We start from the raw sequence: 41,419 nt of genomic DNA on the forward strand, positions 1-41,419 counted from the left end.
CGCCCGCACGCCCCGCACACCCTCACGCCTGCACGCCCGCACGCCCGCACGCCCCGCACACCCTCACGCCTGCACGCCCGCACGCCCGCACGCCCGCACGCCCCGCACACCCTCACGCCTGCACGCCCGCACGCCCGCACGCCCCGCACACCCTCACGCCTGCACGCCTGCACGCCCGCACGCCCCGCACACCCTCACGCCTGCACGCCCGCACGCCCGCACGCCTGCACGCCCGCACGCCCCGCACACCCTCACGCCCCGCACACCTCCACACCCTCACGCCCTCACGCCCGCACGCCCGCACGCCCTCGCGCCCTCACACCCGCACGCCCTCACCCGAGCCGAATCACCGGCCGCATGTCGTGGGGCTGTTCGCGGTCCGAGCCGCACAGTTCCTCGTTCAGTTCCGTCACCAGGCGGGACAGGTCGGTGGGGCGGTCGGGGCCCCACCAGTCGCCGAGGAGCTCGGCCAGCGACTCCTCGCGGGCCCGGGAGAGGCGTCCGGCGACCTCGTGGCCCCGGGGGGTCAGCAGGAGGTCCAGGCCCTCACGCCGGGCGAGGCGGCGCTCCTCGATCTGGCGGGCGGCCTCCAGGACCGCGGGCAGCGGGACGTTGGTGCGCTCGGCGAGCATGCCGGGCTCGACACTGCCGTACCGCTTGATCCGCAGCAGCATCCAACTGGCGGCCGGGAGGAGGTCGTAGCCGGCCCGGGCGGTGATCCTCCGGTAGATCTCGCGGCGGCCCTCCCGGGTGCCGAGGACGGACAGCGCCCGGCACACCTCGTCGTACGACGACCGCTCGACGGGGTTGCTGGCGAGGGTCTCGGTGGCGTCCGGTGCGGTGACCGAGCCGCGCAGCCGGTCCTCCCGCAGGAACCAGGCGAGGACGAAGCCGAGGAAGGCGACGGGGGCGGCGTACAGGAAGACGTCCGTGATGGAGGACGCGTACGCGTCGAGGACCGGCGGGCGCAGGGCGGGCGGCAGGCCGCCGATGAGGCGCGGGTCGGCCTCCAGCGCGCCGGCCGAGACGCCGGGCGGCGGGTCGACGCCCCGGAAGGCGTCCGCGAGCTTGTCGCCGAGGCGGCCCGCGAAGACCGTGCCGAAGATCGCGACGCCGAAGGACGCGCCGATGGAGCGGAAGAAGGTCGCGCCGGAGGTGGCGACGCCCAGGTCCTCGTAGGACACCGCGTTCTGCACGATGAGGACCAGCACCTGCATCACCAGACCGAGGCCCGCGCCGAAGACGAGGAAGTACGCGCTCATCTCCGAGGTGGGGCTGTCCGCGTCGAGTTGGTGGAGGAGGAGCAGGCCGAGGGCCGTCACGGCGGTACCCAGGACCGGGAAGACCTTCCAGCGGCCGGTGCGGCTGACGATCTGCCCGGACACCGTCGACGACAGCAGCAGACCGGCCACCATGGGCAGCATGTGCACGCCGGACATGGTCGGCGAGACGCCGTGCACGACCTGGAGGAAGGTGGGCAGGTAGGTCATCGCGCCGAACATCGCGAAGCCGACGATGAAGCTGATGACCGCGGAGAGGGTGAAGGTCCGGACGCTGAACAGCTTCAGGGGCAGGACGGGTTCGGCCGCCTTCCGCTCCACGGCCACGAACGCGACGGCGAGCACGACGCCCAGCACGGCGAGGCCGACGGTCTGCGGCGATCCCCAGCCCCAGGTGGTGCCGCCGAGGGACGCCACGAGGACCAGGCAGGTGGCGACGGCGGCGATGAGGAACGTGCCGAGGTAGTCGATGACGTGCTTCGTCGCCCTGCGCGGGATGTGCAGGACGGCCGCGACGACGGCGAGCGCGACGACCCCGACGGGGAGGTTGACGTAGAAGACCCAGCGCCAGCTCAGATGCTGGGTGAACAGGCCGCCGAGGAGCGGGCCGAGGACGCTGGTGGCGCCGAATACGGCGCCGAACAGCCCCTGGTACCGGCCGCGTTCACGCGGCGGCACGAGGTCGCCGACGATCGCCATCGACAGCACCATCAACCCGCCGCCGCCCAGGCCCTGTACCGCCCGGAAGGCGATGAGCTGCGGCATGTCCTGCGCCGTTCCGCACAGCGCCGAACCCAGCAGGAAGATCACGATCGCGGTCTGGAACAGCCTCTTGCGCCCGTACTGGTCGCCCAGTTTCCCCCACAGCGGGGTCGCCGCCGTCGACGCCAGCAGGTACGCCGTGACCACCCAGGACAGGTGCTCCATGCCGCCGAGTTCGCTGACGATCGTGGGCAGCGCGGTGGACACGATCGTCTGGTCCAGGGCGGCCAGCAGCATGCCGAGCAGCAGCGCGCCGATGGAGACGAGGACGTTGCCGGAAACATGCTCCTCTCGCGGATCCCGTGGATCCCCGGTCCTGGCGTGCGCGTCCAAGGCCATGGATGCCTCCCGAGGCTCACGTGACACCTTCCATCGTGATCGGTGTGTCCCGTTATGGCCTCCCGAGTCCTTTCGGAACCGCCGGTTCCGGGGGTCGCGGGCGAGAACTTGTGTGGAGGATCTGCATAATCTCTGAAGTTCGCATGGGGAGGGAACGAACAGGTGGACGAACCGATGGGGCGGCGCGAGCGACCGCGGCCCGGCCAGCACGGGCTTCCGTGCCCGGAGTGCGGAACGCTCCGCGCGGCGGACAACACGCCCTCGTGCGGCTGCGCCCTGCGGGCGTCCGAGGCCCTGCGCGACACCCGCGAGGCGGAGGCGGCCGCGGCGGAGGACTTCGATCCGCTGCGCATACGGCCGTACGTCGAACTCGCGGAGAGCACGGAGGGTGCGGCCGGCCCAGAGGGCGCAGGCGGCACTGGCGGCGCAGGCAGCACTGGCAGCGCAGGCAGCACTGGCAGCGCAGGCAGCACTGAGGGCGCAGGCAGCACTGGGGGCCCGACGGCGGGCACCGGAAGCGTGACGGCGGGTGCCGGAAGCCTGACGGCGGGTGCCGGAAGCACGGCGAACGCGGCGACCGCGTCCGCGTGGGGCGGCGCGGACGCGGGGAGCGGGCCGGGCGGACGGAACGGGCAGGGCGGGGGCGGCGCGGACAGCGCGGGGACCGGCCGGGCTCCCGGGGCCGGCCAGGGCGCGGCGGAGGCGTCCACGCCGGCCGACGTGACCATGCCCCTGCCGCGGATCCCGGACGGGACCGTGCCGCAAGCGCGGGTGTCCGACGGGACCACGCCCGTGCCGCCGGTCTCCGACGCGACCAGGGTTCTCCCCTCCGTCGCCGACGCGACCGCGCCCCTGCCGTCGGCGTCCGACGCGACCAGGGCTCTCCCCTCGATCGCCGACCCGACCAGGGCTCTCCCTTCGGTCACCGACGCGACCGCGGCCCCGCCCACGACCTCCGACGCGACCGTGCCCGGGCCGTCCGCCTCCGAGGCGACGATGACCCTGCGGGCGGTGGACCCGGCCGGCCGCCGTGAGCCGTCGGCCGCGGCACTGCCCACGCCCCTCGCCCCGGCGGCCTCGGAGCCGAGCGCCACCGACCTGAGTCTGTTCGAGGCGGTGGACGCCGACGGGAACACCGCGTACGTCCCCGTCGACGACGAGCGGCCGCACGGGCGACGCCGGCGGACGCTGCTGGTCGCCTGTGCCGGTGCGGCCGTGGCCGTCGTGGCGGCGGCCGGGTTCGCGAGCGGGCTGTTCTCCTACGAGACGCCGAGCCGCGACGGCTCCGCCGCCGACGACGTACGGGCGGCCGTACCGGACACCTCGCGGAGCACGGCGGCCGCGTCGGCGCCGGCGAGCCGCTCCGCGTCCCCCTCGGCGTCCAGCGCCTCCCCGTCCCCGTCCGAGAGCGAGAGCTCCTCGCCGTCGCCGTCGGCCTCGAGCGCCTCGCCGTCCGCGTCCGAGACGGCCGAGCCGAGCCCGAGTACGCCGACCGCGGAGGCCACGGGCTCCCTGACCCCGGAGAGCGGCGCCGACGAGGGAGACGAGGCCGACAGCAGCCCCGCGGCCACCGTGCTGCAGCGCGGGGACCGGGGGCCCGAGGTCACCGAGCTCCAGCTGCGGCTGAGGCAGCTGTACCTCTACAACGACGACGTGAACGGCGTCTTCACCGGCAGGGTCGAGGAGGCGCTGCGGAACTTCCAGTGGGCGCGGGGGATCCAGGGGGAGGAACTGGGCGTGTACGGGGCGGCCACGCGGGCGAAGCTGGAGGCGGAGACCAAGGAGCCGTGAGGCCGGCCGCCGGGCCGGGTCTCAGCGCCGGACCCCGGTGACGGCCTCAGCCCCGGACCCCGGTGACGTGGATCCGGACACCCTCCGCGGCGACCTCGACCCGCACCCGGGTCAGGTCCCGCACCACCACGTCAGGCCGGTGCGCCACCGCCCGCGGCCCGACGCCGACGACCCGCATCCCGGCCGCCCGCCCGGCGGCGATCCCCGCCCCGGAGTCCTCGAACACCACGCACTCCGCCGGGTCGACGCCCAGCTCCGCCGCGCCCTTGAGGAAGCCCTCCGGGTGCGGCTTGCTGGCGCCCACCGACTCCGCGGTGATCAGGACCTCGGGCAGGGGGAGCCCCGCGGCGGCCATCCGGGCCGTGGACAGTGCGACGTCCGCCGAGGTCACCAGCGCGTGCGGAACGTCCCGCAGCGAGGCGAGGAACCCGGGCGCCCCGGGGACCGGTACCACGCCCTCCAGGTCGGCGGTCTCCTCCGCCAGCATCCGCGCGTTGTCCGCGAGGTTCCGCTCCATGGGCCGGCCGGGCAGCAGTACGGCCATCGACGCGTACCCCTGGCGGCCGTGCACGACCTTCATCACCTCGTCGCCGTCCAGACCGTGCCGTTCGGCCCAGCGCCGCCAGACGCGCTCGACGACGGCGTCCGAGTTCACGAGGGTGCCGTCCATGTCGAGGAGGAGGGCACGGGCGGTCAGGACGGTGGCGGACGCGGCGGCCGGCATCGGCGACTCCAGGCAGGGACGGGGGACGCTCAGGCCGGTCCCCCGGGGGAACAAGGCGGCCCCGCCCGCCGGTCAGGGAAAACGGGCGGGAGCCACTTTGTTTCCCTACGGTACAAAACAATACGGGCCTGACGCCACTCCCCCCGGGAAGCGTTCACTTTCCGTTCGCTCCCCCGCCCGCCGGCACACCGGCCGCCACGCCGTACGGGAGCCGGCCCGTGCCGTACGCGACAGGCACCACCCGACCCGCCCCAGCACCGTCACACGGCCCCGGGCGCCCGGGGCCGTGTACCCGGGGCCGGGCGCCCGGAACCCCCGGCCTCACCCCGCGACCGCCTCCCACAGGCTCCACACGCCGAGGCCCAGCATCAGCACGGCCGCGATCTGGGTGATCAGCTTCAGCGGCACCCGCTTCATCAGGGCCTTGCCGCCGACGATGCCGAGGCCGGCCACCGCCCACAGCGCCAGGACCGCACCGAGGCCGACGGAGAGCGGGTCGTCGTAGCGGGCGGCGAGGTTCGCCGTCATGATCTGGGTGAGGTCGCCGAACTCGGCGACCAGGATGAGCATGAAGCCCGCCCCGGAGACCTTCCAGAAGGACTGGTTCTCCGGCTTGCGGATCTCCTCCTCGCCCTCGTCCTTCTTCATCAGCAGCACCGCGGCGCCGCCCAGGAAGAGCACACCGGTCAGCGCGTGCACGATCTGCTGCGGGAGCAGGGTGAGCACGCTGCCGGCGGCCACGGCGAGGACGACGTGCAGCGTGAAGGCGGCGGCGACGCCGGCGAATACGTAGGAGGCGCGGTAGCGGGTGCCGAGGACGAGGCCGGCGAGGGCGGTCTTGTCCGGCAGTTCGGCGAGGAAGACGACGCCGAAGACGAGCGCCGTCACGGTCAGGCTGATCAAGGGTCCTCAATCGGTCGGGGCCGCCCCACCGAGAGTGCTGCTTCCTTCGCTCGAAGACGCCTCGGCACGGCAGCACACACGGCACCTGTGCCGTGGGACACAGGTGTGCACTGCTTGCCGAAGGTCTCGCTGGCCGGCCCGCTCACGGGTCTGCCTCCGGGCGCCGGCTCGGCTGTCCCGAGGGACGAGCTGAGCAGTGTGTCGACGGTCCGGCGAAGAGCTACTCCCCTTCTGCGCCGCCCATACTACGTGACTTTCAGGCCGGCCCGGCGGGCGTGAAAGTCATGTCACACACCTTGTCTTGTCATGTACGCGTCACTAGCTTCTTACCGCGCGCACATCCCCCCGCAACGCGGCGCCACGAGCATTCACTCGCTCGCACCCCAACGCCCCACACCCCCAAGGGAGTTCGCATGTCACGCATGTCGAAGGTCTACGCGCGTCGACGGGCCAGCATACTCGCGTCGCTCACCGGCCTCATAGCCTCCGTCGCGCTGTTCAACTCCCCCACCGCCTCCGCGGCCCTGCCGACCCCGGTCAGCGCCGCCACCGCCCGCACCTACCTCGCCTCGCTCACCGTGGCCACCGAGGACCGCACCGGCTACGACCGCGACCTCTTCCCGCACTGGATCACGCAGTCCGGCACCTGCAACACGCGCGAGGTCGTCCTGAAGCGGGACGGCACGAGCGTCGTCCAGGACTCCGCCTGTGCCGCCACCAGCGGCAGCTGGTACTCCCCCTACGACGGCGCCACCTGGACCGCCGCCTCCGACCTGGACATCGACCACCTCGTGCCGCTCGCCGAGGCCTGGGACTCCGGCGCCGACTCCTGGACCACCGCCCAGCGCCAGGCGTTCGCCAACGACCTGACCCGCCCGCAGCTCATCGCCGTCACCGACAACGTCAACCAGGCCAAGAGCGACCAGGACCCCGCCACCTGGATGCCGTCCGTCACGTCCTACCGCTGCACCTACGTCCGCGCCTGGGTCCAGGTGAAGTACTACTACGGCCTCTCGGTCGACTCGGCCGAGAAGAGCGCGCTGACGAGCTACCTCTCCGCCTGCTGATCCCGGCGGCCCCACCCGATTCCCGGCACCGGGCCGACCCGCCCGGTCCCCGCGCGACGCGGCCCGCGGGTCGCCGGCGGCCGACCGCGCGGTTCCCCGCGCCCCCTTCGGGGACGTGCACCGCACGCACCTCAGGGGCGCGGGGAACCGCGCGACAAGCCACGCACCGCCCGCACCCGGCGACGCACCGCACCGCACCCCTACGGAGTCCTTCCGGCGCCGTCCGGCCGGAATTCGGCGTCGGAACCTCGCCCGCGGCCGCCGTCGTTCCGTACCGTACGGAGCGACGGAGGAGGCGATCACGTGGCCGGACTACGGCTGGGACCCCTATTGAGGTACACCGACGGCTCGTCCGCGACCATCTGGGTCGAGGCGAGCCGTCCGTGCGTCGCCGAGGTGCGGTGCGCGGACGGCGCCGGCGGCACGGCCGGCACCTTCCAGGTGGCGGGGCACCACTACGCCCTGGTCCCGGTGACCGGGCTGACCCCGGGCACCGCGACCGCGTACGAGGTGCTCCTGGACGGCACCCCCGTGTGGCCGCCGCCCGACGCGCGCCAGCCGCCGTCCGTCATCCGCACCCCGGCCGGCGACGACGGGCTGCGCGTCGCCTTCGGCTCCTGCCGGTGGGCGGCGCCCCCGGCCGACGAGAAGGACCCCGTGGGCCCCGACGCCCTGGACAGTCTGGCCGCGCGCATCGCGGCCGACCCGGAGGGCGAGCGGCCCGACGTCCTGCTGCTGCTCGGTGACCAGGTGTACGCCGACGAGACCTCCGACGCGACCCAGCGGCGCCTGGCGACCCGCCGCGACGTGGCCGAGCCGCCGGGCGCCGAGGTCGCGGACTACGAGGAGTACACCTGGCTCTACTACGAGTCCTGGCTCGACCCCAACGTCCGCTGGCTGCTGTCCACCGTCCCCAGCTGCATGATCTTCGACGACCACGACGTCATCGACGACTGGAACACCTCCGCCGCCTGGCTCGCCGACATGCGGGCCACCCCCTGGTGGCGCGAGCGGATCCTGAGCGGCCTGATGTCGTACTGGGTCCACCAGCACATCGGCAACCTCTCCCCGGCCGAACTCGCCGCCGACCCGCTCTACACGACCGTACGGGACGCCCCCGACGGCACCGACGCCCTGCGCGACTTCGCCCACCGGGCGGACGACGACCCCGCCTCCGTGCGCTGGAGCTACCGGCGCGACTTCGGGCGCGTCCGGCTGCTGATGGTGGACAGCAGGGCGGCGCGCGTGCTGGAGGAGGGCGGGCGGGCGATGCTCGACCCGGGCGAGGCCACGTGGGTGCGCGAACAGGCCCTGGACGAGCCCGGCTCCTACGACCACCTCCTCGTCGGCTCCTCCCTCCCCTGGCTGCTGCCGCACCTGGTGCACGACGCCGAGGCGTGGAACGCGGCCCTGTGCCGGGGGGAGCGGGGCCCGCGGTGGGCGCGGTTCTCGGAGAAGGTGCGGCGGGCGGCCGACCTGGAGCACTGGGCCGCGTTCCCCACCTCCTTCACCGCGCTCGCCGAGCTGCTCGCCGCGGTCGGTTCGGGACCGCAGGCGCCGGCGAGCGTGCTCGTCCTGTCCGGGGACGTGCACCACGCGTACGTGGCCGAGCCGCGGTGGCGGGCGGCCGCGCCGGACGCGCGGGTGCTCCAGCTCACCTGCTCGCCCGTCCACAACTCCATCCCCCTGTCGATCCGGCTCGGTTTCCGCATCGGCTGGAGCGCCCCGGCCCGCGCCCTCGGACGCCGGCTCGCACGGCACGGGCGCTGCCCCCGGCCGGTCGTGGACTGGCGCAAGACCGGCGGGCCCTGGTTCGGCAACCAGCTCATGACCCTGACGCTGAACGGGCGTTCGGCCCGGCTGCGGCTGGAGCACGCGCGGGAGAAGGGCGGGCTGACAACCGTGGAGGAGTCCGACTTGACCTCCTGAGCGGGACAACCGGGGCCAGTGGGACGCGCGTTGGCTTCCGTGGCACCCGAGGGCATGATGAGGCGGACCGTCCGCTTCCCTGGGGCCCACCGGACCCCGCGGAGGCGTGCGACGGCTCGCTCCATTGCGCCCCACACGCCCGGGAGTCACCCCTTTGTCCTCAGTGAACGCGGTACCGGCGTCGCCCCTCGACACCCCGCGACCGGCGTCGGTCGCCGTGGCCCTGGTAGGTGCCGGGCCGCGCGGCACGAGTGTGCTGGAACGCCTCTGCGCCTCCGCCCCGGAACTGCTCCCGCCCGGGGTGCGGCTGACCGTCCACGTCGTCGACCCGGCCCCGCCCGGACCGGGCCGGGTGTGGCGTACGGCGCAGTCGCGGGAGCTGCTGATGAACACCGTGGCCTCCCAGGTGACGCTGTTCACCGACGACAGCGTGGACTGCGCGGGCCCCGTCCGGCCCGGCCCCAGCCTGCACGAGTGGGCGGCCGGCACCCTGGGCCCGGACGACTACCCGACCCGCGCCGACTACGGCCGCTACCTGGAGTGGGTGTTCGCGCGGACCGTCCGCCAGGCCCCGCCCGAGGTGCGGGTGGAGACGTACGCGGCCCGCGCGGTCCGGCTGGACGACGCCGCGGACGGCCGTCAGGCGCTCACCCTGGACGACGGCCGGATCGTGGGCGGGCTGGCCGCCGTGGTCCTCGCGCAGGGCCACCTTCCGGTCGTCGCCGACGCGGCCCAGCGGCGTCACGCCGCCCACGCCGACCGCCACGGCCTGCGCCACGTCCCGCCGGCCAACCCGGCCGACGTCGACCTCTCCGCCCTCGGCCCCGGCGAACCGGTGCTGCTGCGCGGACTGGGCCTGAACTTCTTCGACCACACGGCCCTGCTCACGACCGGGCGCGGCGGCCGCTTCGTCACCGCCGGCCGGGGGCTGCGCTACCTGCCCTCCGGCCGCGAGCCGCGCCTGTACGCCGGCTCCCGGCGGGGCGTGCCGTACCAGGCGCGCGGCGACAACGCCAAGGGCCCCTACGGCCGCCACGTCCCGCTCGTCCTCACCCCGGAGGTGGTCTCGGGCTTCCGCAAACGGGCGGACTCCGGTGACGCGCCCGACTTCCTGGCGGAGATATGGCCGCTGGTGGCGAAGGAGGTGGAGACGGTCTACTACTCGGCCCTCCTCGGGGACCCGGGCTTCACCGACCGCTTCTTGGCCGTCCCGCACGGCGACCGGCGGGAGGCCGCCGTCCTCGACGCGTTCGGCGTGGCGCGGGCCGACCGCTGGAGCTGGGAGCGGATCTCGCGGCCGTACGCGGGGCAGGAGTTCACGGACCCGGGGCGGTGGCGGGAGTGGCTGCTGGCGTATCTGCGGCGGGACGCGGAGGAGGCGGCGCGGGGCAATGTGCGCGGGCCGCTGAAGGCGGCCCTGGACGTGCTGCGCGACCTGCGCAACGAACTGCGGCTGGTCGTCGACCACGGAGGGCTCCCCGGCGCCTCCCGCCGGGACCATCTCGACCGCTGGTACACGCCGCTCAACGCCTTCCTCTCCATCGGCCCGCCCCGCCGCCGCATCGAGGAGCTGGCCGCGCTGGTGGAGGCCGGGGTGGTGGAGGTGCTGGGCCCCCGGCTGGAGGTGCGCGAGGAGGACGGGGCCTGGCGGGCGCACTCGCCGGACGTGCCGGGCTCGGCCGTCCGGGTGACCGCCCTCGTCGAGGCCCGGCTTCCGGAACCGGATCTGCGGCGCACCGCCGACGGCCTCCTGGCCCGGCTGCTGCGGACCGGCCGGTGCCGCCCGCACACGGTCGACGGATACGTCACCGGAGGGCTGGACGTGACACCGCGGCCGTACCACCTGATCGACCGTCACGGCACACCCCATGCGCGGCGGTTCGCGTTCGGCGTGCCCACGGAAGGGGTGCACTGGGTGACCGCGGCGGGCGCCCGCCCGGGTGTGGACTCGGTCACGCTGTCGGACGCGGACGCGGTGGCGAGAGCGGTCCTGCGCGCGGCGGGGGCGGAGGCGGAACCGGCGGGGGCGGGAACCGATCCGGTGGGGGCGGCAACCGACCCGGCGGGGGCGAGAACCGACCCGGTGGAGGCGAGAACCGACCCGGTCGAGGCGAGAACCTACCCGGTCGAGGCGAGAACCTACCCGGTCGAGGCGAGAACCTACCCGGTGGAGGCGGGAACCGATCCGGTGGAGGCGGGAACCGATCCGGTGGCGGGCGGTCGGCCATGGCCGAATGTTGAACTTGCAAGCATCGATTAGGTACGCCTAACGTGGGTCGCTCATTCGGTACCGCCGCCCCCACCGGCCGGCCCGCCCCCGGGACCGGCCGCCCGACCGACACCGAAGGAGCACCCCCCCACATGTCCGCTCGTCTCGACACCGCACGCCCGTACGCGATCGGCCTGTTCCGCATCGTCGTCGGCCTGCTCTTCGCCTGCCACGGCGCCGCCTCGCTCTTCGGCGTCCTCGGCGGCGCCTCCGGCACGAACGGCGGCACGGTCCACGCCGGCACCTGGCCGGGCTGGTACGCGGCCGTGATCCAGCTGGTCTGCGGCGGCCTGGTCCTCCTCGGCCTGGGCACCCGCGCCGCCGCGCTCGTCGCCTCGGGCTCCATGGCGTACGCCTACTTCACGGTCCACCAGCCCGGGGCGCTGTGGCCCATGGAGAACGGCGGCGAGGCCTCCGCGCTGTTCTGCTGGACCCTCCTGCTGCTGGTCTTCACCGGCTCGGGCGCGCTCGGCCTGGACCGGCTGTTCACCCGCCGGACGCGGCCGACGACGGAACTGCGGGAACCGGCCCCGCGAAAGGCCGCGGTCGGCGCCTGAGCCGCCCCGACGCACGAGCGGGCGCCCTCCGCACCACCACGGAGGGCGCCCCGCCCGCACCGGGAACGCCCCGCTCGGACCGGAAACGGCCCGCCCGCACCGTAAACGGCCGCTCGGACCGGAAACGGCCTTCCGGAGCACCCCGCCCCGCTCGAACGGCCCCCCGGCGATCGACCGGGTGAACGAACCGTGCCGAACACACGAGCCCCCGGTGAAACTCCTGTCCCACCCCCGGCGTACGCTGAATGGCTGTCATCGGCCGCACCTGCCGCTCCCCCGCGACATCGCGGCACGGTCGGGCCGCACGGGGGAGTCACGGGGAGTCTGCGGTGTTCGAAAGTGTGGGGGCGTTGATCGGCGCTCCATGGATCTACGCGCTGGTGGCCCTGTCGGTCCTCCTCGACGTGTTCCTGCCGGTGCTGCCGAGCGGGGTGCTCGTCATCACGGCGGCGACGGCGGCGGCCGCGGGCTCGGGGGCGGCGACCGGACTGGTCGCGCACGAGGTCCCGGACATCCTGGCGCTGATCCTGTGCGCGGCGACCGCCTCGGTCGTGGGCGACCTGGCCGCCTACCGTCTGGCCCGGCGCGGCGGCGCCCGCCTGGACCGCGCGATCTCCCGCTCCCGGCGGCTCACGACCGCGCAGGAACGTCTCGGCGGGGCCCTCGCCCGGGGCGGCGGCGCACTGGTCGTCCTGGCCCGCTTCGCCCCCGCCGGCCGCTCGGTCGTCTCGCTCATCGCGGGCGCCGCCCACCGCCGCGCCCGCGACTTCCTGCCCTGGTCCGCCCTGGCCGGCCTCTCCTGGGCCGCCTACAGCGCCGCCCTCGGCTACTTCGGCGCGCACTGGCTGGGCACGACCTGGCTGACCACGGGCGTGTCGCTGCTCGCGCTGTTCGCCGCGGGCGCGGGAGCGGCGTACCTGATGCGGCGCCAGCCCGCCTGAGCCCCGGTCCGGCCGGTCAGCCGTGGCGCAGGGGGCGCGCCCGTGGTCCGCGCGCCCGTGGTCCGCGCGCCCGTGGTCCGGGGGCGTCACACCGCCCGCCCGGACTCACGCCCCCGGCGCCACGGACCCGCGTCCCGCGGGCGCGCCCCGGACCTCCAGACCGCCCAGCAGCTCGGCGGTGGCCCCCGCGATCGCCTCCACCGCCTTGTCGAACACCTCCCGGTTGTGCGCGGCGGGCGCCCGGAAGCCGGACACCTTCCGCACGTACTGGAGGGCCGCGGCCCTGATCTCGTCCTCCGTGGCCTCCTCGGCCAGCGCGGGCGGGCGAAGTGTCTTGATGCTCCGGCACATGTCTCCAGTCTCCCCCGTGGCCCACGTCGGCGTACCGGCCGTCGGACGGTCCCGACGAGCACCCCGCACGGCCACCGCGGGGGCAGGGGTACGACGGCGGGGACCCGTCCGCCGGACCGCGCGCCCGGCTCAGACGACCGGCTCGCCGATGCCCAGCAGGTTCCCCTCGCTGTCGCGGAACCAGGCGGCGCGTTCCCCGCGCGCGCCCTTGCTCGGGTAGTGGCCGTCGATCGCGGCGATCCCGTCCCGCGTCCGGAACCCGGGCACGTCGACCTCCTCGAACGTCACCCCACGCCGTCTGAGTTCCGACACGACGGTCTCGACGTCGTCGACCTCCCACCCCATCTGCGTGAAGGTGCCGGGCGAGGCTCCCGTCGACGCGAACAGGGCGAACTCCGTGCCCCCGCACCGGTACAGCAGTCCGCCGGGCCGTTCGTCGACGGGCTCCAGACCGAGCCGCTCGGCGTAGAAGCGCCGCGCCCGGTCCAGATCCTGCGCCGGGAGCCTGGTCGCCACCCGCCCCCGGGCCAGAATGTTTCCTTTGTCCGCGTTCATGCCTCCACTGTGCCGCGCGCCATGCTCGATGGAGACCCCTGGCCGAACACATGAACCCGCCGAAGCGAGTCGCGACCCAAATTCGAACAGGCGTACCATTGCCGGGTGGCTACGACCTACGACTTTCCCAGCGACCTGCGCGCCGGTCAGGAGGAGCTGCATCAGGTCCGGGCCGAGCTGTCGGCCCTGCTGAAGCGGCTGCCCTGGTCGGTCGAGCCGTTGGACGGCTTCAGTGACGACGGCGGCTGGCGCAAGGTGGAGCGGTCCGCCTCCCCGGGCTGGACGGCCGACGAGCAGGCCGAGGTGGAGAAGCTCCGGCAGCGCGAGCACGAGCTCGCGGTGTTCGTGAGCGGGCACCGCTTCTGGGCGGAGGTCGCCGCGGGCGACCGGGTGGAGGCCCGTATGCGGCTCAAGCACGCGCACGAGATCCCGTCCGGGGAGGAGGGCTAGGGGAGGGCCTAGGGGCCGGCGAGGAGGGCTACGGGGCCGGCCGGGCGCCGGACCGCGCTCCTGCGCCCGCCAGCCCGCCCGCCCGTAAGGGACACGCGAAAGGGCCTCCGGAACTTCCCGGAGGCCCTCGCGCTTCGTCTGGTGGGCGCGGACGGTTTCGAACCGCCGACATCCTGCTTGTAAGGCAGGCGCTCTACCCCTGAGCTACGCACCCAGAACGAGTCGACAGCCTACCTTGCCCGGGGCACTGCCTCGCAAACCCGTATCGGGGGTTGTCCCCACCCCGGATACGGGAGCGCACCGGATCGTGCGGCGGACGGCCGCTGCCTACCGTCGAGGGCGTCGGGGAACAGCGGCGTCGACGCGGACCGCGCGGTCCGTCCAGGGGGAACCACCATGATCCGTACCACCGCGCCGGCACGCGCGGCGCGCGGGGCGCGCGCCGCCCTGGTCACCGGTGTCGTCGTGGCGCTCGCCGCGACCGCGACCGCCTGCGCCTCCGCCGGCGACGACGAGCACCCCGACCACCGGTCCTTCGCGCTGCGGGGCGACACCCTCACCGTCGACTCCGACGACTCGGCGCTGGAGATCGTCGCCTCGGACGCGCACCCGACGGGCACGGTCCGGGTCACCCGGTGGTTCGACGGGTCGGTCGCGATCGGCGACGGCCCGAAGGTGTCCTGGTCGATGAAGGACGACCGGCTGGTGCTGCGGGTGCGCTGCTCCGGCGTGATCGCCGACTGCGCGGCCGAGCACCGCGTCGAGGTGCCCCGGGGTGTCGCCGTCACGGTCGAGGAGGACGACGGCGGCGTCCGCGCGTCGGGCTTCCGGGACCCCCTGAGCATCCGCACGGCCGACGGCCCGGTGCGGGTCACCGACTCCACCGGCCCGCTGGACCTGCGCAGCGACGACGGTTCGGTGCGGGCCGAGGTCTCCTCCCGCCGGGTGAGCGCCCGCACCCGGGACGGCTCGGTCCGCCTCGACCTCGGTGCCGTACCGGACCGGGTGGAGACGGCCTCCGACGACGGGTCGGTGACGATCACGCTCCCCCGGGCGGCCTACCGCGTGACGGCGAGGACCGAGGACGGCGCGGTGGACGTCTCCGTGCCCCGGGACGACGCCGGCGCGCACGTGGTGTCCGCGCGGACCGAGGACGGCAAAGTCACGGTGCGGAACGCGAACTGACCGGCCCGTGTGTTCGTCTCTCACCGGTGGGACAATGACACCGGGCAGGGCCGACCACAGCACGGGAGAGGGATGTGACGGCGACACCAGCACAGCCGTACTCGCCGTCGGTGCCGCGCGCACGCCTCCGCGTGCTCGGGGACACCCTGACCCTCCTGGCCGCCCTGCCGCTCGTCACCGCCCTCGCGCTGCCCGCCGCGTTCGCCGGCGGCGGCACCCGGCGCTGGTTCGGCGGGCGGGCGGAGAGCCAGCGGGCCGAGGCGCAGGCCGCGAAGGACGCGGCGGCGGCCGCGTTCTACGAACTGGACACGGCACAACGGGACCTGCGGATCTCGATCGAGACGATCACGGCGGTCGACGCCTCGCCCGCCGCCCGGCGCGCGGTCGCCGACTTCGAGGGCATCGGCCGGCGCATCGACGAGGCCAGCCACCAGTACATCCAGGCCGTCGACGCCCACGACCTCGACCGGGACGACCTGGAGGCGTCGGCCGCCACCCGGGCCCGCGCCGAGCTGACCCGGGCCAAGGACGAACTGGACCGCGTGAAGCGGGAGCTGGACCGGTTCACCGAGGGGCTCGGGCCGCTGCTGGGCAAGGCCGAGACGCAACTGGCCCGGCTGGCGCCCGCCGTGGAGCGGGCCCGGCAGACGCTGCTGGCCGCGTCGAACGCGCTGGACGCCGCCCGGGGCACGGGGCTGCGGGCCGACGACCTCGCGGCCCGGCTCGCGGCGCTCGCGCCCGAGCTGACCAAGCTGAACCAGGGCGCCGGGCAGCACGGCGTGCCACAGACCCTGGAGCGGGCCGAGCGGGTCTCCCGGGAGGCCGAGGCGATCCGGTCGGAGGCCGGGCGGCTGCCGGAGCGGGCCGCGGAGACCGACCGCCGGCTGGTGTCGCTGCGCACCCGGGCGCAGGCGCTGACCACCCGGGCCGGGCAGGTCGAGCCGGTCCTCAGCGAGCTGCGCCGGCGCTTCACCGCGGCCTGCTGGCAGGACCTCCAGCACGTCCCCGAACAGGCCGCGGAGCACATACGGCAGGCCGAGGCGAAGCTGGCCGAGGCGCGAAGCGCGCGGGACGCGCAGCGCTGGGCGGACGCCACCGCGCTGCTGTCGACGGCGCGGGCGCTGCTGAACTCCACCGACGAGGCGGTGTCGGCCGCCGGGGACCGGCTGACCCGGCTGAACGCCGTGCAGAAGGACCCGCGGCAGGAGATCGAGCGGACCCGGTTCGCGATCCGGGACGCGCAGCGGCTGGCGATGGCGGGCCGCAGCACCCCCGACCCGCGGGACGCGCGCCCGCTGGACGAGTCCGTGGCACGCCTGGAGCGGGCGGTGGCCACGCTGGAGGGGCGCCACCCCGACTACTGGCACTTCCTGACGGAGACGGAGGCCGTGCGGCACACGGTGGCCGGTGTGGTGGCCCGCATCCGTGAGGAGCGGGGGGCGGCGGCCGGCCACTGAGCCGTGGCTGCCGTGGCTGCCGTTGCCGCCGCAGCGCCGCCTTGGCTGCCGTTGCCGCCGGAGCACGCCGGGCGGATATTGGGAAGGACGGCCGCGCGGTGTCCGTACGGGCCGCGGCGGCCGCCGTGGACACCTCATACCCTCAGGGAGGCGACGATGGCCACCCACGCGGTGCACGGCAGGCAGCGGAAGCGGATCGATTTCGACGAGCATCTTCCCGTCGACCACCGCCTGAACCGGGTCTACCGGATCGGCGCCGGGGTCATGGGCCTCGGACTGCTCGGCTTCGGCATCTTCGGGATCCTGGACCGGATCGGCTTCTTCGACACGGGCGGTGACACCGTCTGGGGCCTGAACACCAACGGCGCGCTCAGCTGGCTGTCGGTCGCCGTCGGGCTGCTGCTGCTCGTGGGCATGGTGATCGGAGGGAACTTCGCGTCGACGCTGAACATGGTCCTCGGCGTCCTGTTCATCCTCAGCGGCTTCCTGAACATGGCGCTGCTGGAGACGCCGTACAACTTCCTGGCCTTCGAGATCCAGAACTGCATGCTCAGCTTCGTGATCGGCATCCTGCTGCTGGTCTTCGGGATGTACGGCAGGGTTGGATCGGCCCTGCCGCACGACAACCCGTACTGGCGGGCCCGCCACCCCGACCTCGCGGAGCGGCGGGACGTTCACCAGGAGCGGCGCAAGGAGTTCCCCACCTGACCGGGTACGGCCCGGTCAGGTGCGGTAGGCGTAGTACGCGGCCGTGGGGTACGACGCGATGATGCTCGCCACCGACCTGCTGTAGGTGTTGGTGGAGTGGTACGTCACGTACGGCACGCCCTTGCTGCGGGACGTGACGATCATGGTGTGGTCCTTGGAGCCGTCCTTGTCGAAGTCGACCTGGAGCACGTCGCCGACGTCCAGCTGGTAGACGTTGGCGAGGCTGGTCGTCCGCTTCGAGTTCTGGGCGAACCAGGACCACTCGTTGACGCCGACGAACGAGTCCGACTGGATGTCGGCGTTGCCGAACCACTTGGTGTAGTCGTACACGTAGCCCGGGACGTGCTTCCAGCCGCCGGCCTTCAGGGCCTGGCTGACGAAGTTGGTGCAGTCGCCGCCGGCGCCCGCCCCGCTGAAGTCCGGGTAGGCGGTGTTGTAGGTCGACCAGTACTGCTTCGCGTACGCCGCCATCGCCTGGTAGTCCAGGCCGCTCGCGGTGAAGTTCTTCGCGTTGGCCGGGCCGGGGTACGTGGTCGACGCCTTGGGCGCCGACGGCGTGGTGGTCGCGGCCGTCGTCGCCGTCGGTGTCGCCGCGGTCATGGGCTCGACGGCCGGCTCGGCCGGCTGGTTCACCGCGAGGTAGCCCTCGTCGGTGTCGCGGACGGCGGTCAGCTGCCAGTCGCCGTTGCGGCCGGCGGTGAACGTCAGCTCGTGGTGGGCCTGGAAGCCGGTGGTGTTCGGCTCGTCGCCGCGGACCTTCTGGTAGGTGAGCGTCGTGGTCTCGGTGACCGCGACCTTCGCCTTGCGGCCCTTCACGCTCGTGGCGTCCAGGGTGACGGTGGTGCTGCCCTTGCTGTACTTCTCGCCCAGCTCGGCGAGCCGTTCCTTGCGCCGGTCCAGCGAGGACAGGGCCGCGTCCTCCTTGCGGGCCTGGCCCGAGGACATGCGTACGTCCCCGGAGAAGCCGTCGGTCAGCGGCTTCTCCCGGTTTCCCTGCCCGCCCGCGACCAGGGCGTCGGTGCGGTCGGTGAAGACCGCGTCCGCCAGCCGCTGGAAGGTGGCCTTGGTCTTGGCGTCCACCGTCGGGTCGTCGACGACGGAGGCGCCCGCGCTCCAGTTGGGCAGCAGTGCCACCCCGGCGACGACCGAGGTCGCCGCCGCCCCGAGTATCGCGGCGCGGCGCCGCGTACGGCTCAGTTTCCTTGACTTCACTGATGTTTCCCCTCTTGCCCCGGCGGAAGGGATGCCGGGGAGAGGGCATCTTCGCATGGTGCCCGCGGCCGTTGAGAAGAGGGATGTGCCCGCGGACCGTAGGACGTTACTGGAACGTCACCCCCCGGCCCGCGGCCCCCGCCCGGTGGTCACTGCACGACGGTCGACCAGTCCGGCGACTGCGCCGGGTCCAGGGTGCGCAGCCGCTCCAGCGTCTCGGGCGTCTGCACGTCCATCCAGTCCGCCAGCTCCTTGAAGGAGACGCACTTGACGTCCTTCTTGGTGCACACGTTCTCGATGACCTCGTCGACGGCGTTCATGTAGATGCCGCCGTTCCACTCCTCGAAGTGGTTGCCGATGAACAGCGGGGCCCGGCTGCCGTAGTAGACGCGGTCGAAGCCGGCCATGTAGGTGTCGGTGGTCTCCTGCTGCCACTGCGCGTACATGTCCGGGTCGCCGTCGGTCTCGCCCTCGGACTGGTTGTAGAGGAAGTTGAAGTCCATGGACAGGCCCTGGTAGTCGCCGTTCTCGTACGGCAGCATCTGGAGCGGGAAGTCCCAGATGCCGTTCTTCTTCGTCGGCCAGATCTGGAAGTCGCCGGCGGAACTGGCGTCGTAGCGCCAGCCGTAGCTCTTGGCGGCCTTCAGCAGGTTCGCCTGGCCCTCCAGGCAGGGGGCGCGGCCACCGGTGACCTCCTTCTCGAAGTCGAAGGGCAGCGGGTCCATGTCGGTGTAGCCGGTGTTGGTCTTCCAGTTCTCGACGAAGGAGTAGAACTGGTCGATCTCGCTCTTCCACTCCTCGACGCTCCAGTCGCCGCCGCCCTCCTCCCCGCAGAAGTGGCCGTTGAAGTGGGTGCCGATCTCGTTGCCCTCTTCCCACGCCTTGGCGAGGTCCTCGAGCGTGGTGCGGATGTGTTCGTCGGTGGGGAAGCTGATCGCCGCGGAGCCCTTGGGGTGCTGGGGCGGGCTGTAGAGGTCGGCCTTGCTCTTGGGCAGCAGGTAGATGCCGGTGAGGAAGAACGTCATGTGGGCGTCGTACTTCTTCGCCATCTCCCGGTAGTGCGTGAACAGCCCGTCGTCGCCGGCGAGCGCGCCGTCCCAGGAGAAGACGACGAACTGGGGCGGTTTCTCACCGGGCTTGAGCGGTTCGGCCTTCAGCTGGCCGTCCTGCGGGCCGGTGTACGAGGTGGAGCCGTCCCCCAGGACTTCGGTCTTGCCGTCCCATTCCGGCTCCTCGGACGCCGCCGCGGTCGTCTTCTTGTCCCCCGAGGACGCGGTCGGCGTGGTGTTGTCCGTGCGGTTGAGCACCAGGTAGCCCGCCGTCAGCGAGGCGACGACGAGGAACGCCGCCAGGGTCAGGAACCCCGGATGGAAGGCGGTGCTGCGGCTGCGGCGCGTTGCCCGGGCCTTGCGGCGGCGGCCCGACGGTGGCTTCATTGCGGCTCATTCTCCAGGCGGTTGGGGAGGTGGCCCGCTCGGTGGTCAGCCGAGCGGGTTCATGGCACCGGACCAGATGTCGTAGGGGACACTGTCGTCGCCGGTGCCCGCGATGCCCTTCAGCGGCAGTGGTTCGAGGCTCTCGGCCAGATCGATGCGGTAGACGACGACGGCCGTGGAGACGGACGTCGCGGTGCCCACGTACCAGGCGGCCGTGTCCTTCTCCGTGGTCCCGGCCTTGCCCGCCACCGCCGCGCCGGCCGACGCGGCGTCGGGGTGGGCGGTGCGGAAGGAGTCCGCGAGCGCGCTGTTGACCTCTTCGGCCACGTCGGCGCCGACCGCCCGGGTCGGGTCGGGCAGGTCCAGGCGGACCTTGGTGCCGTTGTGGGTGATCTGCCGCACCGAGTAGGGCTCGGTGTGCTTGCCGGCCGCAGCGAACGTGGAGTAGCCGCTGGCCATGCGGATGGCGCTGGGTGTGGAGCTGCCCATGGACAGTGCGGGGACCTGCGCGCCGATGCTGGAGGACAGCAGTCCGGACGCCTCGGCGGTGGCGCGCACCTTCTCCAGGCCGACGTCCATGCCGAGCTGCATGAACGGCGTGTTCACCGACAACGCCAGGGCCTGGTGCAGCGTGATGTCCCCGTACGACTTGTCGCCGTCGTTGCTGGCGGACACCTTGCGGCCGCTGCGGTCCCAGTACGGCCCCTCCGGTGTGGTCACGGGCACGTCGTCGTCGCCGTCGTAGACGGACTCCCCGGTGATCGGGGTCGCCTCTCCGTCGCGGCTCTTCTGGACGCCGTGCTCCAGTCCGGCGGCGTACACGAACGGCAGGAACGCCGTACCGGCGGGGACGGTGGTGGCGTTGGACTCGTTGTAGCCCTGCGTACGGTGGTCGGGGCCGCCGTACACGGCGAGGATCCGGCCGTCGTCGGCCACCGACGCGGCACCGTAGTGCGCGGTCTTCGCGGTCTTCGGGTCGTCCTTCAGCGCCTTCTTGCGGGCCTTGGTGACGGCGTCGGTGAGCTCGGTCTCCAGGTCCTTGTCGAAGGTCGTGTAGATCTGGTAGCCGCCGAGGTCGAAGTCCTTGTCGGAGATCTTCGCGGTCTTCTTCGCGTACTGCGAGGCCAGCTCGACCAGGTAGTCGCTCTGCTCACCGGTGTCGTACAGGGGGTTGCTCTTGAGCGGCTCCGGGAACTTCTTGTACGTGGCCCGCTCGGCCGCGGACAGCTTGCCGATGACGACCATGCGGTCGAGGGTCCAGGACCAGCGTTCGACTGCCCGGGCGCGGTTGGCGCTGCTCAGGGTCGGGTCGTACAGGCCGGCGCCCTTGAGGAGGGAGGCGAGGAAGGCGGCCTCGCTGGCGTTGAGCTTGCTGACGTCCTTGCCGTAGTAGGCCTGGGCGGCGCGCTGGATGCCGTAGGTGCCGCGGCCGAACCAGCTGGTGTTGAGGTAGCCCTCGAGGATCTCGTCCTTGCTCATCTGGTTGTCGAGCTTGAGGGCGATCATCGCTTCGGTGAACTTGCGGCTGACCGTCTGGTCCTGGTTCAGGTAGACGTTCTTGACGTACTGCTGGGTGATCGTGGAGCCGCCCTGGGTGTCGCCCTGGCCGATGGTGCGGATCAGGGCGCGGCTGATGCCCTTGAAGGAGATGCCGGGGTCGCTGTAGAAGCTCTCGTTCTCGGCGGCGAGGACCGCCCAGCGGACGTCCTCGGGTATGTCCTCCAGCGGCATCGCCTGCCGCTGCACCCAGCCGGTACGGGCCATGGGCGTCCCGTCGGCCCAGAAGTACACGTTGTCCTGCTGGGTGGCGTACGTGTTGAGGTCGTCGGGGATGTCGGTGGCCGCGTAGGCGACCACCAGGAAGAGGCTGCTGAGGCCTATGGAGGCCAGCGCGCCGCCCAGCCACTGCCGCCAGGAGGGCAGCCACCGGCGCCAGCCGGTGCGGCCCGGCCGCGGGTACTGCGGCCGTATCCGGCGGAGGTACGGCGTGACACGTGCGACCAGGGGGGCGAGGACCGCGGTCAGCGGGGCCAGCCGGGCGACCAGGGGGGCGAACAGGGGTGCCAAGCGGGTGCGGAAGGAAGGCTTCGGCGCCTTGCGCCGGCTTCCCGTCGTACGGGTTCTGCCCGTCGCGGCCGACTCGCCCGAAGAGTCGACTGCGCCCTCTTTGTCGGGTATGCCCTGCTCCGGTACCCGCAGTTGCATGGTCTCGTCCGCCTTGAAAGGCGTCGGAACCTTCAACTGCATGGTGGCGTCCGGCTCCTGGGGCTCCTCCCCCTGCCCCGCCTGGGTCACGATGTGTCTCCCTCCGCACTGACGTATTGCTCGCGTAGGCAGACGTACAGACGAACGAGGGTCCGACATGGTTGCCGTTGACGCGGCTGCAAACCCTGAATCCCCCCGACCTCGCGGTTCTCGCGGCGCTCTCAAATTACCAGCGCTCTTCGCAAACTCTCCACATAAGAAATCGACAGAAGCGAACACCATCGAAACGGACGGGCCCACATCGTCGCAAAGGCGGATTAACCTGTGAGGCATGCCTCGCTACGAGTACCGCTGCCGGACCTGCGGCGACACCTTCGAACTGAGCCGTCCCATGGCCGAGTCCTCCGCCCCCGCCGACTGCCCCGCCGGTCACGGCGACACGGTCAAACTGCTGTCCACAGTAGCTGTGGGCGGCACCGTTTCCGCCCCCGCCCCCACGCCGGGCGGCGGAGGCGGGGGCGGAGGGGGCTGCTGCGGCGGGGGCTGCTGCGGCTGACGGCACACCACCCGAGAACCCCGGACCGGCGGCCGACGGCGGCCGGTCCGGGGACACTTTTCGGCCGGGCACCTCGTCCGGGTCGCATTGCCCGGGTCGCATTGCCCGGGTCACTTCGCCCAGGTCGCTGCCGCCGGGTCGGTGCAACTGAGGTCCGGGCGGCGGGACCGGCGGGACCGGCGGCGCCCTCGGGCACGGCACCCCGTCGGTGGCGGCGCCGGAGACGCCCGTCGGCCCTCAGCCGGTGCCCCGGCCGGGGGCCGGACCGGAGGCCGGGCCAGGGGCCGGGCCAGGGGCTACCTTCCGCGGGCCTCCTTCAGGAACTCGCGCAGGATGCGCTCCCCCGCCAGGACGCCCCGTTCGGGCAGTGCCGTGATCTGGGGTGCCGTCCAGGCCGCGTCGGCGAGTTCGCCGTGGCCGGGGCGCCAGCCCCGGTCGGCCGCCAGCAGGAGGTCGGCGTCGAGGAGGGAGTCGCCCGCCGCCAGCGTGAGGTCGGCGCCCGTGCGGCGGGCCACCTCGCGCACGGCCGCGCTCTTGGTGAGCGGCTTCGGCACGGCGTAGAGCTTGCGGCCCTGCACGGACACCGTCCAGCCGCGGTTCTCCGCCCAGACCGCCAGCTCCTTCACCCACTCCTCGGGCAGCAGCTCGCGCTCCACCACGAGGTAGGCGAACAGGTCCTCGGCGATGCGCTGCTTGCGCAGCCAGAGCGGATCCGAGCAGGCCGCGAGGTGCGCCTGCACCTCCGCGAGCGGCGCGCACTCGTCGGCCAGCCGCGCGGTCACGGACGTGTGCCAGTCGTGGTCGGACACGCCGTCGACCAGCAGATGGCCGCCGTTCGCGCAGATCGCGTACTTCGGCGCGGGACCCGGCAGGTTGATGCGCTGGTACTGCTTGCGCGTCCGGGTGGTCGTCGGGACGAACACCGCCGCGTCCCCGAGGTCGGTGAGCAGCCCCGCCGCCGTCTCCGTCAGGTACGACAGCGGCCGGCTCTCGTGCACCTCCACGCACAGCAGCCGGGGCGCCCGGGCGTCCGGCATGGTCAGCGCGAGGGCCGCCTCGGAGTAGATGAGCGTCCGGTCGAGATCGCTCGCCACCAGGACCGGCATCAGACCGCCACCGCCTTGCCGTCGGCGCCCGTCGCACCCCGCGTGTAGCGCGGGTGGATCAGCCCCACACAGGTGTACGGCAGCTCCCCGACCTCCTCCACCGGTACCCCTCTCTGCCCGGCCAGCAGCCGGACGTGGTCCAGATCGGCGCCCGCCCCGGCCCGCGCCAGGATCTTCCACGGCACCCGGCGCAGCAGCACCCGGGTGGTCTCGCCGACGCCCGGCTTGACGAGGTTCACGTCATGGATGCCGTACTCCTCGCTGATGCGCTCCACTGCCGCCCAGCCTTCCCAGGTCGGCGTGCGGTCACTCGCGAGGAGTTCCTTCACCGCGACGTCCACCGCGTCCCCGACCTCCGGGAACCGGGCGGAGACGGCGTCCAGGAAGACGCCCGAGACGTCCGCGCCGATGAGTTCGCGGTAGAACTTCGCGCCGTGGAAGTCGTCCGGCCCGACCAGGTCGGCGCGCAGCACGGTCCGCGATATCAGGCCCGAGACCGTGGAGTTGAGGCAGGCGGAGGGGATGAGGAAGTCGTCGCGGGTGCCGTACGTGCGCACGCAGGAGCCCGGGTCGGCCAGCACCGCGATCTCCGGGCTGAAGCCGGCGGCGCCGCCCGCGGCCTCGAACTCCTCGATCGCGGCGGCCAGTTCGCGGGTGATCGCGCCCTTGCCGGTCCAGCCGTCGACGAAGACCACGTCGCGCGGGTCGTGGTGGGCGGCCAGCCAGCGCAGCGCGTTGGCGTCGATGCCGCGGCCGCGCACGATGGAGACCGCGTAGTGCGGCAGGTCGAGTCCGTGCCGGTACAGGGCCCAGCGGCGCATGAGCACGCCGACCGGGGTGCCGGCGCGGGCGAGGGAGACCAGGACCGGGCGGGGCACCGAGGTCTCCCCGCCGGCCGGGGGCCGGGAGCGGGCGAGCTCCGCGATCACGGTCTCGGTGACCACGCCGACCGCCTGCGCGATCCGCGCCGCGGACGTCTCCAGCGCCGCGTGGAACAGCTCCTGGTACTGCTCACTGGGCTGGTACTCCACCGGCAGCGACTCCGCGTAGTGCGCCCCGCCGCTCTGGATGGCCTCCTCGCGCTCCTCGGTCGGCGCCTCCAGCGTCACCTCGGAGAGGTCCTGGAGCAGCCAGCCGACCTCCTCCGGCGCGTACGAGGAGAAGGCGGGACCACGGAGGGGCTCGGGCAGCATGGCGGTTCCTTCTCCAGGCAGGGCGTCGGCGTACAGCGGCTCGGGGACGTACGAGGGGACGACCGCGAGGACGACGTGCGGGGTGTGGGCGGCGAGCCGGGACAGCAGGCCCCCGGGGGCGTGCAGGTGCGGGGTGTCGGCTATGGAGTCGACGACGGCGACGACGGCGTCGAAACCGCCGCCGGCGACGTTGTAGGCGTAGCGCTCGCCGGGGCCGTCGGCCGGGTCGTCGTGCGCGGGGAAGACGATGCGGCTGCGGATCGCGTATCCCGGGTCGTCGACCGCGAGGACGGGCGAGCGGGTGGTCGTGGAGTAGCGCACCTCGGCCGCCACGGCCTGTTCCAGCTCCCGCGCCAGCCGCAACGGCGCGTACATCAGCTCCTCGAAGCCCAGCACCAGCACCCGCCGGGCGCCGGCGGGCAGCGCCTGCGCGATCCGGGCGGCCATCGCGGGCAGCGCGGCCTCCAGCCGGGCGCGGTGTGCGGGGGTGAACCCGTGGCGGCCGCCGTCGGGCAGTCCGCGCGGCCAGCCGAGGTCGACCCGGACGCACCGGCCGTACGGCTCGGCGGCCGCGGCCTGCGGGCTCTCGTGCCGGGCGACCAGTTCCTGCCCCTTCTCCAGGACGCCGTCCGGGAGGGTCACGGTGCCGGAGGCGGCCGCCACCAGGTCCACCCGGGCACCGATCTCGCGGGCGAAGTCCCGCAGCCGGCTCGCGTCGGCCGGGGAGCGCATGTCGACCAGGGCGACGACGACGTACCGCCGCCGCGGGTAGCGCTCGTGCAGGTCGCGGATGGTGTTCAGGACGGTGTTGCCGGTGGAGAACTCGTCGTCGACCAGGACCAGCGGGCCGTCGCCGACCAGCAGGGCCGGGTCCTCCGGGAGGAGCAGGTGGGACGTGGCGTGCGAGTGGGACTCCTCGAAGCCGCCGGCCCGGGCGACGCCGGGCACCGGGCGGCGGGTGGAGTGCAGGCAGGGGGCCGTGCCGAGGCCGTCGGCGACGGAGTGGCCGAGGCCGGTGGCGGTCTCCGCGTACCCCAGGACGACCGCCCCGGCGGCCTCCTCGCCCAGCAGGTCGCGCACCCGGCGGCCCAGGTCGAAGCCGTGGCCGTACACCACGGACGGCGACTGCGGGACGTGCTTGCCCAGCACGTTGGAGACGAGCAGATGCGCCCGCCGGGGGTTGCGGCGCAGCGCCAGCCCCAGCAGCTCCGTCAGCTCGTCGTCACCCGTGAGCCGGATCCCGAGCCGCTCGGCGACCCAGTTCCCGGACCAGACCCCGTTGTTCATTGCGTTGTTCATGCGTCCCTATGTCGTGAGGCGATGGCGTCGGGCGGGGCGTCAGGCGGGGTCGGCCGGGATGCCCGCGGCGAGCAGGTCGACGAAGCTGACGTCCTCGTGGGCGACGCCGAAGACCTCCGCCCGCAGCATGGTCCGCTCGGCCCAGGCCCGGTGCGGCTTCACCTCGTTCATCTTGTTCGTGTACGCCGACCTCAGCACCCCTCCGCCGCCGCGCTCCGGCCGCAGGATGTCCGCCGCGTCGCTGTACTCCTCGTGGCTGACGACGGACAGCGCGTGCACCGCCGGTACGTGCGAGGGGTGGATGCAGGTCTTGCCGAGCAGGCCGTTGGCGTGGTCGAGGGAGATCTCGCGCAGCAGCCCGTCCATCGCGTGCGCGATCAGCTTCTCACGCAGCTCGACGGCCTGTCCCTCCAGGAAGGGGCTGTGCCGCAGCATCGGCTTGAACATCCGCTCGGGGACCCGGAAGTACTCCCACACGGGCCCGGTCACCGTGAACCCGCTGCCGTCGGCCCGCCCCAGCATGTTCACCACGTCCGCGATCACGGAGGCGACGATCTGCACGTCGTAGGCGGTCATGTCGGGGGCCCGGCGCAGGCCGTACGCGGAGCAGAAGTCGGTCACGCCGAGGCGCAGCGCGAGGACCCGGCTGCGGTACTTGTCGACCGCGCGCGCGATGCCCTCCAGGGCGTCCACCCGTGACTCCCGGTACATCAGCTCCGGGGTCTCCAGCACGGGCATGCCGAACAGCCGGCGCCCGCTCGACGTCTCGGCCCCGGCGAGCGCCTCCAGGAAGGGGATGCCGCGTTCCTCGGTGAACTTCGGGAACACGAAGCCGCTCAGCAGCCGCACGGCCGGTCCGAGGCGCCGGACCAGGTCGGGGATCTGCTCGGGCGTGCGCACCCGGATGAAGAGCAGCGGCAGCTCCACCCCGTCACGGGCCACGAGGCCGGTGAACTGCCGGACCAGGTTCTCCTCGCCCTGCGCGACGTCCTCGTCGCCGATGGAGTCCTCCAGGCACAGCACCATCGACACGACGCCGCGCCCGGCCTGCTTGAGGACGTCCTCGGCGAGCCTGGGGCGGGTGGCCGGGCTGTAGAGCGTGGCGCCCAGCGCCGCGGAGAGCAGCCGGGCCGGGGAGTCGGCGTCGAAGACGCACGGCTCGCGGTGGAACAGACGCTCTCGCACCTCAGGGGCGAGGTGCCCGAAATGACGCATATATCTCCCCCGTGGTGCAACGTAAGACTGTGGATTCGGTAAGCGGTGGCCGGTAATAGTACGTAGAGACCCGTGTCAGGGGTTCCCACTGGTCATGAACTCCAGGTAACGGGGACCGGCACAGCTGTGCCGGGCGCCGTATACCCGATGTACCCCGCGTTGTCGTGAGCAGAACCGAGAGGGCAGGATGGCCGCATGACGCACGCGATGCTGAAGGGGTCGAACGTCCCGCTGGAGGCCACCACGGTGCGGGCCGTGCTGCGTTGGACACCCGGGCAGGGAGTGCCCGACGTCGACGCCTCGGCGCTGCTCCTCGGCCCCGACGGCCGTGTGCGGTCCGACGAGGACTTCGTCTTCTACAACCAGCCGCGGCACCCCTCCGGGAAGGTCTGGCGCCTCGGCAAGAAGCGGGTCGCCGAGGGCCTCACCGACACGATCCAGACGGATCTGAGCGGTGTCGAGTCCGGCGTCGGCCAGATCCTCCTGGTCGCGTCGGCGGACGGCCTCGCCTTCGACCGCGTCCGTTCCCTCAGCATCCTGCTGTACGACGCTGCGGTCGCCGACGGCGCGCCCCTGGCGACCTTCGACATCCGTCCGGAGACGGGTGAGGAGACGGCGCTGATCTGCGGCGAGCTGTACCGCCGCGGCGACGGCTGGAAGTTCCGCGCCCTCGGCGAGGGCTACTCCAACGGCCTCAGGGGTCTGGCGACCGACTTCGGCATCTCGGTGGACGAGTCGGAGGAGGCGCAGTCCGCCGACCCCTCGCCCGACTCCTCGCCCGGCCTCTCCCAGCCGCTCCCGCCGGAGCAGCCGACCACGGCCGTCCCGCAGCAGCCCTTGGCCTCCTACGGCTATCCGGCGAACCTGCCCACGCACGGCTACGGCTATCCGGACGCCGCCCAGCCCACGGCGGCCGCCGCGCGGGAGTTCCGGATGCCACCGCAGGGGCCGCAGTTCATCGGACGCTGATCCGAGGGGCCGCGGGGCCCCGACGGACGTCGAAGGCGGGCGCGGCCGGGGGCCCGGGGGACCCCGGAGACGGGGGCGGCGCCGGTGGGGCTACCGGTCGGCCTTCGTCTTGTACCCGCGCCCCCACTGGAGCCCCCACCCGTACAGCCGGTCCAGTTCACCCTGGAAGCCGTACACGAACTTCACCTCGCGCCGCACGACCATCTCCCCCTTGACGTTCTCGATCATCACCACCGCGCACGAGCGGGCCTGCGGATGCCGTTCGTCGAGGCCTATCTCGATCCGCGGCCCGTTGCTCGGGTACAGCGTGACGATGGCGTGCGTACGGTCGAACGCCGGCGTCTGGTCGTAGATGTAGACGAACACCAGCAGCCGCTTGATGGCGTCCCGGTGGTCGAGGTTCACGTACATCGTCTCACCGGAGCCCGACCCGAACCGGTCGTCCCCGCTGAGCTTCACATACGGCGGCGCGTTGACGTCGCCGAGGAATCCGCCCAGCGGCTGGACGACCCCCTTGGTGCCGTCCTCCAGCTCGTACAGGCAGCCGAGGTCGAGGTCGACGTTGACCATGCTCTGGCTGTGTCCCATGACCTCCGGCGGGCGCAGCGCCTTGAAGGGGTGGCGCAGCAGGCTCTCCCGCGGGGAGCCGCCGATGTCGGAGGTGCGCATGCGCCAGGTCAGGTTGATGCGCAGGTGGCCGGTGGCCGCGTCCTGCTTGGTGAGCGAGACCTGGCTGTGCCGTTTGGTCAGCTCGATCGCGTTGGTCGCGGCGCTGCCCGAGTCGAAGTCGGCGGCCCGACCGGGCCAGAGTCCGTCGAAAAAGCCCATTCCCGCCCCCTGTTGTGCTGTCGAAGACCGGCGGGGCGGCCCGAGGACACGTCCTCGACGGCCGCCCCGCACAGAGCGTTCCTCACCCGGAAGCTGATCACACCCCGGAGGGGACCTCGGTCTTCTCGTCCGAGCCGGCTTCGCCCTCGGCGGCCGCGAGGGCGCGGTTGCGGCGGACGGAGGACCAGAAGGACCAGCCGATCAGGACGACGCCGACCAGGCCGGTGATGATCTCGTTGATCTCGTACTGGATGGTGACCAGCAGGATCATGGCGAGGGCGCCGATGGCGTAGTGGGCGCCGTGCTCCAGGTAGACGTAGTCGTCGAGGGTGCCCTGGCGGACCAGGTAGACCGTCAGCGACCGCACGTACATGGCGCCGATGCCCAGGCCGAGGGCCATCAGGACGATGTCGTTGGTGATGGCGAAGGCGCCGATCACGCCATCGAAGGAGAAGGAGGCGTCCAGGACCTCGAGGTAGAGGAACATGAAGAACGCGGCCTTGCCGGCCAGGACGACCGCCGACTTGGGCCTGCCCTCGCGCTCGGCCTTCTCCTCGGCCTCGTGCTCGCGTTCCTCCTCCTCTTCGAGCTTGTCCTCGAAGAAGCCGGAGAGGCCGCCGACGATCATGTAGGTGATCAGGCCGGCGACGCCGGAGATCAGGACGGTCTCGGCCTTGTCGGCGTGGGTGCCGCCGTGCTGGTGGGCGTGGGTGGCGAAGGTCATCGACGAGATCAGCAGGACGATCAGCGCGATGCAGACCGACAGCATGTCGACCTTGCCGAGCTTGGACAGCGGCCGCTCCAGCCAGCCGAGCCACTTGATGTCCCGGTCCTCGAAGATGAAGTCCAGGAAGATCATGAGCAGGAACATGCCACCGAACGCGGCGATCGACGGATGGGCGTCCGTGACCAGCTGCTGGTAGCGGTCCTTGTCGGTCAGGGCGAGGTCGACGGCCTCGATGGGGCCCATGGAGGCGCTGACCGCGACGATCACGACGGGGAAGACCAGCCGCATGCCGAAGACGGCGATGAGAATGCCGATCGTGAGGAAGATCTTCTGCCAGAAGGCACTCATCTTCTTCAGGATCCCGGCGTTGACCACTGCGTTGTCGAAGGACAGCGAGATTTCCAGGACGGAAAGGATCGCCACGATACCGAAGGCGGTCCACCCCCCGTAGAAGACCGCCGCGACGAGGCCGAGCGCGGTGACCGCGAACGACCAGCCGAAGGTTTTCAGAACCACTGGCTACCCAACTCCTGTATGTACGGGTCTCCCCCGCGCCGTACTCGGCTTTACGAAACGTTGACTCCGAAGTCTAGAGCGATGCCGCGCAGCCCGGACGCGTACCCCTGTCCGACCGCACGGAACTTCCATTCACCCTGGTGGCGGTAGAGCTCTCCGAAGATCATCGCCGTTTCGGTGGAGGCGTCCTCGCTCAGGTCGTACCGCGCGAGTTCCTGGCCGTCGGCCTGGTTGACGACGCGGATGAACGCGTTGCTGACCTGGCCGAAGGTCTGGCCGCGCTCGTCGGCCAGGTGGATCGAGACGGGGAAGACGATCTTGTCGCACTGGGCCGGCACCTTGGCGAGGTCGACCAGCAGCGACTCGTCGTCGCCGTCGCCCTCACCCGTCAGGTTGTCACCGGTGTGCTCCACGGAGCCGTCGGGGCTCGTGAGCTGGTTGTAGAAGACGAACCACTCGTCACCCAGAACCCTCCCACCGGTGCACAGCAGCGCGCTGGCGTCGAGGTCGAAGGGGGCTCCGGTGGTGGAGCGCGCGTCCCAGCCGAGGCCGACCATCACCTGAGTGAGGTTCGGCGCGACCTTGGACAGGGAGACGTTTCCTCCCTTGGCGAGTGTGACGCCCATGATGATGGTCCTCCCCTAGGTCTTGCCTCTTCGGTTGTCCTGCGCGTCCGGCGCCGCCCGTAAACGGTGCGGCGCCGGACGGTGAGCGGGTCGGGCCGGCTCAGACGTTGACCCCGAAGTCCTGCGCGATGCCACGCAGGCCCGAGGCGTACCCCTGGCCGATGGCGCGGAACTTCCACTCCGCGCCGTGCCGGTACAGCTCGCCGAAGACCATCGCGGTCTCCGTCGAGGCGTCCTCGCTGAGGTCGTAGCGGGCGATCTCGGCGCCGCCGGCCTGGTTGACGACGCGGATGAACGCGTTGCGCACCTGGCCGAAGGACTGCTGGCGGTTCTCGGCGTCGTAGATCGAGACCGGGAAGACGATCTTCTCGACGTCGGTCGGGACACCCGCCAGGTTGACCTTGATCTGCTCGTCGTCGCCCTCGCCCTCACCGGTGAGGTTGTCACCGGTGTGCTCGACCGAGCCGTCGGGGCTCTTGAGGTTGTTGAAGAAGACGAAGTTGGCGTCGCTGGTGACCTTGCCGGAGTTGTCCAGCAGCAGCGCGCTCGCGTCCAGGTCGAAGTCCGTGCCGGTCGTGGTGCGCACGTCCCACCCCAGACCGACGATGACCGCGGTCAGGCCCGGGGCCTCCTTGGTCAGCGATACGTTGCCGCCCTTGCTGAGGCTGACTCCCACGAGTCCTCCATTGGTGTCCAGGGGCGGGGAGCCCCGTCGTGCGTCGGATATCGGATCAACGAGTCGATCCTAGTGACGGGTTCCCGCCCCTCGCAGGCCCTGGAGCCGAAGAATCACAGGGTGTCGGCCCGGGCCGGGATCAGAGGGTGTCGAGTGCCGCGACGTACTCGCCGAGGTCCCGCGCGTCGGGCAGCGCGTTGACGACGGTCCAGCGCACGACGCCCTCCTTGTCGATGACGAAGGTGCCGCGCACCGCGCAGCCCTTGTCCTCGGCGAAGACGCCGTAGGCCCGGGAGACCTCGCCGTGCGGCCAGAAGTCGCTCAGCAGCGGGTACTCCAGGCCCTCCTGCTCGGCGAAGACGCGCAGGGTGTGGACGGAGTCGTTGGAGACGGCGAGCACCTGGGTCTCGCGGTCGGCGAACTTCGGCAGGTTGTCGCGCACCTCGCACAGTTCGCCGGTGCACACGCCGGTGAAGGCGAAGGGGTAGAAGAGCAGGACGACGTTCCTGCTGCCGTGGAAGTCGGACAGCTTCACGGTGGCGCCGTGGTTGTCCTTGAGCTCGAAGTCGGGGGCCTTGTCGCCGACCTGGATCGCCATCGTCGTGGAACCCTTTCACTGGGCTTCGCCGGAACCGTTGCGCGCGTCCGGGGCGGGTGAGCGCCCGGGCACGCCGGGAACCAGCCTACGCAGCGATCACGGTGCGCTCGCGGACGGGCCGACACACGTCGGCCCGTCCGCGGCGATGGGACCGGGGTTCCTACCTCGACGAGGTCACTTCTTGGGCTTGGCGGCCTTCGGCGTCACCAGCCGGCTGCCGCTCCAATCCTTGCCCACGCTGACGCTCTTGCTGGCCGACAGACCCGCCGTCGTCGCGGCTTCAGAGATGTCACTCGGTTCCACGTACCCCGTCCGGCCGGTCTTCGGCGTGAGGAGGAGGATCGAGCCGCCTTCTTCGATGTACGTGGTGGCGTCCACCAGCGCATCCGTCAGGTCGCCGTCCTCGTCGCGGAACCACAGCACCACGGCGTCGGCCACGTCGTCGTAGTCCTCGTCCACCAGGTCGCTGCCGATGACTTCCTCGATGGACTCGCGGAGCTCCTGATCGACGTCGTCGTCGTAGCCGATCTCCTGGACCACCTGCTCGGGCTGGAACCCCAGCCTGACGGCAGGGCTCGTCCGCTCCTCCGCGTGGTCCGCGGTCGCGCTCACGGGTTGCCTCCTGATCATGTTTCGGGAATAACTCAGCCACGCGCGTGCGCGAAGCATTGGCCGTAGTCCACACGGGCGGGGCGGATCGCGCAAGTACCCGGCGGTTCAGACCGCCGAAACGGTGACGATCCGGGCTGTGTCGACGCAACTCCAGGCACGCGATCGGGGCCATTGGTGACATACACCACACCTATCTGCCCTGTTTGCACGATTGGGAACCGTCGGTGGGTACGCGATTCGAACAACTGCCGGTTACCTCTCGGTAGAGGTGACGATCGCGCCCGCGAGGTACACGATGGGGGAACGGTGCAGGCAGACGGAGAACCCAACGAAAAGTAAGGGAACAGCGTGGCTTCCGCATCCGATCGAAACCCGATCATCATTGGTGGCCTTCCGAGTCAGGTACCTGACTTCGACCCCGAGGAAACCCAGGAGTGGCTCGACTCCCTCGACGCCGCCATCGACGAGCGCGGCCGGGAGCGGGCCCGCTATCTCATGCTGCGCCTGATCGAGCGGGCCCGCGAGAAGCGCGTGGCCGTGCCCGAGATGCGCAGCACGGACTACGTCAACACGATCCCCACCAAGAGCGAGCCGTTCTTCCCGGGCAACGAGGAGATCGAGCGGAAGATCCTCAACGCCACCCGCTGGAACGCGGGCGTGATGGTCTCGCGCGCCCAGCGGCCGGGCATCGGCGTGGGCGGCCACATCGCCACCTTCGCCTCCTCCGCGTCGCTGTACGACGTCGGCTTCAACCACTTCTTCCGCGGCAAGGACGAGGGGGACGGCGGCGACCAGGTCTTCTTCCAGGGCCACGCCTCGCCGGGCATCTACGCGCGCGCGTTCCTGCTGGACCGGCTCAGCGAGGAGAACCTGGACGCGTTCCGCCAGGAGAGGTCGAAGGCGCCCCACGGGCTGTCCTCGTACCCGCACCCGCGGCTGATGCCGGACTTCTGGGAGTTCCCGACCGTGTCGATGGGCCTCGGCCCGATCGGCGCGATCTACCAGGCGCGGATGAACCGCTACCTGCACGCGCGCGGGATCGCCGACACCTCCAAGTCGCACGTGTGGGCCTTCCTCGGCGACGGCGAGATGGACGAGCCGGAGTCGCTCGGCCAGCTGACCATCGCCGCCCGCGAGGGGCTCGACAACCTCACCTTCGTCGTCAACTGCAACCTCCAGCGCCTCGACGGCCCGGTGCGCGGCAACGGCAAGATCGTCCAGGAGCTGGAGTCGGTCTTCCGGGGCGCGGGCTGGAACGTGATCAAGCTGATCTGGGACCGCACCTGGGACCCGCTGCTCGCGCAGGACCGCGACGGCATCCTGGTGAACAAGATGAACATCACGCCGGACGGCCAGTTCCAGACGTACGCCACCGAGTCCGGCGCGTACATCCGCCGGCACTTCTTCGGGGACGACCAGCGGCTGCGCGCGATGGTCGAGGGCATGACCGACGACCAGATCCTGCACCTGGGCCGCGGCGGTCACGACCACCGGAAGATCTACGCCGCGTTCAAGGCGGCCGTGGAGCACAGCGGCCAGCCGACGGTCATCCTGGCCAAGACGGTCAAGGGCTGGACGCTGGGCCCCAACTTCGAGGGCCGCAACGCCACGCACCAGATGAAGAAGCTGACGGTCGACGACCTGAAGGGCTTCCGCGACCGGCTGCACCTGCCGATCTCCGACCGGGAGCTGGAGAGCGGGCTCCCGCCGTACTACCACCCCGGGCGGGACTCCGAGGAGATCCAGTACATGCACGACCGGCGCAAGGGGCTCGGCGGGTACGTCCCGACCCGTGTCGTCCGCGCCCGGCCGCTCGCCCTGCCTGACGACAAGACGTACGCGACCGTGAAGAAGGGCTCCGGCCAGCAGTCGATCGCCACCACCATGGCGTTCGTCCGGCTGCTCAAGGACCTCATGCGGGACAAGGAGATCGGCAAGCGGTTCGTGCTGATCGCGCCGGACGAGTACCGCACCTTCGGCATGGACTCGTTCTTCCCGAGTGCGAAGATCTACAACCCGCTGGGCCAGCAGTACGAGTCCGTCGACCGTGAGCTGCTGCTCGCCTACAAGGAGTCGCCGACCGGGCAGATGCTGCACGACGGCATCTCCGAGGCCGGCTGCACGGCCTCGCTGATCGCGGCCGGCTCGGCGTACGCCACGCACGGCGAGCCGCTGATCCCGGTGTACGTCTTCTACTCGATGTTCGGCTTCCAGCGCACCGGCGACCAGTTCTGGCAGATGGCCGACCAGCTGGCGCGCGGTTTCGTGCTGGGCGCGACGGCCGGCCGCACGACGCTGACCGGTGAGGGCCTCCAGCACGCGGACGGCCACTCCCAGCTGCTCGCCTCCACCAACCCGGGCTGTGTCGCCTACGACCCGGCGTTCGGCTTCGAGATCGCCCACATCGTGCGGGACGGTCTGCGGCGGATGTACGGCGAGACCGCCGACGGCAGGGCCGGTGAGGACGTCTTCTACTACCTCACCGTCTACAACGAGCCCATCCAGCACCCGGCCGAGCCGGCCAACGTGGACGTCGAGGGCATCCTGAAGGGCGTGTACCGCTTCAGCGAGGGCACCTCGGGGGCGGTCCCGGCGCAGATCCTGGCCTCGGGTGTCGCGGTGCCGTGGGCGGTCGAGGCCCAGCGGATCCTCGCCGAGGAGTGGAACGTGCGGGCCGACGTCTGGTCGGCGACCTCCTGGAACGAGCTGCGGCGCGAGGCCGTGGCGTGCGAGGAGCACAACCTGCTGCACCCGGAGGAGGAGCAGCGGGTGCCGTACGTGACGCGCAAGCTGGCGGGGGCCGAGGGTCCGTTCGTCGCCGTCTCCGACTGGATGCGGTCGGTGCCGGACCAGATCGCGCGCTGGGTGCCGGGGGCGTACCAGTCGCTGGGCGCCGACGGCTTCGGGTTCGCGGACACGCGCGGCGCGGCGCGGCGGTACTTCCACATCGACGCGCAGTCGGTGGTGGTGGCGGTGCTGACCGAGCTGGCGAAGGAGGGCAAGGTCGACCGGTCGGCGCTGAAACAGGCCGTCGACCGGTACCGGCTGCTGGACGTCGCCGCGGCCGACCCCGGGGCCGCGGGGGGTGACGCGTAGCGGACCGTCTCCGGGGGCTGCCGCCCCCGGAGGTGCGCCTCTCCACCTACCGACACGGGTGGTGGGTGGGCGAAGGCCGGGGGTCCGGGGGCGGAGCCCCCGGGGAGGGGACGGCAAAGGGCGGCGGGGGCGCGTCAGCGCCCCGCACCGCCCGGTGGGTCACAGCAGCCCGTTGCCCGGCCCGGCCGCCCCGGCGAGCCAGATGATCGCCAGAAGCGTGTCGATGGCGCCCAGCACGACGGCGACCAGGGCCGGTACCGGGCGGGGACCCGCCCAGGTGCGGCCCATGGCCAGCCAGCCGCAGAAGATCGCCGCCGGGCCGAGCACGATCCCCAGCGTGAAGAAGCCGGCGACCGCGCAGACAAGGCCGACGATGCCGAGCGTGGCGCTGTCCGGCCCGGTCCGTGACCACGTCCGGCCACGTGAGCGGGGGTACCTGCGCGTGCCGCCACCAAAGCCCGTCATCGTCAACTCCCTTGCCATCAAGGTTGCTTCGATGGTTCGGGTATCCCGTCCCGCCGGTCCCATGCCCCGTGGCCCCGGGGCGTCGGCGCGCTGTCCCCCTCCGGCAGCGCGCCGCGACCCGGGCCGCCCTCCCATCCGGAGGGCTTGACCCACTGTGACCTGCGACACGCGCCGGAGGCGAGGGACCTTTAGCGTTGTCACCCTGATAGGGGAACTTCGTTGAAGTTCCGTCAGATGTTCCGTCAGATGTGGCCGACTCCGGCGCCCGCCTCCGCGTTCTCGCCGCGCTTGGTGAGCAGGGCGACGAACACCGCCACCACCGCGACGCCCGCCGCGACCAGGGACGCGAGGCTCATGCCGGAGATGAAGGTGTCGTGGGCGACGTCCGCGATCTTCGCGGCGATCGCGGCCGGGGTGCCCTCCGCGACCGGCGCCACACCGACCTGGACGGCCTCGGAGGCCTGGTCCAGCTGAGCCGGGGTGAGGTCGGGCAGGCCCGCGTCCTTCCAGTTGCCGGGCAGGTCGCCGTCGACCTTGGAGGCCATCACGGCGCCGAGGACGGCCGTACCGAGGCTGCCGCCGATCTGCATCGCGGCCTGCTGGAGACCGCCGGCCACGCCGGAGAGCTCCATCGGCGCGTTGCCGACGATGACCTCGGTGGCGCCGACCATCACCGGGGCGAGGCCGAGACCGAGGAGGGCGAACCAGACGGACATGATGCCGCTGCCGGTGTCCGTCTCCAGCGTGGACATGCCGAACATGGCGATCGCGACGCACACCATGCCGCCGGCCAGCGGGACGCGCGGGCCCAGCTTGGTGATCATCATGCCGGCGAGCGGCGAGCCGACGATCATCATGCCGGTGAGCGGGAGCAGGTGCAGGCCCGCGTCGATCGGGCTCATGCCGTGCACGTTCTGGAGGTAGAACGTCACGAAGAACAGGCCGCCCATGAAGGCGATGGCCATGAGGACCATCAGCACGACGCCCGCGGACAGCGCGACGGAGCGGAAGAGCCCGAGCGGGACGAGCGGCTCGGCGACCCTCGTCTCCCAGAACGCGAAGGCGGCGAAGAGGACCACGGAGCCCACGAGGAAGGCCCAGGTCCTGCCGTCGCCCCAGCCCCACTCCGGCGCCTTGATGAGGGCCCAGACCAGGCAGAACATGGCCGCCGACAGCAGGGCGATGCCGAGGACGTCGAAGGAGCGCGGGGCGTTCTCGGCGCGGTGGTCGAGCAGGATCAGCGCGCCGAGGCCGAGGGCGACGACGCCGACCGGCACGTTGATGAAGAACACCGACTGCCAGTTGACGTGCTCGACGAGCACGCCGCCGAGGATCGGGCCGCCGGCGGTCGAGGCGCCGATGACCATGCCCCAGATGCCGATGGCCATGTTGAGCTTCTCGGCCGGGAAGGTCGCGCGCAGCAGGCCGAGCGCGGCCGGCATCAGCAGCGCGCCGAAGAGGCCCTGGAAGACGCGGAAGGTGACGACCAGCGGGATGCTGTCGGAGAGGCCGATCGCGCCGGAGGCGGCGGCGAAGCCGACGACGCCGATGAGGAAGGTCTGGCGGTGCCCGAAGCGGTCACCGAGTTTGCCCGCGGTGATCAGGGAGACCGCGAGGGCGAGGAAGTACGCGTTGGTGATCCACTGCACCTCGGCGAAGGTGGCGCCCAGGTCGCTGGCGATCGCCGGGTTGGCGATGGCCACGATGGTGCCGTCGAGGGCCACCATCATGACCCCGAAGGCGACGGTGATGAGCGTGAACCACGGGTGGCCGCGCAGCCCCTTGGCCGGCTGCTGGTCCGCCGGAGTGAGAGGCGCCTTGCCTCCCGGGCCCGACGGGTCGACGGTGGTCTGACTAGTCATATCATCGAGGCTAGTGACAGTCGCTGACAGTTGACAAACCAATTCACTAGTCGGTAACTGTCACGTCACCCGCCCCTCGCCCGAGCTGGAGGGACGGCGGGGGCGCACGGAAGGAAGACAGGCTCGTGGTGGAGACGTCGGCGGCGATCGGCCTGCGCGAGCGGAAGAAGCGGCGCACCCATGACGCGCTGCTGCGGGCCGCCCTCGAACTGTTCACCACGCAGGGGTACGAGCGGACCACCGTCGACGAGATCGCCGGGGCCGTCGACGTCTCGCAGCGCACCTTCTTCCGCTACTTCGCCGGCAAGGAGGAGGCCGCGCTCGCCCTCACGGAGATGACGGTGCGGCGCTTCGTGGAGGCGGTGCGCGCCCGCCCGCCCCACGAGTCCCCCATGGAGGCACTGCGCCAGGCCGTGCTGAACGGCTGGCACTCGATCCACGAGGTCATCGAGTCCGTCGCGTCGGTCGAGCTGTATCTGCGCATGTACCGGGTGATCGAGTCGACCCCGGTCCTGCTCGCCGCCCATCTGCGGCGCTCGGCGGAGACCGAGGAGGCGATCGCGCGGGTGCTCGCCGAGCGGGAGGGGCTCGACGTGGACGCCGACCCCCGGCCGCGGGTGGCGGTGGCCGTCTTCGGCGGGGTGATGCGGGTGACGGAGCGGCAGTGGAGCCTGGGCGAGAACTTCGGTGTGGAGGACATCCGCGCGCTGACCGCGCGGTACCTCGACCAGGTGGGTCCGGCCCTGCTGGGCAGCTGGCGCACGCCGTGAACGAGACGGTTTCCAGGCCCTGGAAGGGCTCCTAACCCTCACCACACCTGTCGAAACGTGATCCCTGTCACTGAGGCCTCTCGAGACCTTCCCGTTCTCCTAGTGTGTCCTTTCAGTGACTTCCTTCGACACCTCCCCGCAGCTGAACCTGTGGCGCGCGCTCCTCGCGCTGGCCGTGGTGTTCCTGATGCTGGCGACGACCGGCTGGACCGCCGTGCGGCATAGCCGGGACACCGGCGCCCTGCGCGCCTCGCTCTCGGCCTGGGAGGACGGCCGGATCGGCGGACGGCGGCTGCCGGACCCGCACGCGGCGCCCGACCGCCTCGCCCGGTTCTTCGCCTCGCTCACCGCGCGGCAGCGGACCGCGCTCGCCCGCCGCTACCCGCTCGCGGTCGGCAACATGAACGGCGCCCCCGTCGAGCTGCGCTACCGCGCCAACCGCGTCGCGCTGCGCGAACAGGCGCGGATCGAGCGCGCCCGGGTGCACGACCGCCGGCTCACGCCCGCCGGACAGCACGAGGCCGGCCGGCGCCTGCACCGCTTCGAGGCGATGAGCAGCTCCGGCCGCAGAATCCTCGCCTTCGACCCGGAGGGGGCCGGCCGGGCCGCCGAGGTCTTCGGCGACCTCGGCCGGGCCGAGCGGATCTCCGTCGTCGTCCCCGGCGTCGACACCGCGCTGCTCACCTTCCAGCGCACCTACCGCCGGTACTCCGCGCCCGTCGGCATGGCCCAGGCCCTGTACCGCGCCGAGCACGCGGTGAGCCCCGCGACGCGGACGGCCGTGATCGCCTGGGCCGACTACACCTCCCCCGCCGGCCTCGGCATCGACTCGGCCACCGCGATGCGCGCCGAGTACGGCGCCGTACGGCTCGGCGCGCTGCTGCGCGCGCTGCCCGGCGGCGCGCCCGTCTCGCTGTTCTGCCACAGCTACGGCTCGGTGGTGTGCGGGGTCGCCGCGCCCGCGCTGCCGCGGCGGGTGACGGACATAGCCGTGGCCGGCAGCCCCGGCATGCGGGTGGAGAAGGCCGCCCAGTTGCGCACCTCCGCCCGGGTGTGGGCGATGCGGGACGCCGACGACTGGGTGCAGGACGTGCCCTACCTGGAGCTCGGCGGCCTCGGGCACGGCGCGGACCCGGTGTCGGCCGCGTTCGGCGCGCGGGTGCTGTCGGCGCGGGACGCCGAGGGGCACGGCGGCTATTTCGAGCCCGGCACGGACAGCCTGCGCAACCTCGCCGGCATCGGCACCGGCGCGTACCGTTCGGTGCGCTGCGCCGGCGGCGACGTCTGCCGGGCCGGTCTGTCCGGCACTACGGCGGGCGGACGCGCGTAGAGGCGCAGGAATTGCGGCGCGCGCGGGGTGGCGACGGATGACTGTGCGCCGCATACGATGAGCCGCATGGGTGACGTACTGGCCGGATTTCATGCCGCCTGGGAGTTCGAGTCCGACTCCGTCCTCATCCGCTACGAACGGGGCATGCGCACGCCCAAACTGTTCTCGGCGCTCGGGGAGCGCCGGATCCCCCTGGCGGCGATCGCCGGTGCGACGCTGGAACCGGGCAGGCGGGGGACCGTGGTGCTGCGGATCGAGCCGCGGGCCGGCGCCGATCCGCTGGCCGAGGCGGCGGCGGGACAGCTGCGGGAGGCGAGCGACCCGTACCGGCTGGTGCTGCCCGCCGCGCGGGACACGCTCGCGGAGCACTACCGCGACGAGCTGCGGGCGGGGGTGACGGAGTCCGGGCCGGCGGAGCGGTTCCTGGTGGCCGCGCCCGCGGTCCCGCTGTCGTTCAAGGCGTACGACGCGAAGGCGTCCTTCGACGGGCGCACCGTGCGTTTCCGGTGGTCCTGGACGGGGGCGTCCTCGGCGAAGTGGAAGGCCGGCGACCAGAGCTTCCCGGTGTCCGGGCTGAGCGGGGTGGAATGGCGCTCGCCGGAGGCCTTCGAGGGGCATCTGCGGCTGCTGCGGGGAGAGGACGCGCCCGCGCAGGCGGACCAGGACCTGGGGGCCGTGGTGTTCGGGCCGGGGTACGGCGCGGTGCACGAGTCGTTGCCGTTCGCGGCGGCCGTGCTGGCGGCGGTCCGTTCGCGCGGGGCGCCGGCGGCCGTGCCCCCGGCGGGCCGGGCCCGCCCCGGCCGGCGGCCCCCCGGCCCCCCGCCCCGCGCCCCCCCCCGCCCGCCCCCCCCGGG

34 protein-coding genes, 1 tRNA gene and 1 pseudogene are annotated in these 41,419 nt (G+C 72.2%); 16 read left to right on the plus strand and 20 right to left on the minus strand.

Annotated elements, in window-relative coordinates:
• Window positions 1–332 precede the first annotated feature (332 nt).
• A complete protein-coding gene (locus ACFV9M_RS00695; RefSeq protein WP_385062137.1) occupies window positions 333–2,381 on the minus strand; it encodes a DHA2 family efflux MFS transporter permease subunit in 2,049 nt (682 codons plus the stop codon).
• Window positions 2,382–3,107: 726 nt separating this feature from the next.
• Between ACFV9M_RS00695 and ACFV9M_RS00700 the strand changes: the two genes are divergently transcribed.
• Window positions 3,108–4,172: a peptidoglycan-binding protein gene (locus ACFV9M_RS00700; protein WP_385062262.1), complete on the plus strand. Its 1,065-nt coding sequence runs from the start codon at window positions 3,108–3,110 to the stop codon at window positions 4,170–4,172.
• 46 nt (window positions 4,173–4,218) lie between these two features.
• Here ACFV9M_RS00700 and ACFV9M_RS00705 read toward each other — a convergent pair whose 3' ends face one another.
• Together ACFV9M_RS00705 and ACFV9M_RS00710 are read right to left on the minus strand one after the other, a co-directional pair.
• Complete coding sequence (locus ACFV9M_RS00705; protein ID WP_385062139.1) at window positions 4,219–4,896, minus strand: HAD-IA family hydrolase; 678 nt, start codon at window positions 4,894–4,896, stop codon at window positions 4,219–4,221.
• Window positions 4,897–5,217: 321 nt separating this feature from the next.
• Window positions 5,218–5,799, minus strand: coding sequence for a TMEM165/GDT1 family protein (locus ACFV9M_RS00710; protein ID WP_385062140.1), 582 nt, complete (start codon window positions 5,797–5,799; stop codon window positions 5,218–5,220).
• A 422-nt stretch (window positions 5,800–6,221) separates the two neighbouring features.
• Between ACFV9M_RS00710 and ACFV9M_RS00715 the strand changes: the two genes are divergently transcribed.
• The 5 genes from ACFV9M_RS00715 (at window position 6,222) to ACFV9M_RS00735 (ending at window position 12,562) form a co-directional block, all read left to right on the plus strand.
• Entirely contained in the window at window positions 6,222–6,866 is a 645-nt protein-coding gene (locus ACFV9M_RS00715) for an HNH endonuclease family protein (RefSeq protein ID WP_385062263.1), read from the plus strand.
• A gap of 303 nt (window positions 6,867–7,169) precedes the next feature.
• Window positions 7,170–8,795: an alkaline phosphatase D family protein gene (locus ACFV9M_RS00720; protein ID WP_385062142.1), complete on the plus strand. Its 1,626-nt coding sequence runs from the start codon at window positions 7,170–7,172 to the stop codon at window positions 8,793–8,795.
• Between the two features lie 163 nt (window positions 8,796–8,958).
• Window positions 8,959–11,055 (plus strand): FAD/NAD(P)-binding protein, encoded by a 2,097-nt coding sequence (locus ACFV9M_RS00725; RefSeq protein WP_385062264.1) that lies wholly within the window; start codon window positions 8,959–8,961, stop codon window positions 11,053–11,055.
• Between the two features lie 101 nt (window positions 11,056–11,156).
• Window positions 11,157–11,621: a DoxX family protein gene (locus ACFV9M_RS00730; protein WP_385062144.1), complete on the plus strand. Its 465-nt coding sequence runs from the start codon at window positions 11,157–11,159 to the stop codon at window positions 11,619–11,621.
• Window positions 11,622–11,950: 329 nt separating this feature from the next.
• The gene (locus ACFV9M_RS00735; protein WP_385062146.1) at window positions 11,951–12,562 is read left to right on the plus strand and encodes a DedA family protein; all 612 of its coding nucleotides are present in this window, start codon (window positions 11,951–11,953) and stop codon (window positions 12,560–12,562) included.
• A gap of 105 nt (window positions 12,563–12,667) precedes the next feature.
• Here the strand turns inward: ACFV9M_RS00735 and ACFV9M_RS00740 are convergent, their stop codons facing one another.
• Complete coding sequence (locus tag ACFV9M_RS00740; RefSeq protein WP_385062147.1) at window positions 12,668–12,913, minus strand: DUF2277 domain-containing protein; 246 nt, start codon at window positions 12,911–12,913, stop codon at window positions 12,668–12,670.
• A gap of 129 nt (window positions 12,914–13,042) precedes the next feature.
• Window positions 13,043–13,468 (minus strand): VOC family protein, encoded by a 426-nt coding sequence (locus ACFV9M_RS00745; RefSeq protein WP_385062148.1) that lies wholly within the window; start codon window positions 13,466–13,468, stop codon window positions 13,043–13,045.
• A gap of 105 nt (window positions 13,469–13,573) precedes the next feature.
• Between ACFV9M_RS00745 and ACFV9M_RS00750 the strand changes: the two genes are divergently transcribed.
• Complete coding sequence (locus ACFV9M_RS00750; RefSeq protein ID WP_385062149.1) at window positions 13,574–13,918, plus strand: hypothetical protein; 345 nt, start codon at window positions 13,574–13,576, stop codon at window positions 13,916–13,918.
• Window positions 13,919–14,057: 139 nt separating this feature from the next.
• On the opposite strand, the gene ACFV9M_RS00755 is transcribed toward ACFV9M_RS00750, so the two are convergent.
• Window positions 14,058–14,132: transfer RNA gene (locus ACFV9M_RS00755), tRNA-Val, on the minus strand.
• A 182-nt stretch (window positions 14,133–14,314) separates the two neighbouring features.
• On the opposite strand from ACFV9M_RS00755, the gene ACFV9M_RS00760 reads away from it, so the two are divergent.
• The 3 genes from ACFV9M_RS00760 to ACFV9M_RS00770 all read left to right on the plus strand — a co-directional run bounded on the left by ACFV9M_RS00760 (window position 14,315) and on the right by ACFV9M_RS00770 (window position 17,268).
• On the plus strand, window positions 14,315–15,103 hold the full coding sequence (locus ACFV9M_RS00760; protein WP_385062150.1) for a DUF4097 family beta strand repeat-containing protein: 789 nt from the start codon (window positions 14,315–14,317) through the stop codon (window positions 15,101–15,103).
• 74 nt (window positions 15,104–15,177) lie between these two features.
• Complete coding sequence (locus ACFV9M_RS00765) at window positions 15,178–16,560, plus strand: hypothetical protein (RefSeq protein ID WP_385062151.1); 1,383 nt, start codon at window positions 15,178–15,180, stop codon at window positions 16,558–16,560.
• A 156-nt stretch (window positions 16,561–16,716) separates the two neighbouring features.
• Window positions 16,717–17,268, plus strand: a complete 552-nt coding sequence (locus ACFV9M_RS00770) for a DUF4383 domain-containing protein (RefSeq protein WP_385062153.1) — start codon at window positions 16,717–16,719, stop codon at window positions 17,266–17,268.
• Between the two features lie 15 nt (window positions 17,269–17,283).
• Here ACFV9M_RS00770 and ACFV9M_RS00775 read toward each other — a convergent pair whose 3' ends face one another.
• The 3 genes from ACFV9M_RS00775 to ACFV9M_RS00785 form a co-directional block, all read right to left on the minus strand.
• Entirely contained in the window at window positions 17,284–18,480 is a 1,197-nt protein-coding gene (locus ACFV9M_RS00775) for an amidase domain-containing protein (protein ID WP_385062155.1), read from the minus strand.
• A gap of 149 nt (window positions 18,481–18,629) precedes the next feature.
• Window positions 18,630–19,916, minus strand: a complete 1,287-nt coding sequence (locus ACFV9M_RS00780; RefSeq protein ID WP_385062156.1) for a hypothetical protein — start codon at window positions 19,914–19,916, stop codon at window positions 18,630–18,632.
• A gap of 45 nt (window positions 19,917–19,961) precedes the next feature.
• Entirely contained in the window at window positions 19,962–22,163 is a 2,202-nt protein-coding gene (locus ACFV9M_RS00785; RefSeq protein WP_385062266.1) for a transglycosylase domain-containing protein, read from the minus strand.
• A 289-nt stretch (window positions 22,164–22,452) separates the two neighbouring features.
• Between ACFV9M_RS00785 and ACFV9M_RS00790 the strand changes: the two genes are divergently transcribed.
• Entirely contained in the window at window positions 22,453–22,677 is a 225-nt protein-coding gene (locus tag ACFV9M_RS00790) for a zinc ribbon domain-containing protein (RefSeq protein ID WP_385062157.1), read from the plus strand.
• A gap of 296 nt (window positions 22,678–22,973) precedes the next feature.
• Here ACFV9M_RS00790 and ACFV9M_RS00795 read toward each other — a convergent pair whose 3' ends face one another.
• The 3 genes from ACFV9M_RS00795 to ACFV9M_RS00805 are packed head-to-tail and all read right to left on the minus strand — an operon-like array spanning window position 22,974 to window position 27,490.
• Complete coding sequence (locus tag ACFV9M_RS00795; protein ID WP_385062159.1) at window positions 22,974–23,783, minus strand: HAD family hydrolase; 810 nt, start codon at window positions 23,781–23,783, stop codon at window positions 22,974–22,976.
• Window positions 23,783–26,275 (minus strand): phosphoribosyltransferase, encoded by a 2,493-nt coding sequence (locus ACFV9M_RS00800; protein ID WP_385062160.1) that lies wholly within the window; start codon window positions 26,273–26,275, stop codon window positions 23,783–23,785. The genes ACFV9M_RS00795 and ACFV9M_RS00800 overlap by 1 nt, the downstream gene beginning before the upstream one ends.
• Window positions 26,276–26,314: 39 nt before the next feature.
• On the minus strand, window positions 26,315–27,490 hold the full coding sequence (locus ACFV9M_RS00805; RefSeq protein WP_385062161.1) for an HpcH/HpaI aldolase/citrate lyase family protein: 1,176 nt from the start codon (window positions 27,488–27,490) through the stop codon (window positions 26,315–26,317).
• A 195-nt stretch (window positions 27,491–27,685) separates the two neighbouring features.
• Between ACFV9M_RS00805 and ACFV9M_RS00810 the strand changes: the two genes are divergently transcribed.
• The gene (locus ACFV9M_RS00810) at window positions 27,686–28,459 is read left to right on the plus strand and encodes a TerD family protein (RefSeq protein ID WP_385062163.1); all 774 of its coding nucleotides are present in this window, start codon (window positions 27,686–27,688) and stop codon (window positions 28,457–28,459) included.
• Window positions 28,460–28,549: 90 nt separating this feature from the next.
• Here the strand turns inward: ACFV9M_RS00810 and ACFV9M_RS00815 are convergent, their stop codons facing one another.
• From ACFV9M_RS00815 to ACFV9M_RS00840, 6 genes are all read right to left on the minus strand, one after another.
• The gene (locus ACFV9M_RS00815; RefSeq protein WP_385062164.1) at window positions 28,550–29,287 is read right to left on the minus strand and encodes a Tellurium resistance; all 738 of its coding nucleotides are present in this window, start codon (window positions 29,285–29,287) and stop codon (window positions 28,550–28,552) included.
• Between the two features lie 97 nt (window positions 29,288–29,384).
• A complete protein-coding gene (locus ACFV9M_RS00820; protein ID WP_385062165.1) occupies window positions 29,385–30,530 on the minus strand; it encodes a DUF475 domain-containing protein in 1,146 nt (381 codons plus the stop codon).
• A 50-nt stretch (window positions 30,531–30,580) separates the two neighbouring features.
• Complete coding sequence (locus ACFV9M_RS00825; RefSeq protein WP_385062166.1) at window positions 30,581–31,156, minus strand: TerD family protein; 576 nt, start codon at window positions 31,154–31,156, stop codon at window positions 30,581–30,583.
• Window positions 31,157–31,256: 100 nt separating this feature from the next.
• Entirely contained in the window at window positions 31,257–31,832 is a 576-nt protein-coding gene (locus tag ACFV9M_RS00830; protein WP_385062168.1) for a TerD family protein, read from the minus strand.
• 139 nt (window positions 31,833–31,971) lie between these two features.
• Window positions 31,972–32,430, minus strand: a complete 459-nt coding sequence (locus ACFV9M_RS00835) for a peroxiredoxin (RefSeq protein ID WP_385062170.1) — start codon at window positions 32,428–32,430, stop codon at window positions 31,972–31,974.
• 174 nt (window positions 32,431–32,604) lie between these two features.
• On the minus strand, window positions 32,605–33,042 hold the full coding sequence (locus tag ACFV9M_RS00840) for a DUF3052 domain-containing protein (protein ID WP_385062171.1): 438 nt from the start codon (window positions 33,040–33,042) through the stop codon (window positions 32,605–32,607).
• Window positions 33,043–33,390: 348 nt separating this feature from the next.
• Between ACFV9M_RS00840 and aceE the strand changes: the two genes are divergently transcribed.
• Window positions 33,391–36,138: a pyruvate dehydrogenase (acetyl-transferring), homodimeric type gene (aceE, locus tag ACFV9M_RS00845; RefSeq protein ID WP_385062172.1), complete on the plus strand. Its 2,748-nt coding sequence runs from the start codon at window positions 33,391–33,393 to the stop codon at window positions 36,136–36,138.
• Window positions 36,139–36,297: 159 nt separating this feature from the next.
• On the opposite strand, the gene ACFV9M_RS00850 is transcribed toward aceE, so the two are convergent.
• On the minus strand, window positions 36,298–36,603 hold the full coding sequence (locus tag ACFV9M_RS00850; protein ID WP_385062267.1) for a small hydrophobic protein: 306 nt from the start codon (window positions 36,601–36,603) through the stop codon (window positions 36,298–36,300).
• A 220-nt stretch (window positions 36,604–36,823) separates the two neighbouring features.
• Window positions 36,824–38,465, minus strand: a pseudogene (locus ACFV9M_RS00855) (MFS transporter); the annotation flags it as partial.
• 125 nt (window positions 38,466–38,590) lie between these two features.
• On the opposite strand from ACFV9M_RS00855, the gene ACFV9M_RS00860 reads away from it, so the two are divergent.
• From ACFV9M_RS00860 to ACFV9M_RS00870, 3 genes are all read left to right on the plus strand, one after another.
• Window positions 38,591–39,235 (plus strand): TetR family transcriptional regulator, encoded by a 645-nt coding sequence (locus ACFV9M_RS00860; protein WP_385062174.1) that lies wholly within the window; start codon window positions 38,591–38,593, stop codon window positions 39,233–39,235.
• 115 nt (window positions 39,236–39,350) lie between these two features.
• Window positions 39,351–40,565, plus strand: coding sequence for an alpha/beta hydrolase (locus tag ACFV9M_RS00865; protein ID WP_385062176.1), 1,215 nt, complete (start codon window positions 39,351–39,353; stop codon window positions 40,563–40,565).
• Between the two features lie 66 nt (window positions 40,566–40,631).
• On the plus strand, window positions 40,632–41,419 hold a 788-nt coding region (locus tag ACFV9M_RS00870), incomplete at its 3' end, for a DUF4429 domain-containing protein (protein ID WP_385102294.1).

Source organism: Streptomyces sp. NPDC059895 (genome assembly GCF_042731035.1).
GTDB lineage: Bacteria > Actinomycetota > Actinomycetes > Streptomycetales > Streptomycetaceae > Streptomyces.

Excerpts from the sequence above, each read along its gene's own strand:
- ACFV9M_RS00695 (WP_385062137.1), bottom strand. The coding sequence starts at position 2,381 with ATGGCCTTGGACGCGCACGCCAGGACCGGGGATCCACGGGATCCGCGA.
- ACFV9M_RS00700 (WP_385062262.1), top strand. The coding sequence starts at position 3,108 with ATGCCCCTGCCGCGGATCCCGGACGGGACCGTGCCGCAAGCGCGGGTG.
- ACFV9M_RS00705 (WP_385062139.1), bottom strand. The coding sequence starts at position 4,896 with ATGCCGGCCGCCGCGTCCGCCACCGTCCTGACCGCCCGTGCCCTCCTC.
- ACFV9M_RS00715 (WP_385062263.1), top strand. The coding sequence starts at position 6,222 with ATGTCGAAGGTCTACGCGCGTCGACGGGCCAGCATACTCGCGTCGCTC.
- ACFV9M_RS00730 (WP_385062144.1), top strand. The coding sequence starts at position 11,157 with ATGTCCGCTCGTCTCGACACCGCACGCCCGTACGCGATCGGCCTGTTC.
- ACFV9M_RS00740 (WP_385062147.1), bottom strand. The coding sequence starts at position 12,913 with ATGTGCCGGAGCATCAAGACACTTCGCCCGCCCGCGCTGGCCGAGGAG.
- ACFV9M_RS00745 (WP_385062148.1), bottom strand. The coding sequence starts at position 13,468 with ATGAACGCGGACAAAGGAAACATTCTGGCCCGGGGGCGGGTGGCGACC.
- ACFV9M_RS00760 (WP_385062150.1), top strand. The coding sequence starts at position 14,315 with ATGATCCGTACCACCGCGCCGGCACGCGCGGCGCGCGGGGCGCGCGCC.
- ACFV9M_RS00770 (WP_385062153.1), top strand. The coding sequence starts at position 16,717 with ATGGCCACCCACGCGGTGCACGGCAGGCAGCGGAAGCGGATCGATTTC.
- ACFV9M_RS00780 (WP_385062156.1), bottom strand. The coding sequence starts at position 19,916 with ATGAAGCCACCGTCGGGCCGCCGCCGCAAGGCCCGGGCAACGCGCCGC.
- ACFV9M_RS00785 (WP_385062266.1), bottom strand. The coding sequence starts at position 22,163 with ATGCAGTTGAAGGTTCCGACGCCTTTCAAGGCGGACGAGACCATGCAA.
- ACFV9M_RS00790 (WP_385062157.1), top strand. The coding sequence starts at position 22,453 with ATGCCTCGCTACGAGTACCGCTGCCGGACCTGCGGCGACACCTTCGAA.
- ACFV9M_RS00795 (WP_385062159.1), bottom strand. The coding sequence starts at position 23,783 with ATGCCGGTCCTGGTGGCGAGCGATCTCGACCGGACGCTCATCTACTCC.
- ACFV9M_RS00800 (WP_385062160.1), bottom strand. The coding sequence starts at position 26,275 with ATGAACAACGCAATGAACAACGGGGTCTGGTCCGGGAACTGGGTCGCC.
- ACFV9M_RS00805 (WP_385062161.1), bottom strand. The coding sequence starts at position 27,490 with ATGCGTCATTTCGGGCACCTCGCCCCTGAGGTGCGAGAGCGTCTGTTC.
- ACFV9M_RS00810 (WP_385062163.1), top strand. The coding sequence starts at position 27,686 with ATGACGCACGCGATGCTGAAGGGGTCGAACGTCCCGCTGGAGGCCACC.
- ACFV9M_RS00815 (WP_385062164.1), bottom strand. The coding sequence starts at position 29,287 with ATGGGCTTTTTCGACGGACTCTGGCCCGGTCGGGCCGCCGACTTCGAC.
- ACFV9M_RS00825 (WP_385062166.1), bottom strand. The coding sequence starts at position 31,156 with ATGGGCGTCACACTCGCCAAGGGAGGAAACGTCTCCCTGTCCAAGGTC.
- ACFV9M_RS00835 (WP_385062170.1), bottom strand. The coding sequence starts at position 32,430 with ATGGCGATCCAGGTCGGCGACAAGGCCCCCGACTTCGAGCTCAAGGAC.
- ACFV9M_RS00850 (WP_385062267.1), bottom strand. The coding sequence starts at position 36,603 with ATGACGGGCTTTGGTGGCGGCACGCGCAGGTACCCCCGCTCACGTGGC.